At 56.4% G+C, this 57,171-nt stretch carries 52 protein-coding genes and 7 pseudogenes; 36 read left to right on the top strand and 23 right to left on the bottom strand.

Annotated features, from left to right (window positions below; all coding sequences use genetic code 11):
• Positions 1–194: 194 nt before the first annotated feature.
• Positions 195–341, bottom strand: a complete 147-nt coding sequence (locus K3759_RS19610) for a hypothetical protein (RefSeq protein ID WP_259986326.1) — start codon at positions 339–341, stop codon at positions 195–197.
• 359 nt (positions 342–700) lie between these two features.
• Here K3759_RS19610 and K3759_RS19605 point away from each other — a divergent pair, with 359 nt between their 5' ends.
• From K3759_RS19605 to K3759_RS19570, 9 genes and pseudogenes are all read left to right on the top strand, one after another.
• The gene (locus tag K3759_RS19605; protein ID WP_259986324.1) at positions 701–2,506 is read left to right on the top strand and encodes a PAS domain S-box protein; all 1,806 of its coding nucleotides are present in this window, start codon (positions 701–703) and stop codon (positions 2,504–2,506) included.
• 269 nt (positions 2,507–2,775) lie between these two features.
• Positions 2,776–3,096 (top strand): annotated as a pseudogene (locus K3759_RS20330) (GAF domain-containing protein); the annotation flags it as partial.
• A 185-nt stretch (positions 3,097–3,281) separates the two neighbouring features.
• Positions 3,282–3,509: pseudogene (locus K3759_RS20325) on the top strand (PAS domain-containing protein); the annotation flags it as partial.
• A 27-nt stretch (positions 3,510–3,536) separates the two neighbouring features.
• Positions 3,537–4,067 carry a cell wall metabolism sensor histidine kinase WalK gene (locus tag K3759_RS19595; RefSeq protein WP_259986322.1) on the top strand — a complete coding sequence of 177 codons (531 nt, stop codon included), beginning with the start codon at positions 3,537–3,539 and terminating at the stop codon, positions 4,065–4,067.
• A gap of 67 nt (positions 4,068–4,134) precedes the next feature.
• Complete coding sequence (locus K3759_RS19590) at positions 4,135–4,248, top strand: hypothetical protein (protein ID WP_259986321.1); 114 nt, start codon at positions 4,135–4,137, stop codon at positions 4,246–4,248.
• A gap of 341 nt (positions 4,249–4,589) precedes the next feature.
• Positions 4,590–4,994, top strand: coding sequence for a response regulator (locus tag K3759_RS19585; RefSeq protein ID WP_259986320.1), 405 nt, complete (start codon positions 4,590–4,592; stop codon positions 4,992–4,994).
• Positions 4,995–5,303: 309 nt separating this feature from the next.
• Positions 5,304–5,582, top strand: coding sequence for a hypothetical protein (locus K3759_RS19580; RefSeq protein ID WP_259986319.1), 279 nt, complete (start codon positions 5,304–5,306; stop codon positions 5,580–5,582).
• Between the two features lie 703 nt (positions 5,583–6,285).
• A complete protein-coding gene (locus tag K3759_RS19575) occupies positions 6,286–6,981 on the top strand; it encodes an ABC transporter substrate-binding protein (RefSeq protein WP_259986318.1) in 696 nt (231 codons plus the stop codon).
• Entirely contained in the window at positions 6,978–7,994 is a 1,017-nt protein-coding gene (locus K3759_RS19570; protein WP_259986317.1) for a cation diffusion facilitator family transporter, read from the top strand. Before K3759_RS19575 ends, K3759_RS19570 begins: the two co-directional genes overlap by 4 nt.
• 165 nt (positions 7,995–8,159) lie before the next feature.
• Here the strand turns inward: K3759_RS19570 and K3759_RS19565 are convergent, their stop codons facing one another.
• Together K3759_RS19565 and K3759_RS19560 are read right to left on the bottom strand one after the other, a co-directional pair.
• A complete protein-coding gene (locus tag K3759_RS19565) occupies positions 8,160–9,014 on the bottom strand; it encodes an SDR family oxidoreductase (protein WP_259986316.1) in 855 nt (284 codons plus the stop codon).
• Positions 9,015–9,878: 864 nt separating this feature from the next.
• Positions 9,879–10,121, bottom strand: a complete 243-nt coding sequence (locus K3759_RS19560) for a hypothetical protein (RefSeq protein ID WP_259986315.1) — start codon at positions 10,119–10,121, stop codon at positions 9,879–9,881.
• 234 nt (positions 10,122–10,355) lie between these two features.
• On the opposite strand from K3759_RS19560, the gene K3759_RS19555 reads away from it, so the two are divergent.
• Both K3759_RS19555 and K3759_RS19550 read left to right on the top strand, forming a co-directional pair.
• Positions 10,356–12,821, top strand: coding sequence for an NAD-dependent epimerase/dehydratase family protein (locus tag K3759_RS19555; protein WP_259986314.1), 2,466 nt, complete (start codon positions 10,356–10,358; stop codon positions 12,819–12,821).
• A 260-nt stretch (positions 12,822–13,081) separates the two neighbouring features.
• Positions 13,082–13,879 carry a Crp/Fnr family transcriptional regulator gene (locus tag K3759_RS19550; protein WP_259986312.1) on the top strand — a complete coding sequence of 266 codons (798 nt, stop codon included), beginning with the start codon at positions 13,082–13,084 and terminating at the stop codon, positions 13,877–13,879.
• Between the two features lie 77 nt (positions 13,880–13,956).
• Here K3759_RS19550 and K3759_RS19545 read toward each other — a convergent pair whose 3' ends face one another.
• Positions 13,957–14,277 (bottom strand): BON domain-containing protein, encoded by a 321-nt coding sequence (locus tag K3759_RS19545; RefSeq protein WP_259986310.1) that lies wholly within the window; start codon positions 14,275–14,277, stop codon positions 13,957–13,959.
• Between the two features lie 36 nt (positions 14,278–14,313).
• On the opposite strand from K3759_RS19545, the gene K3759_RS19540 reads away from it, so the two are divergent.
• Positions 14,314–14,553: a hypothetical protein gene (locus tag K3759_RS19540; protein ID WP_259986308.1), complete on the top strand. Its 240-nt coding sequence runs from the start codon at positions 14,314–14,316 to the stop codon at positions 14,551–14,553.
• A gap of 347 nt (positions 14,554–14,900) precedes the next feature.
• Entirely contained in the window at positions 14,901–18,017 is a 3,117-nt protein-coding gene (locus tag K3759_RS19535) for a CheR family methyltransferase (RefSeq protein WP_311199025.1), read from the top strand.
• A 9-nt stretch (positions 18,018–18,026) separates the two neighbouring features.
• Here K3759_RS19535 and K3759_RS19530 read toward each other — a convergent pair whose 3' ends face one another.
• The 3 genes from K3759_RS19530 to K3759_RS19520 are packed head-to-tail and all read right to left on the bottom strand — an operon-like array spanning position 18,027 to position 21,468.
• Positions 18,027–18,350, bottom strand: a complete 324-nt coding sequence (locus tag K3759_RS19530) for a hypothetical protein (protein WP_259986306.1) — start codon at positions 18,348–18,350, stop codon at positions 18,027–18,029.
• Complete coding sequence (gene ctaD, locus K3759_RS19525) at positions 18,347–20,830, bottom strand: cytochrome c oxidase subunit I (protein ID WP_259986304.1); 2,484 nt, start codon at positions 20,828–20,830, stop codon at positions 18,347–18,349. The genes K3759_RS19530 and ctaD overlap by 4 nt, the downstream gene beginning before the upstream one ends.
• Positions 20,827–21,468, bottom strand: a complete 642-nt coding sequence (locus K3759_RS19520) for a cytochrome c oxidase subunit II (protein WP_259986302.1) — start codon at positions 21,466–21,468, stop codon at positions 20,827–20,829. The genes ctaD and K3759_RS19520 overlap by 4 nt, the downstream gene beginning before the upstream one ends.
• Before the next feature lie 45 nt (positions 21,469–21,513).
• Here K3759_RS19520 and K3759_RS19515 point away from each other — a divergent pair, with 45 nt between their 5' ends.
• Positions 21,514–22,029, top strand: a complete 516-nt coding sequence (locus K3759_RS19515) for a DUF2231 domain-containing protein (RefSeq protein ID WP_259986300.1) — start codon at positions 21,514–21,516, stop codon at positions 22,027–22,029.
• On the opposite strand, the gene K3759_RS19510 is transcribed toward K3759_RS19515, so the two are convergent.
• Together K3759_RS19510 and K3759_RS19505 are read right to left on the bottom strand one after the other, a co-directional pair.
• A complete protein-coding gene (locus K3759_RS19510) occupies positions 21,999–22,511 on the bottom strand; it encodes a CopD family protein (RefSeq protein WP_259986298.1) in 513 nt (170 codons plus the stop codon). The genes K3759_RS19515 and K3759_RS19510 overlap by 31 nt on opposite strands.
• The gene (locus K3759_RS19505) at positions 22,508–23,227 is read right to left on the bottom strand and encodes a cytochrome c oxidase assembly protein (RefSeq protein WP_259986296.1); all 720 of its coding nucleotides are present in this window, start codon (positions 23,225–23,227) and stop codon (positions 22,508–22,510) included. Before K3759_RS19505 ends, K3759_RS19510 begins: the two co-directional genes overlap by 4 nt.
• Before the next feature lie 190 nt (positions 23,228–23,417).
• On the opposite strand from K3759_RS19505, the gene K3759_RS19500 reads away from it, so the two are divergent.
• The 5 genes from K3759_RS19500 to K3759_RS19480 all read left to right on the top strand — a co-directional run bounded on the left by K3759_RS19500 (position 23,418) and on the right by K3759_RS19480 (position 28,359).
• Positions 23,418–24,158 carry a gluconate 2-dehydrogenase subunit 3 family protein gene (locus K3759_RS19500; RefSeq protein WP_259986293.1) on the top strand — a complete coding sequence of 247 codons (741 nt, stop codon included), beginning with the start codon at positions 23,418–23,420 and terminating at the stop codon, positions 24,156–24,158.
• Between the two features lie 16 nt (positions 24,159–24,174).
• A complete protein-coding gene (locus K3759_RS19495) occupies positions 24,175–25,935 on the top strand; it encodes a GMC family oxidoreductase (protein WP_259986291.1) in 1,761 nt (586 codons plus the stop codon).
• Entirely contained in the window at positions 25,932–27,155 is a 1,224-nt protein-coding gene (locus tag K3759_RS19490) for a cytochrome c (protein WP_259986289.1), read from the top strand. The genes K3759_RS19495 and K3759_RS19490 overlap by 4 nt, the downstream gene beginning before the upstream one ends.
• A gap of 10 nt (positions 27,156–27,165) precedes the next feature.
• Positions 27,166–27,543: a hypothetical protein gene (locus K3759_RS19485; protein ID WP_259986287.1), complete on the top strand. Its 378-nt coding sequence runs from the start codon at positions 27,166–27,168 to the stop codon at positions 27,541–27,543.
• A 102-nt stretch (positions 27,544–27,645) separates the two neighbouring features.
• Entirely contained in the window at positions 27,646–28,359 is a 714-nt protein-coding gene (locus K3759_RS19480) for an IS6 family transposase (RefSeq protein WP_259986286.1), read from the top strand.
• A 330-nt stretch (positions 28,360–28,689) separates the two neighbouring features.
• Here the strand turns inward: K3759_RS19480 and K3759_RS19475 are convergent, their stop codons facing one another.
• The 4 genes and pseudogenes from K3759_RS19475 to K3759_RS19460 all read right to left on the bottom strand — a co-directional run bounded on the left by K3759_RS19475 (position 28,690) and on the right by K3759_RS19460 (position 32,506).
• On the bottom strand, positions 28,690–29,274 hold the full coding sequence (locus K3759_RS19475; RefSeq protein WP_259986285.1) for a gamma-glutamylcyclotransferase family protein: 585 nt from the start codon (positions 29,272–29,274) through the stop codon (positions 28,690–28,692).
• Entirely contained in the window at positions 29,271–30,536 is a 1,266-nt protein-coding gene (locus tag K3759_RS19470; protein ID WP_259986283.1) for an MFS transporter, read from the bottom strand. The genes K3759_RS19475 and K3759_RS19470 overlap by 4 nt, the downstream gene beginning before the upstream one ends.
• The gene (locus tag K3759_RS19465) at positions 30,529–31,557 is read right to left on the bottom strand and encodes a lysylphosphatidylglycerol synthase transmembrane domain-containing protein (RefSeq protein WP_259986281.1); all 1,029 of its coding nucleotides are present in this window, start codon (positions 31,555–31,557) and stop codon (positions 30,529–30,531) included. Before K3759_RS19465 ends, K3759_RS19470 begins: the two co-directional genes overlap by 8 nt.
• Before the next feature lie 237 nt (positions 31,558–31,794).
• Positions 31,795–32,506, bottom strand: a pseudogene (locus K3759_RS19460) (IS6 family transposase).
• Between the two features lie 230 nt (positions 32,507–32,736).
• On the opposite strand from K3759_RS19460, the gene K3759_RS19455 reads away from it, so the two are divergent.
• Positions 32,737–32,997 carry a metal-sensing transcriptional repressor gene (locus K3759_RS19455; protein ID WP_074637716.1) on the top strand — a complete coding sequence of 87 codons (261 nt, stop codon included), beginning with the start codon at positions 32,737–32,739 and terminating at the stop codon, positions 32,995–32,997.
• 7 nt (positions 32,998–33,004) lie between these two features.
• Entirely contained in the window at positions 33,005–34,234 is a 1,230-nt protein-coding gene (locus K3759_RS19450; RefSeq protein WP_259986279.1) for an MFS transporter, read from the top strand.
• 857 nt (positions 34,235–35,091) lie between these two features.
• Here the strand turns inward: K3759_RS19450 and K3759_RS19440 are convergent.
• Complete coding sequence (locus K3759_RS19440; protein WP_259986278.1) at positions 35,092–35,511, bottom strand: hypothetical protein; 420 nt, start codon at positions 35,509–35,511, stop codon at positions 35,092–35,094.
• Between the two features lie 410 nt (positions 35,512–35,921).
• Here K3759_RS19440 and K3759_RS19435 point away from each other — a divergent pair, with 410 nt between their 5' ends.
• The 5 genes from K3759_RS19435 (at position 35,922) to K3759_RS19415 (ending at position 41,802) form a co-directional block, all read left to right on the top strand.
• Positions 35,922–36,359, top strand: a complete 438-nt coding sequence (locus K3759_RS19435; RefSeq protein WP_259986277.1) for a TadE/TadG family type IV pilus assembly protein — start codon at positions 35,922–35,924, stop codon at positions 36,357–36,359.
• Between the two features lie 4 nt (positions 36,360–36,363).
• Positions 36,364–37,722 (top strand): pilus assembly protein TadG-related protein, encoded by a 1,359-nt coding sequence (locus tag K3759_RS19430; RefSeq protein ID WP_259986276.1) that lies wholly within the window; start codon positions 36,364–36,366, stop codon positions 37,720–37,722.
• Positions 37,723–38,071: 349 nt separating this feature from the next.
• Positions 38,072–39,697 carry an ATP-binding protein gene (locus K3759_RS19425; protein WP_259986275.1) on the top strand — a complete coding sequence of 542 codons (1,626 nt, stop codon included), beginning with the start codon at positions 38,072–38,074 and terminating at the stop codon, positions 39,695–39,697.
• Positions 39,697–40,377, top strand: coding sequence for a response regulator (locus tag K3759_RS19420; RefSeq protein ID WP_259986274.1), 681 nt, complete (start codon positions 39,697–39,699; stop codon positions 40,375–40,377). The genes K3759_RS19425 and K3759_RS19420 overlap by 1 nt, the downstream gene beginning before the upstream one ends.
• 6 nt (positions 40,378–40,383) lie before the next feature.
• Positions 40,384–41,802, top strand: a complete 1,419-nt coding sequence (locus K3759_RS19415) for a TrkH family potassium uptake protein (RefSeq protein WP_259986272.1) — start codon at positions 40,384–40,386, stop codon at positions 41,800–41,802.
• A gap of 213 nt (positions 41,803–42,015) precedes the next feature.
• Here the strand turns inward: K3759_RS19415 and K3759_RS19410 are convergent.
• Both K3759_RS19410 and K3759_RS19405 read right to left on the bottom strand, forming a co-directional pair.
• Positions 42,016–43,124 (bottom strand): IS3 family transposase gene (locus K3759_RS19410; protein WP_259985890.1). Its coding sequence is split into 2 segments (ribosomal slippage): positions 42,016–42,875 and positions 42,875–43,124, totalling 1,110 coding nucleotides; the frame shifts between segments, so codons are not numbered across the junction.
• A 198-nt stretch (positions 43,125–43,322) separates the two neighbouring features.
• Complete coding sequence (locus tag K3759_RS19405) at positions 43,323–44,870, bottom strand: PAS domain S-box protein (protein WP_259986271.1); 1,548 nt, start codon at positions 44,868–44,870, stop codon at positions 43,323–43,325.
• 239 nt (positions 44,871–45,109) lie between these two features.
• Between K3759_RS19405 and K3759_RS19400 the strand changes: the two genes are divergently transcribed.
• The 3 genes from K3759_RS19400 (at position 45,110) to K3759_RS19390 (ending at position 46,491) form a co-directional block, all read left to right on the top strand.
• Positions 45,110–45,523 (top strand): response regulator, encoded by a 414-nt coding sequence (locus tag K3759_RS19400; protein WP_259986270.1) that lies wholly within the window; start codon positions 45,110–45,112, stop codon positions 45,521–45,523.
• Positions 45,524–45,750: 227 nt separating this feature from the next.
• Positions 45,751–46,002 carry a zf-TFIIB domain-containing protein gene (locus K3759_RS19395; RefSeq protein ID WP_259986269.1) on the top strand — a complete coding sequence of 84 codons (252 nt, stop codon included), beginning with the start codon at positions 45,751–45,753 and terminating at the stop codon, positions 46,000–46,002.
• Between the two features lie 27 nt (positions 46,003–46,029).
• Complete coding sequence (locus tag K3759_RS19390; protein ID WP_259986268.1) at positions 46,030–46,491, top strand: pentapeptide repeat-containing protein; 462 nt, start codon at positions 46,030–46,032, stop codon at positions 46,489–46,491.
• A gap of 66 nt (positions 46,492–46,557) precedes the next feature.
• On the opposite strand, the gene K3759_RS19385 is transcribed toward K3759_RS19390, so the two are convergent.
• On the bottom strand, positions 46,558–47,523 hold the full coding sequence (locus tag K3759_RS19385; protein WP_259986267.1) for a calcium/sodium antiporter: 966 nt from the start codon (positions 47,521–47,523) through the stop codon (positions 46,558–46,560).
• A 223-nt stretch (positions 47,524–47,746) separates the two neighbouring features.
• On the opposite strand from K3759_RS19385, the gene K3759_RS19380 reads away from it, so the two are divergent.
• A complete protein-coding gene (locus K3759_RS19380) occupies positions 47,747–48,391 on the top strand; it encodes an exopolysaccharide biosynthesis protein (protein ID WP_259986266.1) in 645 nt (214 codons plus the stop codon).
• Between the two features lie 95 nt (positions 48,392–48,486).
• On the opposite strand, the gene K3759_RS19375 is transcribed toward K3759_RS19380, so the two are convergent.
• Complete coding sequence (locus K3759_RS19375) at positions 48,487–48,993, bottom strand: MgtC/SapB family protein (RefSeq protein ID WP_409202537.1); 507 nt, start codon at positions 48,991–48,993, stop codon at positions 48,487–48,489.
• Positions 48,994–49,329: 336 nt separating this feature from the next.
• The gene (locus K3759_RS19370; protein ID WP_259986264.1) at positions 49,330–49,680 is read right to left on the bottom strand and encodes an H-NS histone family protein; all 351 of its coding nucleotides are present in this window, start codon (positions 49,678–49,680) and stop codon (positions 49,330–49,332) included.
• A 681-nt stretch (positions 49,681–50,361) separates the two neighbouring features.
• On the opposite strand from K3759_RS19370, the gene K3759_RS20265 reads away from it, so the two are divergent.
• The 3 genes and pseudogenes from K3759_RS20265 to K3759_RS19360 all read left to right on the top strand — a co-directional run bounded on the left by K3759_RS20265 (position 50,362) and on the right by K3759_RS19360 (position 51,870).
• A complete protein-coding gene (locus tag K3759_RS20265; protein ID WP_409202532.1) occupies positions 50,362–50,532 on the top strand; it encodes a hypothetical protein in 171 nt (56 codons plus the stop codon).
• 444 nt (positions 50,533–50,976) lie between these two features.
• Positions 50,977–51,271: pseudogene (locus K3759_RS19365) on the top strand (transposase domain-containing protein); the annotation flags it as partial.
• Positions 51,268–51,870 carry a plasmid pRiA4b ORF-3 family protein gene (locus tag K3759_RS19360; RefSeq protein ID WP_259986262.1) on the top strand — a complete coding sequence of 201 codons (603 nt, stop codon included), beginning with the start codon at positions 51,268–51,270 and terminating at the stop codon, positions 51,868–51,870. The pseudogene K3759_RS19365 and the gene K3759_RS19360, both read left to right, overlap by 4 nt.
• Before the next feature lie 83 nt (positions 51,871–51,953).
• On the opposite strand, the pseudogene K3759_RS19355 reads toward K3759_RS19360, so the two are convergent.
• A pseudogene (locus K3759_RS19355) lies at positions 51,954–52,250 on the bottom strand (IS6 family transposase); the annotation flags it as partial.
• An 84-nt stretch (positions 52,251–52,334) separates the two neighbouring features.
• On the opposite strand from K3759_RS19355, the gene K3759_RS19350 reads away from it, so the two are divergent.
• The 3 genes and pseudogenes from K3759_RS19350 (at position 52,335) to K3759_RS19340 (ending at position 54,460) form a co-directional block, all read left to right on the top strand.
• The gene (locus tag K3759_RS19350; RefSeq protein ID WP_259986261.1) at positions 52,335–52,664 is read left to right on the top strand and encodes a hypothetical protein; all 330 of its coding nucleotides are present in this window, start codon (positions 52,335–52,337) and stop codon (positions 52,662–52,664) included.
• A 23-nt stretch (positions 52,665–52,687) separates the two neighbouring features.
• Positions 52,688–52,906, top strand: a pseudogene (locus tag K3759_RS19345) (transposase); the annotation flags it as partial.
• 780 nt (positions 52,907–53,686) lie between these two features.
• Positions 53,687–54,460, top strand: a complete 774-nt coding sequence (locus K3759_RS19340; RefSeq protein WP_259986259.1) for a PRC-barrel domain-containing protein — start codon at positions 53,687–53,689, stop codon at positions 54,458–54,460.
• A 217-nt stretch (positions 54,461–54,677) separates the two neighbouring features.
• Here the strand turns inward: K3759_RS19340 and K3759_RS19335 are convergent, their stop codons facing one another.
• The 3 genes and pseudogenes from K3759_RS19335 to K3759_RS19325 all read right to left on the bottom strand — a co-directional run bounded on the left by K3759_RS19335 (position 54,678) and on the right by K3759_RS19325 (position 56,995).
• A complete protein-coding gene (locus K3759_RS19335) occupies positions 54,678–56,213 on the bottom strand; it encodes a PQQ-dependent sugar dehydrogenase (RefSeq protein ID WP_409202536.1) in 1,536 nt (511 codons plus the stop codon).
• An 85-nt stretch (positions 56,214–56,298) separates the two neighbouring features.
• Positions 56,299–56,743 (bottom strand): annotated as a pseudogene (locus K3759_RS19330) (DUF2231 domain-containing protein).
• Positions 56,744–56,779: 36 nt separating this feature from the next.
• Positions 56,780–56,995, bottom strand: coding sequence for a hypothetical protein (locus K3759_RS19325; protein ID WP_259986257.1), 216 nt, complete (start codon positions 56,993–56,995; stop codon positions 56,780–56,782).
• Positions 56,996–57,171: the final 176 nt, after the last annotated feature.

Below are 57,171 nucleotides of genomic sequence, written 5' to 3'. Positions count from 1 at the left end.
CGCAGCCCCTACCGCCAAGACACCCCGGCAGTCTTTTCTCATGCCGGGGTATTTTTTAGCCCATTGCAGTTGAAACCTTCCGCGGCGCTTCAAGCACAAACTTCTGTCGTTCAAATCGAAAATGCGAAGTACGAGGGCGGCCCACTTCCCGAAGGTCAGAGCGCCAACGCCATTGTTCTTCAAGTTCCTTTTGATCAAACCGGCAGCAGTCCCGGGATCATCGACGGCTGGCGCGGGCCGATGTCGCGCAGCGCGATCCGCGCGTTTGAGGCTGAGGGGCGCTTGAAGTAGATGGCCGCATGGATCGCGCCGTTTAGGATGCCCTTGAAGGCCACAACCACGGGGCCGTGCTTCAGGAATATAAAATCACTGGTCGCTCCGCGGTATCAAATGGACGCATCTGAAGATCGGGTCGAGGTCCGCAAGGAAACCGGGCGTGTCGCTATCTTCGAAAGAGGCAGGCCAGATGATCGCGAATTATCCTGCCACGGTCGGACCAAACCAGGATTAGCAGAGCCTGCTGTGGTTGCCAGCCAACACCTTCCCTCTATGAGGTTCCTGATGGTTGATAGCGCTCCTGCCCAAAGCAAAGGTTGCGGGCAGCTAGTTAGCTGCTAACCTAGCTATCGATCTTTCATGAAATAGTTGTCCATTGAAAATTGAACCCATAGTGCAAGTATACCGCCCAGAGGCGAACTTAATGTTTCAATCGATTATTGAAAATAGCCCCTTTGGTGTATGGGTCGTTGATGAGAGGGGCAGCGTTGTATTCCGCAATAAGAGCGCCGAGAACCTGTTGCCAAGCGACGTAGTTGACGGCATCGGTTCCCACATTTCGGAATTACTGCCCGCGTTGTCTGTCATTGAGGGAAATCTATGCATCAAATCTCTTGGAATTGGTGAGCTTGAGAACATTATAGCCCTTCCTAAGGGAGAAGAGAGTAGGCGCTTTTGTGAGGTTATCCTCAGCAAATTTGAAGATGCAGAGGGACGGAAATATAACATCGTTAACCTGAACGAAGTGACAAGCCGCGTTCAGGCCTGGCAGGCTCTTAGAGATCAAGAAGAACGCTGGAACCTCGCCTTGGAAGGGAGCCAGATCGGCGTATTTGAATCAGACCTTCGGACAGGTACGGGAGTGGCGTCAGATGCTTGGTTTCAGCTGCTTGGTATATGCGAATCTGATGGGCGAAATTCGGATGATGAATGGCGCGCACGAATCCACCCTGATGACCGAACAACAGTAGAAGCGCTTGATGCGGAATGCATCGAAGGTCGCATCGAAAAATCCGAGGCGAAGTTTCGCATGAGGGTTGGTGACGACTCGTGGCGCTGGATGCGCTCTATTCTGAGGGTGACCGAGCGAGACGATGAAGGACGGGCTGTTAGACTTCTCGGCACGATGATTGATATCACGCCGCTAGAGAGCGCTTTGGAGCTTGCAAAAGCCCGGAAAGTTGGACTGGAGATGTTGCTGGCCAATGCCCCCGTGGCAATGGCGGTCCTCGCCCTCGACGGCACATTTTTGCTGCTCAACGACTCATGCTATTCGCTCTTTGGCTATCCGCGCGGTCAGCTCGAACAGAAAAAGTTTTGGAAGCTCTCGAATACAGAGACGCTTAAGAATGTTCGAGACGAAGTCGAGAGACTGCTTGCCTCTGAAATTAAGGCATCTCGTATCGAGCAAAGATATACGAAACCCGGCGGTGAGGTGATCGATATCGCAATCAGACTTTCTGTAGTGCAACGTCCGGTCAGAACGGAGACCCGTCTTATCATTCAGATGGTCGATATCACTGAAAAGAAGCGATTGGAGGCGCTTAAAGACGATTTCGTCGCCACCGTAAGTCATGAACTTCGAACGCCTCTTGCATCGATACATGGCGCTTTGAGGCTACTGACGGGCGCAATTGGAGATGGGGCTTCTGAGCAGGTGAAAAAGCTGCTCGACTTGGCTGGCAGAAATAGTGTGCGGCTCGGTGAGGTAGTCAAAGACTTGCTTGATTTCCAAAAGCTCACAGCAGGTCACTTTGCAGTTGAGATGGCGCGGGTCGAAGTGGTTGAACTTGTCGAACAGACGATCTTGGATAACGAACCGTTTTCAGAGAAGTTTCAAGTGAGCGTAGTACTGGATGGGGCCAATCCACCTGTTTACATCAACGCCGATGCGCAGCGTTTGAAGCAAGTGATCACAAACCTTCTTTCCAACGCTTCAAAGTTTTCCACGGCTGGAGGAACAGTCGATGTATGCATAGAGGTCTCCGGTTCCAGTTGCAAAGTTTCGGTGAGCAATGATGGACCAGGAATTTCGCAAGAATTTGGAACGCGAATATTTCAGCCATTCTCGCAGCAAGCGGATCATTTGACGCGAAGCCGCGAGGGAACCGGGCTTGGTCTCGCGATCTCCAAAGAGTTGGTCGAAAGTATGGGCGGAGACATTGGATACGAGTCCACCCCGAACATACGGACTACTTTCTGGGTTCGTTTACCTATTTTTAACGAATGAATGGAGCAAGATGGATTTGAACAATGTCGAAGTTGAGCGGCACAATTTTCACAGGCGGTTCTGACGGTAACCTGACGTCGATTAAGCCGCTTCACAAAAAAGCCCAATTCTTTTGATCCATACGCGAGATCAAACGATCACCGAGGCTGAGAGAACGAGATACAAAGATTTTGGCTGACCGCTTTTCAAGTACAATTTTGAATTTCGATGATGCGCTTCGTGAGCTGTATTTTCTTGCCGTCGAACCGAATCTACGCCTCGAGGATAAGGTGGCCAAACTATTGACCTTGGGAACTGAGGCACTCGGTCTTGAACTGGGGATCGTTAACCGAGTCAATGATCCTGTCTACGAATGCATTTTTGTTCATGGGCCTGAGTGGGCCCCCAACCCCGGTACTATCTTCGATGTCAGTGGCACCTATTGTCTTCACACGCTTCATAACGACCATGTGACAGCCTTCCATCACGCCGGGCAACAAGAAATGTCGTCCCATCCTTGCTATCAAAATTTCCGAATGGAAAGTTATATTGGGGCGCCTCTAAAGCGCGGATCTGAATATTTTGGCGCATTGAATTTCTCAAGTCGCGTTGAGCGAGACGCTCCCTTTAGCGAGTCCCAAGTTGAATTTGTCGGATTTATGTCGCGCGGGCTCGGCAACGAGCTGAAACTGCAAACTGAGCGACGCGAGTTGCGCGAACAACGCGGCCTTTTCAGTGCCGTAATTGATGCTGTGCCTGACGCTATCATCCTGGTTGATCCCGATCGCCAGATACCTTGGCAAATCAGGCAGTCACAACGCTTTTCGGATACGAGCCGGCTCAGCTTCTGGGTCGACAAACGGCAGTCCTTTACGAAACACTTGAGGGATATGAGCGCGCAGGGGCAGAAAGATTTAATCCGCAAGCGACCAACAAGCAGGGCAAATTCGAGGTATCTTGCCGCCGATCTGACGGTTCGACATTCGAAGGCTTTGCCTCGACCGCCAAGGTTGAAACTGCCCGAGGGGAACATCTCGGATTTTTGGCTGTCGTGCGGGATGTCAGCGAAGAGCGCGCATTCGAGCGCACTAAGGACCAACTGATCGCCACCGTCAGTTATGACCTGAAAAACCCTTTGGCTGCGCTTTCGGGAGCATTGGAAATGCTTGGAGCAAAGCTGACTGGAGATGATGGCGCAGTACGCAAGTTGCTGCACCTTGCTCTGCGCAACGCGCAAGCTATCGAACACATGATTGCCGATATACTCGACGTTGAACAACTCCGTGCCCAGGACCAGCCAGATTTCATTGAACGCCCCCTCGCTCCTTTGTTGGTACAGGCGATTGAAACCCTTTCTCCCTACGCAAAAAGTCGCGAGGTAGAGCTGGCATTTAAGCACTCCAATGCCCCTAATGGGTTGCTTCGGCTGCATGAGGGTAGAATGCTGCGGCTGATTTCCAACCTACTATCCAACGCGATCAAGGCCTCAGACAAGGGCATGAGTGTAGAAGTTGGCCTTTCCGAAACGGGCTGCGGTTTCTGGGTAAAGGATCAGGGCGCTGGAATGCCACCCGACCTTTAGAACGTGCTATTTGAGCGTTTTTCGCGGGGGGAATAACTACAGGGTTAAAGAAGGCCATGGATTGGGAATGAGCATCGCAAAGGCGATCGTTGACCAGCACCTTGGAAATATCACATTTGAGACCGCCGAGGGTGAGGGGACCACTTTTTTTGTGAAGTTCCCTGTCCTGAGCTCAAAGTAACTGCTACGCTTCAATCGGTATCCACACGCAGCACTTTAAAGCCATTAACATGGGAAGATATCTATGGTGCTTTCCCCTTTCTGAGAACTAAGCTGCAACAATATCTTCACGCCCATCGCATCAAACCTCACTATGGTTGACCACGGCCTATCAAACCCTTGGGGCAATTTAGGTTCATTGACCATCTCATTTCAATGGTTAAGTGGCGCGGGGTTGATCATATGATGGCCGATTGGAAAGAAAATAGGTATGGGGGCTCTATATTCAGTGCTTAAATGTCCCGCGGAGTAGAAGTTCGAGTGGGCATGTTAACTGTCAAACATCATTAGGGTCTCTTCCAGATGGCATTAAATGATCTATGCGATGTTCTTGTCGTAGAGGGTGATCCGTTCTTGCGATTTGCTGCCATGGAACTTGTAAAAGAGGCAGGTCTTTCGGGCCACGCGGTCGAACAAGCGACCCAAGCCTTGGCCACTCTTGCGAACAACGCTGGCATTCGGATTATGTTCACAGCAATTGGACTTCCCGGATCGATCAACGGGTTAGAACTCGTTCAGATCGTTCATCGCAGATGGCCTCACATTGTGATTATCGTCGCATCCGGTGCTTCAAATGTAACATCAAAAGATTTACCGCTTGGCGGTACATTCATTGCTAAACCATATCGAGCAGAAGCCGTCATAACCTGCTTGAAAAGCGCAGCTTCAGATGGACTTCCCCAAGCTATTCTAGGCACACGCCTATAGCGCTTTCCTGGTTCTGAACAGCAAGGGAGATCATATGCTCTCCAGCCATTCCGATGTGGGCGGGCTGTAGGCGCGGTGGCTGGAAATTTGTGCTCTTTGCGGCGCTGCGTTCACTCCAATCAGGTGAATGCGCGGTAAATTTGTCTCAGCAAATCCGTAGAACGCCGGTGGAATGCTGTCCAAGGGTTTGATGTACCGTCGTTTTCCGGCGATCCGCAATAAGTGGAGGCAGGTTGCCCTCGATTGTTTGGTTGTATTGTGTGACAAACGCTCGTTTATTGGAGCTCGAATGACATTAGAAGATGACATATGCCAGCGTACCTAATCTCGTATTCGACAGCTGCAGAACAGACCAAAGCGAATCTCGACGAGTTCATGGCAGCACTCGGCGCGGTTCCGCTTGCTGAATGTCTCTGTGGATTGGAAATGGATCTTGGGCTTAAAGAGTTTCGCAATTGGTTGACTGATCAGCTAGAAGAAAGGGACGCTTTGGTAGTCATTGAGCTTCACCCACGCCTTGGGCAAGCTAACCAGAATCTTTCCAAAAGCGCAGCAGCGTGGCTGGAAGAAATGCTAGAGTCCGGGTGACCCTAGTTTGCCAGAGTAGTCAGTTTAACGGACAAAGCGCCTTTCGAAACCATACATATTCCCATAAGCTTTAGCTGCTGCCGCGCCCCGACCATAATATAGATTAACACGACATTGGGTGAAGCATTGGTAAACTCAATACTTCACAGCAGTATATTTAAGCAACGGATTTCTAGTATGTCCAAAGACAAGCATAGTTCTCGTGTTAGTAATCGTTTGAGACGATCGTTCTGGATCGGCATCGCTGCTCTGGCACTACTCTGGGCTCTCGCGGCCTTCGAGGTTATTGATTATCTTTCTGGTACGCAACAATCTACGGAAGCGCAGCGTTAGGATGACCTTGCTATAATTGATGATGCCAAAAGATCAGAAAAAGCTAGGTAACAAGTCCAACACCCGATGAGTGGAGCACTGACAAGAGACGGGTGCGCGAGCGCGACCCAACATGGGTATCGGCGGCATGACACCCGCCATGAAACTGAAAACAGCCGCCTGAATTCTACGGCTGGACCCCATTAAAAATGAGGGGATTACCCTTTGGGTCTCAGTTACATTGAAATGACAACCACTCAGGCCCCTTCAAAGGAACATTCTAATAATCCGCCAGTTGTTTCCTTGCGATCCTGCTCAAAGGAATAATCTGATGACGCACCGCGAAGCTACGCCGTACGGTACTCCAGGCGTAGGAAGTCTGACCAGACTGATGACTGCTATGATTCTCGCGGTAGTGAGCCTGCTCACCGCCTGCGACGATATGCGATTTCCGCGTGATGTGGAAGGAACCCTTGAGACCGTTCTCTCCGACAAAGAAATGACCGTCGCGGTGTCGGAAAATCCGCCATGGGTCGTATTCGGGGACAGCGGCTCGCCGCAGGGTGTCGAAGCCGACCTGACGCGTGCCTTTGCGGAAGAGCTGGGGGTCGCGATTAGCTGGAAGCGCCTTGGCGTCTTTTCGGCGCTAGCTGGGTTGGAAACGGGCGATATCGACCTTGCCATCGGAGGCTTTGCCCGCAAAGACGTAACCACGGTGACCGGTGCCGCGCCAAGCTTTGTCTACTTCGAAGAAGCCTTTGTCATCGGCACCCGCACGAAAGAGGACCGTACCGATAGCTTCGAAGACCAACAGGTTTTCGTCCCAAGCCACCTCCCCCTTGCCGCGCTGGTGGAGGACGAGGGCGGCATTCCGGTTAATCAATGGACCGATGATCTAACCCTCGCCGCCGTCCCACATTGGCAGCTTGAAGTGAATAATCTTGCCGCTACCGAAACGACGTTGCACCGCACGGAACATGTCATCGCGGTGCAGCAAGGCGAGAACGCTTGGCTCATGCGGATCGAAGGTTTCTTTCGGCGTGAGGCCGGAACAATCGGGGCGCGTTTGCGGGCCTATGCGCCATGACCCGCTCCAACCGCACCATGCCCGAGGCGCAGAAGAAAGCGCTCCACCGGGCCCGTTGGTTAGAGGTCATCTGGATTGCCATCTTGGTCTCCATCGTGGCCGCGATCTACTTTGCGGTGGGCAGCAGCCAAGCCATGAAGACCGCTTGGATCGAAGACCTGCTCAGCTTCGTGCCTCCCGTCGCCTTTCTCGTGGCTTCTTGGATCGAAGGGTGGAAACCGAACCGACGCTTTCCTTTGGGATATATTCGGGTCACGTCAATCGCTTATCTGATCAGCGCAGTGGCCCTTGGCGGTGTCGGGATATTCCTTATCGTGGATTCCTCCATCGCTCTGTTCAAGCAAGAGCACCCGACCATCGGCAGTATCGAGATCTATGGCGCAACCATCTGGTTTGGCTGGGTCATGATCGCGGCACTGGCCTATAGCGTTGTGATGCCGGTCATCTTCGGCCACCTGAAAATGAAGCCTGCCAAGATGTTGCATGACAAGACGCTCTATGCGGACGCCATGATGAACAAGGCGGACTGGATGACCGGGCTTGCCGGTATCGTCGGTATCCTTGGAATCGGGATGGGCTGGTGGTGGGCCGACGCCGTTGCGGCTATCGTGATCGCGCTGGATGTGCTTCATGATGGCTTCAAACACACCGGCGCCGCGATCCGCGACCTTAGTGATGAAATGCCGCGTACGATTGAGGATGGAGAGTTCGATCCTTTGATCGAAGAGGTTCAACAGACCTTTAATGCACTGCCGTGGGTCCGCGAAAGCCGTCTGCGCCTGCGTGAAGAAGGGCGTTATCTAACGGGCACGATCTATGTGGTCGCGCATGAGGACGGCGGCGCGCCTGAGATGGTTGAGGATGCCGAGGCAAAGCTGTTGGACCTGAATTGGCGTATCCACGACATCTCGATCATGCCGCGGACCAAGATCGAGGAATCGGTTACGATCGAAGGCGCGGATGATGGCACATTGCCCCTGCGACCCGGAGCCCGGCGTCAGCGCCTACGCTGAGTGATTCCGTGTGAGCACGACAAAATTTGATCTAAGCGACAGACCTTCCCGATGAGTTTCAAACCGCTAAGCTGAAACGGCCCTTATTCTTCTTGGTGTGGAAAGTTATATCCCCGCCCGCGCGGCGGCAGTTCGCCATACCGCGCAGGGCAATGGGCAAATGGTTTATCCTCCAACCAGCGTGCCGCCGTTCGGGTGCAGTACTTGCCCGCTCATGTAGGATGAGTCCTCACAGGCGAGGAACAGCAAGGAGGGCGCAACCTCATTCGGCTGGCCGGGCCGCCCAAGGGGGGTGTTCTGACCAAACTCCTCAACCTTGTCGGCGGGAAAAGAGGCCGGGATCAGGGACGTCCAGATCGGCCCCGGCGCCACGCCGTTGACCAAGATACCCTCGGGCGCAAGCTTACTTGCCATGGCACGTAAGAAGGACAGGATCGCCCCTTTGGTCGAGGCATAGTCAAGCAGCAAATCTTGGCCTTTATAGGCCGTTATCGAAGTGACACAGATGATCCGCGCGCCCTTTTTCAGGTGCGGCAACGTCGCCTGCGTCATCAAGATCATGCCAATGATATTTGTGCGGAACGTACGCTCAATCTGGGCTTCCTCAATGTCTTCAAGTCTCTCCTGTGCGTGCTGTTCGCCGGCGTCATTTACCAGAACGTCAATCTTGCCAAGAATCTCCATCGTGCGGCGCACGGCATCCTCGCAAAAGTCTTTCCGGCCTACATCTCCTTCCAGCAACAGCGCCCGGCGGCCCTCGGCCTCAACTAACTGTTGCGTCGCTTCGGCATCACGGCTTTCGTTGCGATAGACGATGGCGACATCCGCCCCTTCGCGCGCATAAAGCAGCGCTGTGGCCCGGCCGATCCCGCTGTCACCCCCGGTGATAAGCGCAACTTTATCCTTTAGCCGATCCGAACCGGGGTAGCGCGGCATATACTCGGGCGCGGGGTCCATCTTGTGTTCTTGACCGGGCTGGCTTTGCGGGCTGTCGAGAGCGCCGAAATTCTGATCTGTCATAGCGCATTCCTATATTGTACGGCCCCAGAAGGCGGGGCGTTAAAAAGATTAGAGCTACGAAGGGTCAATGTTCGCTCAGCCGGTAAGGTTTCCGCGCGGTGTCGGAATGAGAGAAATCCTGCGCATTTTGGTAGTCGGTAACCTATGGGCACCTGATCTGGAGAAACAGTCCATGTGTACATAGACCTTTCCGGATTGAGATGCAGAGTTTCGGTGAGCAGTGATGAACCGGGAATTTGTCAAGCTCGTGGCATGCTGTTGCGATGTAATCCTGCCCCCCGTTGGGTTCTCCTAAGAACGGGTCAAAAATATGGGCGGGGAAATTAGATACGGGCTCACCCCGAATGTTCAGACGCGGCACTATGTCCGCTTACCCATTCAGTCAAAAAAAGAACGGCTCTAAGATAATCGCGCAAGTCTAAATGAATAGGGTTATTCAAAGTTTTTATTGAGGCAAATGAAATGCGACGGCGCACCCGGGGTATTTTAAGGGGAACGGGCCGCCGCAGCTTTCCAGACCCTAAGAAAGGTCATGGACTGGAGGTGAGACAAATTTCACCTATCGCGCTGATCTATGCGATTCTATAGGAATGACAACCGGATTCGTGCCATTTGACAGATATCTTATCTGACGCCAGGATATGCTTTCAAAAACAGGCAGGAACAGGCACCAGAGCTTCGCAGCGATAACAACCCGAACGGCTACACACACTTCCAATGGTGCATAAGCGCACCAACTTTCTCCTAGTTCATGACTCGTTCAGTGGTTCTCGGTAAGATGTTTCTTCTTCTATTAGATATGGAGCTTCAAATCCGCCCAGTTGGGCAAGCTGTATAAGTACGCGACGTCGGTTTCACCGAGATTCAAGCAATAGGATTTTGACGTAGTTCGAGAAGTAACTCGTTAGCCAAGCGGATGATTTCCAGTTTCCTATCTTGGTCACACGGCTTTCTCGCATCTTCGCAAAGGGTCTCGGTCCTCTTTTGAAGAGCCAACAGCTTTTCATCTTCGGCTTCTGAAGTTCTCGACCGTCCGAGAGCGGACCGACGCTCAACCAATGCTTCCTCCAGCTCGTGAATCTTTTCGTCAAATTCGTTCTGTTTCACCATGAACTCCTTTTTGCTTGTGTTATTAGGGTAAGCTTCATTGAAGTCATTTTCAATGAGAGCGCGATTAAGCTGCGGCGTACTTTAATGCGTGGTCGGTGCATTTTTCGTACTCTAAGCCCTGTACGGTTGAGTGTGATTTCTGATGTCCGACATGAAGACTGAAACGTTTAACGGTGAACAAAAACTCTTCCAAACGGTTGGTAGTCCAAAGGACAAGGAGGAGGAAAAACGATGCCCCAAGATAAGCCGGTTGTCGTGATCACCGGTGCTGCAGGGAATATCGGACGGAGGCTGCGAAAAGCGCTTTCCCGAAGATATCGGGTAATCGGTCTTGACCGTCCTGATGGCGCGGAACGTGACGAGACCATGATTGGCTTCGACCTTACAGACAGTGCTTCGGTGGAGCGCGCAATTGACGAGTTAAGACAAACGGTCGGTGAGCACATTGCTTCGGTCATTCATCTTGCAGCCTATTTCAACTTTAGTGGAGAAGAACGTCCTCAATATAAGTCGGTAAACGAAGACGGCACCCGGAACCTTCTGCGCGCTTTGCAAAAGTTAGACGTAACGCAGTTTGTCTATTCCGGCACAATGTTAGTCCACGCCGCAGGACGCCCCGGCACAAGGATCACCGAGGATACGCCGCTCTCACCATCTTGGGCCTATCCACAGTCGAAGGCTCGCACTGAACAGATTATCGCCGAAGAGGCGACAGATATGGCCACCGTATATTTGCACTTGGCAGGGCTCTATGATGACGAAAAAGCGGTCCCGACGCTCAGTCATCAGATTGCGCGGATCTATGAGCGCAACATAAAGAGTCATGTATTTTCGGGGAACAGCGATGCGGGGCAGGCCTTTATTCATGTTGACGACATGCTGCGCCTGTTTGAATCCACCGTGGATCGCCGCGGCGACATTCCGCCCGGTGAAGTGATCCTTGCCGGTGAGCCGGATACAATGAGCTATGGCGCCCTACAGAACCAGATTGGCGGCTTGATCCACGGGGAAGACACTTGGGAGACGCTGGTGGTACCTGCCCCGGTGGCCAAGTTGGGTGCTGCGCTCGAGACAAAGTCGGAACCTGTAGTTCCCGACGCCTTGGACCAAGGTGAGAAGCCTTTCATCCGACCATTCATGATTGACATGGCGTCGGATCATTTTGCTTTGGATATCTCCAAGGCGCGGGAGTTACTGGGTTGGTCACCGCAGGAACGTATCGCCGGCAAGTTACCGGTACTCATCTCCGCACTGAAGCGCGATCCGTTGGGCTGGTACAATGCCAATGGCATCACTCCGCCCCCTTGGCTGAAGGCTGCTGAAGATAAAGCACTTAACCCGGAAACCCTGCGAGAGGCCCACGAAAAGGATTATCGGGCTCAACATCGCGCACATTTGTGGACAGGATGGGCAAACGCAGGGTTGGGCCTGTGGTTGCTCACTGCTCCACCCTTGCTGGGTCATGCCGGCGCGTGGTTAGCTTGGTCCAACGTCGTTGCGGGCTTTCTGCTCACCGCGCTTGGCTTTCTATCATTGTCTTGGCGTCTGCATTGGGCACGGTTCGCTGCCGCCGGACTGGCCTGCTGGATACTTTTTGCGCCGCTTGTTTTCTGGAGCGAGAGCGCTGCAGCCTATCTTAACAACACTGTTGTAGGAATGCTGGCGTTTGCCTTCGCTCTTTGCTTTCCCCCCGTGCCTGGTGTCTCGCCTGTCGCTGCCCAAACCGGGCCAACCATTCCAAAGGGCTGGGACTATTCACCCTCTGACTGGTTCCAACGGCTGCCGGTCATCATGCTGGCAGTGGTAGGGTTGCTGATCTCGCGCTATCTGACCGGGTACCAGCTGGGTGGCATCGCGCATGTTTGGGAACCGTTCTTTCCCGGCACTACCCTTGCGAAGAACGGTACCGAAGAAATCATCACATCCTCAGTCTCAAAGGCGTGGCCCGTACCTGATGCCGGAATTGGCGCACTAACTTATGCGCTTGAGATCTTGGTGGGTGCGATTGGCTCGGCCCGGCGCTGGCGGACAATGCCCTGGCTAGTGGTCCTCTTTGGGGTGATGATCGTGCCCTTGGGAGCTATTTCCATCTTTTTCATCGTGATCCAGCCGATCGTCATCGGCACTTATTCGACGTTGGCCTTGATAGCCGCGGCGGCGATGGTTTGGCAGATACCCTATTCATTGGATGAGCTGGTGGCGACCTATCAGTTCCTACGCCGTCGTCATCGAGCGGGCCAGCCGTGGCTACGCGTTTTCTTTACCGGCGATACTGATGAAGGACCGAACGAGACCTGGATGGACGACTTCGAGCGTAGCCCCCGCGCGATCGTGAGTGAAATGGTCTCGGGTGGCATGACCTTCCCTTGGACCTTGCTGGCCTCGATGGCAATAGGATTGATACTGATGCTGTCTCCTTTGATGATCCCGTGGAGCAGTGGGGCGGCTGCGGCGAACCATATCGTGGGAGCGCTGGCTATCACTTTCTCGGTAACGGCGCTCGCGCCGGTCGCACGACTGGCTAGGCTCCTAAATGCGCTCTTAGGTACTGTGCTGCTATTTACACCCTTCGTAGCCGACGTAGGTTGGGGGGCCACAGGCTTTTCCCTTCTCTGTGGGCTTGCGCTTATCGGCTTTAGTATTCCACGTGGGCCGGTGTCTAACAGATACGGCACTTGGGATCGCTATATCCGCTAAACGGATACCTGATAGCAACCCAAAAGCGCTTCTCACTGTCCGCCCACTAAGCCAGATTGCGTCGACCGAACCAAAAGATTCGTTATTAGGTCGACCCGGCCGGCTGAGGTTTTGCCATGCATTACTTTCCCTGCAGCAATTACGAGTTAGCTGTTCCATTAAGCGGTGGGGATGCCTGTGGAGTTGACGTCATCAGCATCTCAGGAACAATTTAAGATAAAAGATCGTTAAATGAATAGAACGTTGACGTGGGGGAAGGAATGTCGCGTCTACTGGATTTCTGCAGAGGAGAAGTGCCGACCGCAGTTGATGCTGAAATATGCTCAGCTTTGCGCAAATGTAATATTGAGCCGATTTCCTTCCGATCACAAGTTGATATCCAGCATGAGGGTGACCGATCAAGATCAATGTATCTGATAAGATCAGGCTGGGCCTACTCCTACGCCGTGCTTGCAGATGGGCAAAGGCAAATCCTCTTTTTGCATCAAGCGGGCGATATTGCTGGTCTTGCCGATTTCGGCACCGAAAGCGTCAGCTGTTCGATGCGCAGTCTGGGAGACTGTGTGATTCTGCCGATCCCGTTCACGGCCATTGCGACATTATCGTCTTCCACCCCGGGCATCATGACATATTTGCTGCAAAAATCGGCTCAAATTCAATCGATCCTGATGCGGACGCTCACTGCTGTAGGCCGCATGGAGGCGCGACACAGGGTAGTCTGGCTTATCCTCATGCTGCATGATCGGTATTCCAGTTCAGTCACGACTACATCCGCTGTCATTGAAATCCCTTTCAACCAGTCAGAAATTGGCGATCTCATCGGGTTGACCAATGTTTCGGTCAGCAAAGTGCTCTGCCAGCTATCCGATGAGGGTTTCATCGAACGCAAGGGCAGCAAGGTCTTGTTGCGGCGCTTGGCAGATATGCAGACCCTGATAAATTATGAACCAATGGGTTTTTCGGAAGGATCGTATTTGAATTTGAAAGAGGAATACGGAGATCGGGGTGCCGTTAAACGGGTTTCCGGAAGTCAGGGAGAAGTGTCGGGGCTGGACTGACTTTCGCTTCCTCAAGTCAGAATAGGCTACGCTCGTTGAGCGTAGCCTGACCTGCTGAAATGTAACGGCCGCTGAAATTACTTGGTCTTCGGCTTATCTGATTGGTCGTCATTCCGTCCGGATTGCGACTTCTTCACACGCAGATTGTTCTGGACGTGCTCGACGCCGGAGCAGGAATCCGCGCAATCCTCCGCGCGGCGTTTCGCTTGTTTGGAATCGACCTCACCGGATAGTGTGACCTCGCGATTGGAAACGGAAACGTCGATGTCGGAGGCATCAACATCATGATCGTCTGACAGGCGATCGCAGACGTCTTCGCAAATCCGATCGTCCGAGCGTTGATAGTTCTTCGGTCCCCGTCCGCGGTGTGATTGGCCACTCTCGTAGCCCCCCTGCATACCCCGTGAGCCACCTTGATCCCAGGATGATCCCTGATGACCGGACTGCTGATAGCCGCGCTGGTTCGACCCATATTGACCTTGCCCGCGATCATACCCGCCGCCGTAGCCACCCCGCTGGTAACCACCTTGCTGATAGCCACCTTCTTGGTAGCCGCCCTGGCCGCCTTGCGCGTAACCGGAATCATACTGGCCACGTTCCGATCTGTAGTTCTGGCCGGATTGGCCGGGACGTTCACCGCTCCAGCCGCCCTGATCACGTCCACCGCGTGGTGATGGGTCGTAGTTGCCTTGGCCACCGCCTCCTTGCTCTCCTCGCGAGCGATAGTCGTCCTGATCCTGATACGGGCCCCGTCCACGCGACCCTTGTCAATCACGGTTTTGATCCCAGTCGTCGCGACCGTGCTGACCGCGCTCGTCATAGCGGGAAGGCTCATGGTGATGATCTTGATTGTTCATTTGATATCTCTCCTCCAGGTGAGTCGCCGACATGATGCCGACCGACTCATTCAGGTTCTCCGTTTCGTGATCGCGCTCATTAAAGCGTTTTAAGCAACCTGCCGATCCGGCGAGCTAGAAAGGAGAATGCGCCGATATCCGCGCATCAGCATAGGAGCAGTCCCTTGTGGATTTCAGCACAACAAAACCGTAGCGTGACCCGCATGATTACTGATCTGCCACTCGTTGTTGGTGTCGGAGCCTCTGCCGGGGGTATCGATGCGTTGTCGCACCTGTTCGAAGGGATCCCGTCGCGGTGCGGGATGGCCTTTGTCGTGGTGACCCATCTCAACCCGGATCGGGAAAGCCTGCTGCATACAGTGCTGGCCCAGAAAACCGGGATGCAAGTCAAGGTTGCGCAAAACGGTGAACGGGTCGAGGCGAACACGGTCTACGTCATGCCCGAAAGGGTGTTCCTGTTGATGAAGGACGGCCGGCTGCGGTTGATGGAAAGCACACGAAGCAGCCGCGAACACAAACCCATCGACATCTTTTTCAGCTCTCTGGCAGAGGACCAGAAGGAAAACGCCGCCGCCATTGTGCTATCGGGGGGCGATGGTGACGGAACGCTTGGCGTCAAGGTCATCAAGGAAAAGGGCGGCGTGACTTTCGCCCAGGTTGCAGATGGAAATCCACCTCTCAACCCGGAAATGCCGCAAAGCGCCATCGCCACGGGCTTCGTGGATTTTGCCCTTCCCGCGGCGCAGATGGCGGAGAAGCTGCTCGAAATTCATGACGGTCGCGCGACGCCGGACGCATTGGTCATATCCGCCGATGCCGATCACAAAGCAGAGCCGTCGGAGGTGCAGGCGGCGATCTCCAGGATCCTGCTGCAACAGACCGGCCATGATTTCTCTGGCTACAAGAGCAAGACCTTCTTCCGCCGTGTCGCGCGACGCATGCAGGTCAGACAGATCGGCGATCTGAAAGAATACTGCACCCTGCTGTCCCGGGACGAGGATGAGATCAGCGCCTTGTTCAGCGACCTGTTGATCAGCGTCACCAATTTCTTTCGCGATACTGAGGCCTTCAAGGTTCTTGCGGACAAGGTCATTCCCCAGATTTGCGGGAACCGGAACGCCAAGAACCCGGTGCGGGTCTGGGTGCCTGCCTGCACCACCGGCGAAGAGGTCTATTCTCTCGCTATCCTGATCAGCGAGCATCTGGAGGAAAACGCCATCACTGCGCCCGTGCAGATCTTCGCCACGGACATCGACGATCCGGCACTCGCCGTCGCACGGCAGGGCCGGTATCCCGAACAATTGCTGCGTCAGGTCAGCAAGGAGCGGCTGGAGAAATACTTCCATCGCGACGGGCTTAGCTATGTGGTGTGCAAGAAGGTGCGCGAGATGTGCATCTTTTCGCCCCACAATGTGATCAGCGATCCGCCGTTCTCGCGCATGGACATGGTGTCGTGCCGCAATCTTCTGATCTACTTCGGTCCCGAACTGCAGCGGCAAGTCATTCCTACCTTCCACTATGCGCTGAAGCCGGATGGCTACCTGTTCCTCGGAACGTCGGAAAGCATCAGCCAGTATGCCGACCTGTTCCGCACGGTGGAGAAGCAAAGCCGGATATTTCAGGCAATCGAACGTCCTGACCGGCGCTGGAACCCGGCCGGCATGATGAACCGGATTTCCGACAGGAGAGAGGGAAGCACCCACGAGCAGGGGCTGTCCGATATCCAGCTGCGCCACAAGGTCGAACGGCATATCCTTGAACATTACACGCCCGCCCACGCCGTTGTGCGCGAAGACGGTGAAATTGTTTTCGTCTCGGGCGGCACCGGCGGTTTGCTGGAACTGCCGCGAGGTGCCCCCTCGCGTCACCTTCTGGATATGGTGCCGCGCGACGTGCGCTTGGAATTGCGCGCTGCCCTGCGGCAGGTGGTCGACAGCAGGCGAGCGACTGTCCGGCGTGACCTTTCGATCCTCACTGCCTCAGGGGACTTGAGCCGCCTGAATCTGACCGTGGAACCTCTGCGAGGCACAGGTGAGCGGGATCCCTTGTTCATCGTCTTTTTCGAGCCGGCTGAAATCTCGGCTCCGGATTCCGGTGCTGGAACCACGGAGGACAGCCGGAGAAGCGAAGCGGCAGAGAATGAAGTGCGCGAGATGCGCGAGCGCCTGCAATCCACCGTCGAGGAATATGAGACCGCCTTGGAAGAATTGAAATCGTCGAACGAGGAACTGGTATCGGTCAACGAAGAGGCGCAATCCACCAATGAGGAACTTGAGGCCTCGAAGGAAGAAATGCAGTCCCTGAACGAGGAACTGAACACGATCAATGCCGAATTGAACGGCAAGATCGAGGAACTGGACCGCGCCAACGCCGATCTGCGCAACCTCTTCGAATCGACCCAGATCGCCACGGTCTTTCTGGATGGCGACCTAGTTATCCGCAACTTTACGCCCGCCGCGGCAGAGCTGTTCTATCTCCGGGCGGCGGACCTCGGGCGACCGCTGTCGGAACTGTCCAGCGTCAGCGATTATCCCGAACTCAGGGATCATATCCGCGAAGTGTTCCAGTCTGGGTCGATCTATGAACACCGTCTGTCGCGTTCCCAGACGAAGACCCACTATCTGGTGCGGATCACCCCCTATCTGGGTGCCGATGAGACGGTCGAGGGCGCGGTGGTCACTCTGGTCGATGTCACATCGCTCGCGCAAGCAGAAGAGCACCAGAAAATCCTGATCGCTGAGCTGAACCATCGCGTCAAGAACATGCTGGCGGTGATCATCACCATCGTGAAGACGTCCCTCAGGGGGAAAGACATCCCGCCTGAGGTGTTGGATACGCTGATCAACAGGTTGCACGGCATGGCGCGTGCCTACAGCCTGTTGTCCGAACGCTCCTGGACCACGGTCGGGGTCCGGGACATCGTTCAGACGGAAACCGAACCGTTCGAGCAGGACCGCATCCACGTCAGTGGACCGAACGTGAACCTGCAGCCAGCCCAGGCATTGGCGGTCAGCATGGTCATCCATGAACTTGTTACCAACGCGATCAAATATGGCGCGCTTTCCAACACCCGCGGCACCCTCGAAGTGAGGTGGAACTTGACAGATAACCGCCTGACTCTCGAATGGCGGGAGCGTGATGGACCGGAGACGAGCGAACCGAAGCGAAACGGCTTCGGATACGTTCTTATTGAAGGTCAGGTAGAGCAGCAGCTCAACGGCAGATTGGAAACAAAATTCGACCCCAAGGGTTTGAACTTGAGAATCGAGTTTCCCTTGTAAGGATCGGCTCTACCCACAGGTTGATGACACGGCGAGGGGAAACAAGGTCCAACCGGTTGCCGTTACACCCGACCAGGCAGTTGCCAAGTTTCCCACCCGGTAGAAATCAAGGGTCGAACCAGAAAGCCGTTTTCTCACCGCCAGAAGTAGAAGCAGTTGCACCAGAATGGCGGCGAGCCACGCTCCCAATGACGTCCATCGAAAGAGTGACAGGCCGGACAAGGCGATTTCGGTCCAACCGAAAGCACAGCCCAAACCGTGCAGTCCGTAGATCGCGCTGAAACTGGCCAGCCAGACCAGCAGCGGCAGCAGGATGCGGACAAGCTCTTTCACGCGATCATTCCCGGCAAATGGGCCGCGAGCAGGATCAGCACCGTGATCGCCGCCAGATAATCCGACCAGAGCGCCACAACGGCAAAACCCGCCCGGCGCCGCGGCGAGGTATAGCCGCACTGGACCTGCAAGATCAGAAAGCCCTGCATCAGCAGAACGAGCAGCGCATGGGTCAACCCGTAGACCGAAAGGATCATCAGCGTTGCGGCATAGGCATGGCCGTCAGGGGGCGGCAGGCGCAGCAGCAGGACCCCGAACACCACTGCCGTGGCAACCGTGGCCAGCAGTGCGGGGGCAAGGGCGATCATCGGCGGGGTGCCCGCGCGGTTGCGGCGGGCGCTCAGGTGCTGGGCCAAGGCGGCGACGAGCGCTGCACCGATGCCGAAGGCAAGCTCGACCCAAGAGGGGGCGAGCCATTGGGCTGGGGGCCAGCCGGGCGCGACGGTCCAGAGGAAGGCATAGCCAAAGAGGAGGGAGCCGAAGAAGGTTGCATTGGCCATCAGCAGGAAGGTCGAACCCCACCAGCCCGGCGATCTGTCGCTCTCGTTCGCCAGCGGCAACAAGGTGCCGCGCCCGACTTTCTGCGGCCCTTGATCGTCCCGCGCGCCCAGTTGCCAGACCCAGACCAGCGCCAAGGCCGCCACGCCGGCCAGAGCCAGCGGGGTGAGCCAAAAGAGCTTGAGCAGGATCGACAGGAAGAACCCGCCCGTCACCGACGCCATCAGGATCGGCAGCCGTGTGTTGCCGGGATAGATGACCAGCGCCTCGAGGCGGCCGCTGGCGGCATCCACCATCAGGGTCTCGCGCCGGGCCACATCGGGCGCGCCGAGGTAGCCTTCGCCCTTGGCCAGTCGGTTGGATAGATCCGGGGTGTCGTAAAGCGGGGCACGCGCGCCCACCATCGGCAGGCTGGCGAAGTTATAGGCAGCGGGCGGCGACATGCCGGCCCATTCCAGCGTCCCGGCCCGCCACGGGTTGCGCGGCCCGCGCACCGCGACGAAGCTGTGGATGATAATGTCGACCAGCACCATCGCAAGGCCGATCGCCATGACGAAACTGCTGACCGAAGAGATAAAGTTGATGACCCCCCAGCCGGTCTCGGCGTCATAGGTCTCGATCCGGCGGCGCTGGCCCAGCAGGCCGACCCAATGCATCGCCAGAAAGGTGCCGTGGAAACCCACGAAGATCAGCGCGAAGGCCAATTCGCCGAGCCGGAACAGCCGCTTGCGCCCGCTCACCAATGGCAGCCAGTAGTAGATGCCCGCCAGCATCGGAAAGACGAAACCGCCGAACAGCACATAGTGCAGATGCGCGGCGATAAAGGCGGTGTCATGGGCCTGCCAGTCAAAAGGCACCACGGCCACCATCACGCCGGTCAGCCCGCCGATGATGAAGGTGACGAAGAACCCGAGGATGTGCAGCATCGGCATGTGCAACTCGGGCCGGCCCTTCCACATGGTGCCGATCCAGGCAAAGACCTGTACCCCCGTCGGCACCGCCACCAGCGTCGAGGCGGCCGAAAAGAACGCCAGCCCCATATGCGGAATGCCGGTGGTGAACATATGGTGCACCCAGAGCCCGAAACTGAGAAAGGCCAGCGCCAAAGCGCTCGCGACGATCCAGCCGTAGCCCAGCAGCGTCGTGCGCGCCATCACCGGGATCACGGTCGAGATCACCCCGGCGGCGGGCAGGAAGATGATATAGACCTCCGGATGGCCGAACAGCCAGAACAGGTGCTGCCAAAGCAGGCTGTCGCCGCCCAGATCGGCTTGGAAGAACGGGAGGCTGAAGGCGCGCTCAACCTCAAGCAGGACCGAGCCGAGGATCAGTGGCGGAAAGCCGGTGAGGATCATCAGCGAAGTGACCAGCGCGTACCAAGCAAAGATCGGCATCTTGTCGAGCGACATGCCGGGGGCACGATATTTCAGGATCGAAACGGTGAATTCGACGGCGGCGCAGATTGCGGAAATCTCGACGAAGGTGATGCCGATCAGCCAGAAATCGGTGTTGATGCCGGGCGAATGCAGCGGCCCGGTCAGCGGCGGATACATGAACCAGCCACCATCGGGCGCGATGCCGAAGAACAGCGCCACCAGCAACATCGCGCCGCCGAAGGCATAGCACCAGTAGCCGTAAGCGGTGAGCCGCGGGAAGGCGAGGTCGCGGGTGCCGAGCATCTTGGGCAGCAGATAGATCGCCAGCCCCTCGAAGGTGGGAATGGCGAAGAGGAACATCATGATCGTGCCATGCATGGTGAAGAACTGCGCAAAGGCACCGGCATCCACAAAAGCGGAATCAGGTGTCGCCAGTTGCGCGCGGATGAGCATCGCCAGCACGCCGCCGACAAGGAAGAAGAAGAAGGCGGTAAAGAGAAACATCCGCCCGAGGTCGGAATGGTTCACGCTGCTGGTCCAGCCCTTCCAGCCCGGCTCTGAGGCCCAGATCGCATCCAGCTTGCGGTGACGGCGCAGCGCGTTCATGGCGTCTCCTTCGCGGTAAAGGCGGCCCAGCCCGCCGGGTCATGGGCCTCGACCGAGAAGGTATGGCGGCTGTAGCCCGCGCCGTTGTACTCGGCGGTCAGGCCCTGGTAGGTGCCGGGGGCATCGGCCTCGATCCGCAGCACGTTGACATGGCCGGGAATGGCGTCCAGCTTTCCAGCCAGACGCGGCACCCAAAAGCTGTGCACCACATCTCGGCTGGTGATCGCCACATCCACGGGCCGCCCGGCAGGGATGTGCAGCAGGTTCTCGGTGACATGGCCGGGGCGGTCGTCATAGGAAAAGCGCCAAGCCCATTGTCGGGCCTCGGCCTCGACCCGCACCACATCCGCCGCGGCGCGGGGCATCAGCCGCTCGCCGGTGACCAGACCATAGGCCAGCAAGGCCGCGAGGACTGCGATGGAGAAACACAGGCCCAGACCGATGATCCAGACCTTTTCATCCCGCGTGGCATTCTCCGCCTGCCGGGGTGGCCTGAAAGCGCCGATCACCAGTGCCGCCACCAGCGCGAGAATCAGCCCCGCGCCGATGAACATCACCCACCAGAACGTCGCGATGGCGCGCGCCGCCGGGCCCGCCGGATCGACCACCGACAGATCGCCGCTGCAACCAATCAGCACACCGCACGTTGTCCCTGCAATCACCCCCCGAAGGAGCCCGCCCCGATGAGCGAGCAAAGCAATGAGACGGGCGAGGACCGGTTGATCGACCCGATCGCCTCTCAGCCCGGCTATGAAGAGACCGAGACCCGCATCGCGCTTGAGGGCCACCCGATCCACGCCATGAGCGTGGCCTTTCCCATCGCGCTGTCCTTCTGCCTGCTGGGGGCCGATCTGCTCTATTGGTGGACCGGCGATGCTTTTTGGGCGCGGGCGGCCCTCTGGGCGGCGGGGACGGCGTTCTTCTTTGGCGTGCTGGCGGGGTTTTCCGGCGCTGCCGAGCTTTTGCTTGTGAGCGGCATCCGCTCCCGCGCTGCCGCTTGGACCCATGCGATCATCGCCGTGACCTTGCTGGCGGTCTTGGGCGCGAATTGGGGCCACCGGCTCTATGGCTATGAGGCGGCGGTGCTGCCTTACGGCATCCTCCTGTCGGGGCTGGGCGCGGTGATGGTGGGGTTTACGGGTTGGCATGGGGGCAAATTGGTCTTTGATTATCGTTTGGGCACGTCGAAGGGCAATTGACCGCCCCGCGGTTCAAGCAGCCAGCCGGGCAGGGGGAAGTCCCAGAGGTCGGGCTTGCCTAAAACCAGCATGAGGATCACGATGACGGGGATGCCGACGGCAGTGATCGGCAGGTAGGATGGGGGCAGGCGGTGTTTCTCTGGCTTCTCGGCCACCTGCACCACCAGATGCCCAATCCAAGCATGGGCGGCGGCAAGCACCGCGACAAACAGCAGTTTGGCATAGAGCCAAGGGACGAAAACCTCGCGAAAGAAGATCAGCCATGTGCCCGCCACCACCGCCACGACAGCAGCGGGGGTGACGAGGATGGCATAGGTCGTATGAGTGGCGCGGCGGATGCGACTGTACTCTTCCGCCGTGCCAGCGGGATCATGGCGGGACAGCATCAGGGGCAGGGCAAGCAGCCCGGCGCACCACAGGATGAGCGCGGCGATATGCACGCCTTTGAAGAGCGTGATGAGAAGCGGGAACCAGCCGCTCACGCGGAGCCCGCCCGCAGGGTCGCCCATCCGCGCCGTGCCACGGCCCCGGCGACGACCGCATAGGGCAGTCCCGCAGGCACCCACATCAGGATACCACCAAGCTGTTGGTCGGCCAGCGGCGAGAAGCCCCAGTCCATGGGGGCAACGGCATGGGCGGCATAAAGCGCTTCGGGCGCGAAGGTCAGGATTGCCCCCAAAAGACCCATCTGCGCAAAACCGGCGATGAGCAGGGTCAGCGCCTCAACAGGCGTGCGGCCGGGGGCAAACACTGCGCGCCAGAACCACAGGGCAGCGCTGAGCAGGCTAATCTGCATCAGCCAGTACACCCCGACATGCGAGAGCGCGAGGTCATAGGCCACCGGCAGATGCCAACCCCAAAGCACCCCGGTCGAGACCGCGAAGGCCGCCATCGCACCACCCGCCCGCCGCGAGGGCCATGCGCGGGCCAACAGCGGCGCGGCGACGGCGAAGAGCAGCACGTGATGCACCACCCGCGCCGAAAACAGAGCCGAGGAAAGCGCACAGAGGGGCGAGACGAAGGCCAGCACCAGAACCCCCACGGCGGCCATCCCGTGGCGGCTGCGCGCGCGCAGGACAACGAAGAAGAGCAAAGACAGAGCGGCCAGAAGAAGCGGATCGAAGTTCCAGCGAAACCAAAAGTCCTCCGGCCCCGGTGCCGGTCCACAATAGGTTCGGATCCAAGCATCGCTGAGCAAGGTCTATTTTCCCTTCGGTCGTTCCCTAACAGGAACGCTGCGCGCGGGCAGATCGTTCCAAACGAGTTAAGGCGCGGTCGGGTTTCCCCTCAGCCCGATCAATTTTCCTTGACCCCCGGTAAAAGCGATCCAGCTTCTACCACAGGGCGCATTACGCCCCGAGGCTATACGCATCACTTGGAGGGGTCACTTGTCTTTTCCGACGCGCCGCAAAATTCTGAAATCCTTGCTGTTCGGCGGCACCGCCATCGCCGCCCCTTCGGCTGTCTTTGGCGCGATCTATGGCCGGGGCGAGGGGATGCCTTGGGAGCCCCTGAAGGGCCAGCCACCGTATTACGGCACCCATGAGGATTGGTTCTTTACCCCCGATGAACGCGAGGCCGTCGCCGCGATCTGCGCGCGGTTGATCCCGTCGGATGGGGACGGGCCGGGGGCGGTTGAGGCTGATGTGATCACCTTCCTCGACCGGCAAATGGCGGGGTTCTATGGCCGTGGGCAGCATTGGTACATGAAGGGCCCCTTCCGCGAAGGCACGGCGACCCAAGGCTATCAAAGCGAGCACCCCCCGGCAGGGCTTTACCGCCACGCGCTTGCTGAACTCGACGGCTATTGCCGCGCGCAGCAGGACGCCGGGTTTGCCGCGCTGAGCGCGGCGCAACAGGACGAGATCCTCAAGGGGATGGACGACGAGGAAATCACCTTCGACGGGGTCTCGGCCAAGGCGTTCTTTGACCTGATCCTGAAAAACACCATCGAAGGCTATTTTGCCGATCCAATCTACGGCGGCAACCGCGACATGGTGGCGTGGCACTACGTCGGCTTCCCCGGCACCCGCTATGATTACCGCGATTTCGTGGGCCACAACGGCGCGCGCATTGATCTGCCGCCGGTCAGCCTGATGGGCCGTCCCGGCTGGAACAGCTCTGAATAAGACACGAGGTGACACGATGACGAAACAGCTTCCAAAGGTCGACGTGATTCTGGTCGGTTTCGGCTGGACCGGGGCGATCTACGCCGAGAAGCTGACCGCCGCTGGGATGGAGGTGCTGGCACTGGAACGCGGGCCGTGGCGCGACACGCCCAAGGATTTCGCCACCACCTTCGCGCAGGACGAACTACGCTATTACTGGCGCCACGGCATGTTTCAGGAAGCCTCGCAATCCACTGTCACCTTCCGCAACAACGGCGCGCAAACGGCGTTGCCGATGCGGCACTGGGGGTCCTTCCTGCCGGGCAATGGCGTGGGCGGTTCGGGCGTGCATTGGAACGGCCAGACCTACCGGTTCCTGCCGTCGGATTTTGTCGCGAAAAGCCATAATGAAGAACGCTATGGCCCGCTGCCCGAAGGGATGACGGTGCAGGACTACGGTGTCACCTATGAGGAGTTGGAACCGCATTTCGACTATTTCGAGAAGATCTGCGGCATCTGCGGCACGGCGGGCAACCTGCGGGGCGACATCCGTAAGGGCGGCAACCCTTTCGAGGGGCCGCGCAGCGATGACTACCCCAATCCGCCGATGCAGATGACCTTTTCGCAGGACCGGTTCGAGGCTTCGGCGCGGGATATGGGGTTGAACCCTTTCCCGGTGCCTTCGGCCAATATGTCGCGCGCCTATGTCAATCCGCTAGGGATGCAGCTGGCGCCCTGCACCTATTGTGGCTTTTGCGAGAAACACGGCTGCGGCAACTATTCCAAATCTTCGCCGCAGACCACGATTATCCCGGTCTTGATGAAGCGGGAGAATTTCACCCTACGCACGGATTCCGAAGTGCTTTCGGTCGAGAAATCCCCTGATGGCACCCGCGCCACCGGGGTCACCTACATCGATACCAGTGGCGAGGAATTTTTCCAGCCGGCCGAGGTTGTGGTGCTCTGTGCTTACCCGCTGGAGAACACCCGCCTGATGCTCTTGTCCGACATCGGCACGCCATATGATCCGCAGACCGGTGAAGGCGTGGTAGGCAAGAACTACTGCTATCAGGTGATGTCCGGCGCGACGGTCTTTTACGATGAGGAATATACCAACGGCTTTGTCGGCGCGGGCGCGCTCGGCATGGCGGTGGATGAATACAATGGCGACAATTTCGACCATTCCGGGCTGGGCTTTATCGGGGGTGGCTATATTGCCTGCTACACCACCAACGCGCGGCCCATCGAAAGCCATCCGGTGCCTGAGGGCGTGCCGGGCTGGGGCAGCGAATGGAAACAGTCGGTCCGGGCCAATTTCCTCAAGACCACCACCGTGGGCGTGCACGGCGCCTCGATGGCGCATCGCAGCAACTACCTTGATCTTGATCCCACCTATACCGACCGACATGGCAGGCCGCTCTTGCGCATGACCTATGATTTCACGCTGAACGACCGCCGGCTGACTGCCCATATCACCCCGGTGGCCGAAGAGATTGCCCGAGGCATGGGCGGGCGCGAGGTCAACGTGGCCGAGCGCAAGGGATCATACGACTCGATGCCCTATCAAACCACGCATAACACCGGCGGCACGATCATGGGGACTGACCCGCAAACGAGCGTATGCAACCGCTATTGCCAGAGTTGGGACCTGCACAACCTCTTCGTCGCCGGGGCAGGGCTGTTTCCCCAAAACGCGGGCTACAACCCGACCGGGACCGTGGCGGCGCTGGCCTATTGGTCGGTCGCGGCGATCATCGATCAATATATGGCCGACCCCGGCCCGCTGGTGCAGGCATGAAGCGGCTGGCCCTGATCACCGCCCTCTGCGGCGCGAGCCTTGTCCCGGCTGATGCGCAGGAGCTTGCCTCCTCCGAAGTGGAGCGGGGCCGCTACCTGACGCAGGCGGGCGACTGCAAGGCTTGCCACACGGATATCGAGAACGACGGCATCCCCTTTGCCGGGGGCCGGGCGCTGTCAACGCCCTTCGGCACGATCTATTCGTCAAACCTCACGCCCGACAATGAAACCGGGTTGGGCCGCTGGTCGCGCGAGGATTTCTACAACGCGCTGAACGAGGGGATCGACGACGAGAGCCGCCACCTCTACCCGGCCATGCCCTATCCTTATTTTACCCTGATGACCCGCGACCAGACCGATGCGATCTTTGCCTATCTGCAATCGCTCGAACCGGTGCATGTGGAGGAAGAGGAGAACGACCTGCCCTTCCCGCTCAACATCCGCATGTCGGTGAGCGGCTGGAAGCTGTTGTTCTTCGAGGATGAGGACTTCGTGATCGATCCGGATCGCTCCGAGGTATGGAACCGCGGGCGTTTCCTCGTCGACGGGCCGCTGCATTGTGGCGGCTGCCATACGGGTAAGAACCTCCTCGGCGCCAGCAAGGACGATGAATATCTGCGCGGCGGTACGCTGGAGAATTGGTTCGCCCCGAACATCCGCGGCGGTGAGAACGGCGGCATTGCGCATTGGAGCGAGGACGACATCTTCGAGTTCCTGAAGTACGGCCGCGCCAAACATACCGCCCCGATGCAGCGCATGGGCGAGGTTGTTTCGATTTCGACCCAGTTTCTGGAAGAGAAAGACCTGCGCGCCGTCGCCACTTATCTCAAGAGCCTCGACGAGGAGTTGCGCGAGCCGGAAGAGGCCCCCGAGACGGCGCGGATGGAGGCCGGGGAAGGGCTTTACTTCGACAATTGCGCCGCCTGTCACGTGGCCGATGCCTCGGGCGTGCCCTATTTCTTTGCGCCGCTCAGCACGTCGAACAAACTGCACGCCAAGGATCCTTCGACCGCGATCCGTGTCATCCTCGGCGGTGCCCGCGCCCAGCCGACCGAGACGATCCCCAGCATGCTGACCATGCCGCCCTTCGCCTGGAAGCTCACCGATGGGCAGATCGCCAACCTGCTGACCTACCTGCGCAACAGCGGCGACCGTCGGAGCGGCGCGGTCTCGGCCGAGGCGGTGGCCGAAATGCGCGAATATCTGGCCGAGGAACATTGAGGGTTATCACATGAGCAAAGCCATGCCTTATGACGCCGCGACCCTGGGCCTGACGCTCGTGCTGTGCCTTGCAACACCTGCGGCGGCAAACCCGCTCTACCTCGGCGCAGAAGAATACGAGACCGACTACCGTTCAGTCATGGAAGCGATGATAGAGCACTGCGTTAGCCTGGAAGCCGAGGCCGAGTCAGCAAGAACCGCGAGCACTCAGAGAGAGAGGGAGGGCGAAGAGCGGAGGCAAGAAGCCGATCCGGGGCAGGCAGAGGCTTTCGCCGGGTCTCCTGGTATTTCAGTTGATCGCCTTGCTTCAGGAAATGGAAAGGGAGAGGTGCCGGACTTCTCTGATGTAGCTGCGGAAGACTGCGCTGCGGCGGGTATCATCTATTAGGAACAACGTTCATCTGCGGAACATATCGGTTCACATACGGAAAATGCGAGACTGTTGCGTTAATCGCAGTTCTTAGGAAGGTTGCTGTTTTTGAGGTGGAGTATGCCGCGCAAATCGCCTTTCAAGCATCACCGCTTTCCACGTGAGATCATCCTATGTGCCGTACGCTGGTATCTGCGATATCCACTGTCTTACCAAGATGTTGTCGAACTATTGGAAGAGCGCAGCGTAATAGTCGACCGATCGACTGTGTATCGATGGGTCCAGAAGTTCGGCCCCGAACTGACCAAGCGAACCGAGAAACATCTGCGCCGGGCCAGCGTCGATTGGCATGTCGATGAGACCTACATCCGCGTCGGCGGCAAATGGCGCTATCTGTGGAGGGCTGTCGACGCAAACGGTCAGATGATAGACTTCCGCCTGACTGCGCGGCGAGATGCCAAGGCGGCAAAGGCCTTTCTTAACAAAGCGATTGAGCGTGTAAGGTTCCATCGCCCGGTCACCATCATCACAGATAAAGCTCCGACCTATCGACGTGTCATCCGCGAGATCAATTGTCGCTATGACCCACATTTTGACAGCATCCGGCATATCGACAAGAAGTGGCGCAACAACCTCATCGAAAGCGATCACGCGGCCATGAAACGGATCCTTGGATACCGTCAGAGCTTTCGATCCTTGCGATCGGCCAAGGCGACCCTAAGCGGGCTCGAGACGATACGAACGATCAAACGCGGTCACATCCATCACAAACAACCAGGGGTCACAGGAGAGATCGCATTCATCGATGGGCTGTTCGACCCCAACACCACATAGGCCCGCCTAAAACATTGTGATCCATATGGCCATCGTCAATTAACGCAACAGTCCCATCTCACGCAGACTGCAACAGCCGGCGGTTTTTGGACTGAACCCCGATGCTTCGAAAAGGATGGTTTCCGCCGGTGTCAAAAACGGTTAAGTTCTGGCTGCCGAGCACCGACAGCGGACTTCCACCACAAAGCTGATGGCTGTCCGGATCGCGGACAGATCGGACCTCCAATGCTGGCCCCTCGCCGAGACGCACAGAAACGGTGGACGCTGACTGCTGAAGGCCCCGCGGGTGGCCCAATTGTAAGTTTACAAATATCCTCGTGCCGATTTCGACTAATGCATGACCGCGGCGTGACGGACGGCGTTCAGCTTCTCGATCCAGGGTTCAGGCAAACCGTGCTGGACAGCCCCCTCGCGGATCAAAGTGATGTAGCGCAGCAACGGATTGCCGTCCTCGGGCAACCCGTCGGCGATCAGGCTGAAGGCGCGGAGCCTGTTGCCCTCACGATCCTCGACATCGAGCCAGACCGGATAGTATCGCCAGCCCGGCACGCCTTCGGTCGAGTGCAGCCAGACCATGTCGCGGTGGGTCATGCGGTAGAGCACGCCCCAGACCTCCGTCTCCGGGTCCGGCGCGATATTGGCCGGGGCGGACAATCCCCTGGGCCGCCCGTGCAGGTTGAAGCGCAGCCGATAGCCCGGCAGGCGGCCGACGCGCCATTCCAGGGGCGTCAGCTTCCGCCGGCCCAGAAAAACGCTGTCGTTCATGTTGGCGCCGAAGGCGAAATACCAGACCTCGTCGTCTGGATGACCATCAAGCTGCAAGCCCCAGCCGCGATACCAGAGCCGCGCCAGCGGCCAGATCCGCAGAATAATCGGCAGCCACAGGCGCTTGAGGAAACGGCGGAAGGCGATCATCGGGTTCCTTTCGGCGCAAGTTTAGTTATGCGTAGAAGCAGCACGAGTTGCAGCAGCGCGGCGAGGATGGCGGCGACGAACACCGCCTGGATCGAGACCAGCGAGACGAGCCCTGCGCCAAAGAGCGGCAGCAGCGCCGCGGGCGAGGCCATGGCGTTGAAATAGGCGGAATAGGCGGGGCGGCGATCGTCGGGAGAGATCTCCATCAAATAGCCGAGATAGCCGATGGTCACGCCGTTCATCATCGCGCCGATCACCACAAAAAGCGCCATGTAGCCGAAAACGCCCGCCTCCAGCCCAAGCAGAGCAAGGACGATCAACGGCGGAAGAATTCGGATCGCCGCAACGGTTTGCAGCATCGTGAGCTTGCCCGCCCGATCGCCGAGCTTGCCCCAGACCGGGTTCGAGGCGAGCGCGCCGGCGGTCTGGGCGCCGAGCAGCAGCCCCACATCCGCCGGTGTGACGCCGCTTTTGTCCGCCGCGACGACGTAGAAGGGCAGCGCCATCAGCGTCGCGCCCCCCAGCCATTGAGAATAGAGGAACAGGCGGAAGCGGCCGTCGCCGCTTAGCACATGCCAACCATCCTTGAGGAATGAGAGCACGTCTCTGGGTGCCTCTCGTTCGCCCTGGCGCGGCGGAAGTGGCGGCTCTCCGGCCGAGACGAAGAGCGAAGACGACAGGACCAGGAGAAGCGCGGCGAGCCCGAAGATCAAAGCGTAGGCCTGACGGCTCGGGAGGATGTCGAGGCTGAGGCTGACGAAGGCCGCGACGCCAAGCGCGAAGATCCCGCCGCCGAAGAACCGCCAGGCCAGCATTCGGCTCCGCGCCTCGGATCGTATCGAGCGCCCGACGATATCATTGTAGGGCACGGCAACGACGCCGCTCACGAAGGCGTAGACCGTCCAGAGCGCCAGGAACGCCACCCCCAGAAGGACCGGGGACAGGCCGTCCCCGAACCAAAGCAAAAGCGCGATCAGCCCGGCCATGAGCGCACGACCGTAGGCGCCGAAGACGTAGAACGGCATCCGCCGCTCGGCCCGCTCGGCAAGAAAGCCCACGACGAGCTGCGGCAGAAGCCAGCCCAGGCGCAGCACGGCGCTGGCGAAGCCCACGGCAAAGGCGCTGCCGGTCAGCTGGAAGACGAGACTCGCCACGATGGTCGCGGAATCGATCGCCGAGGCGCCGGCCTGAAATGCGGCGCCGGCGCCGGCGATGCGCCAGAAGCGGCCACGCTCGCCGGGATGGGGGGCGGCTTCAGACACGGATATCGGCGGCCTCCGCCTCGATGCGCGCGCGGCGGATGTCGATGCCCGATTGCCAAAGCACGATGAGCCCGACTCCCACGACGAGGATAATCGACATCATCCAGTTGAACAGGATCATCAGCAATGCCTGTTCCTCTGGCACGCCGAGGAGATCGAAGGCCAGCGCCGAGCCGATGACGAAGCCGCCGGGCACCCGCACGAAACGCGAGAGCACCAGCGAGAAGCCGGCGAAGACCATCAGGAAGAGATAGTCGAACGGCGCCAGAACCACGCCCACAGCCAGCCCCGCCCAGAGGTAATGTGTGGCCGAGACCAGCTTGGCCGCCACCGCGCCGATCAGAACGTTCAGCCGATGCCAACGGCTTTGCGGCCACACCACGCCGTCGCAAAGCGATCCGCGCAGGGCGGCGCCGTTCGCGCGGAACCATTTCGCCACCCAGTCGAAGAGCCGGCAGATCAGCGGTCCCTCGCGGGCGAAGAGCGCGCGGAACCGGAACATCGCCCAGAGGAGAGTGCCGAAAAGTGCGAAGTTCAACGCGCCGGCGATGGCGAGGCCGAGCTCGAGGTTGCCCCCGATCTGCGGCATCTTTCCCGCCATCGCCACCAGCCCGGCGAAAAGCGCGAAGACGACACCGTCGATGAACCGCGCGAGGACCGTGGTGGTCAGCACCGTGCCCATCTTCAGGTCCTCCATCCGCGCGATCAGCCAGGAGCGCACCAGCGGGCTGATCCCGAGCGGCACCAGCACATTGGCGCCGTAACCCGCGAGCAGCGCGCTGGTCAGCCGCAGTGTCCGCACCGGCTTGACGTCATGCAAGATCTGGCGCCACTTCCAGCCGTTGATAAGTTGCTCGAGCAGGATCGTCAGCCCCAGCATCGCGATCCAGCCGGAATGGGCCGCGCCGAGCCCTTCCACAAAGCGACCGAAGTCGAGGTCGCGATAGAGCCAGAAGATCAACGCCAATGCGACGACGCCGCCGACGAACGGCGGCAGCCATCGCGAGACAAGACGGCGCATCCCGCCTTTAGACCGGGTGCCGGGCCGCGTGATGCGGGATTTGCAACCGGACAGCAGGTCATGATGCTCTGTTCGTTCCGGCAAGTGAGCAACCCCTGAAAATTGATGTAGAAAGTCGATAAAGGCCTCTTGCGGTATGCTGTCAAGGTGCTCGGCGGGGATCTCGCGAAGAAGTGGGCATGTGGGGATTGCCAACTTAACGACAGCAACATGAGACGGCCGCCAAGGGTGTTTGTGTCAGACGGTCATTTCGAGCGCATAGTTGTGCCACGGGTCGAAGGCATCGGATCTTGCATGGCGGTATGAGGCGGTGGAGAGGCGAAAGCGACGAGGGTCTGAAAATTGTATTGATTTGATCGTGGGCCGCGAGGAACCTTTGCGCCTGCTGGATCGATTTGAACCGGCCCATGACCTTCTCTCGCTTCCGGATCGGTCGGAGTGACCCTTCTATGTGGTTGTTGAGCCCTTTATGTGCCCGGTGATCGGCTTCAGGCGCGAGAGCACGGGTCGGTTTGATGTAGCTGCGCAATTTGTCAGTCACGACGACACGCGGCTTGCCATAGTGGGCGATCAGCCGGGCAAGGAAACGCTTAGCGGATTTGGCATTTCGGCGTGGTTGCACAGGGATATCCAGCACATCCCCATTCGCGTCCACCGCTCGCCACAACCACTGCTTCACGCCGTTGATCGGAACGACAACTTCGTCCAGATGCCACTTGTCGGCAGCAGCGGGGCGGTCACGTTTGATGCAATCGGCGAAATGCCGACCAAACCGGTTCACCCATTTGCGCACGGTTTCCCGGCTGATGGTTACACGGCGTTCGGCAAGAAGATCCTCGACGTCCGCAGTGCTGAGCGTGAAGCGATGATAGGCCCACACCGCGTAGGCCACGACTTCACGAGGAAAACGATAGCCTTTCAGGCGCGGCATCTCAGCTGGTATCATCATGCCAAAACGCTAGACGCCCCCAGGGGCTTCAGCAAGTTGGCAATGCCCCGCAGGAACATGGGAAGAGGTCGGCACTACGGACCAGACAAGCACGGCCACACAGAGAAGCATCGCAGAAGCGGCTTGCCCAGTTGTCCGTCGAAAGTCATCTGTCCTGTCTGCCCTCTCGTCAATTACGCGGCGCTCTTCGCCGTCTTGCTCTATCCCCCCCAGGGGGATAGAGTCTTAGTATGTCAGATACCCATATTCATGCAAGTCATCCCGCCCTCATTGCCCGGCTGAAACGTGCCGATGGGCATCTGCGTGCGGTGATCGCGATGTTGGAGGCAGGCAAGCCTTGCGTTGATGTGGCCCAGCAGTTGCAAGCCGTCGAGAAGGCCGTGACCAACGCCAAACGCGTGTTGATCCATGACCACATCGACCATTGCCTTGAGGTCGATGGCTCCGAGAGTGACCGCGCCGAACTCAAAGCTATCACCCGTTACCTCTGAGGGCATCATGCTGGCTGTTCTATCGGATCGAACCTACAGACACCTCTTCCTCGCCCAAGTTGTCGCGCTTCTCGGCACTGGCTTGGCAACGATGGCGCTTGGCCTGTTGGCCTATGATCTGGCCGAAGATCGGGCCGCCATGGTGCTGGGCACCGTCTTTACGATCAAGATGGTGGCCTATGTCGGCATCGCGCCGATTGCTGGTGCCTTTGCCGAGCGTCTGCCGCGCCGCGCTCTTTTGGTCACGTTGGACTTGGTGCGGGCTGCGGTGGCCTTGGCCCTCCCCTTCGTGACCGTGGTTTGGCAGATCTATATCCTGATCTTCTTCCTGCAATCAGCCTCGGCCGCCTTCACGCCGACGTTTCAAGCAACCATCCCTGACGTGCTGCCGGATGAGGCGCGCTATACCAGAGCGCTGTCTCTGTCCCGTTTGGCCTATGATCTGGAGAACATCATCTCACCCGCGCTGGCCGCTGTGCTGCTGACGGTGATGAGCTACAACGCCCTTTTCCTTGGGACGGTCGCGGGTTTTGGGGCCTCGGCGCTGCTGGTGCTGACGGTCGTTCTGCCCGTTCCCAAGGCGACAGTCGCGCGCGGGATTTATGACCGCACCACGCGGGGGCTTCGGTTCTACCTCGCAACGCCCCGGTTGCGCGGACTGCTGGGGCTGAACCTCGCGGTGTCGTCTGCGGGCGCGATGGTTTTGGTGAACTCGGTCGTGCTGGTGCGGGGGCAACTGGGGCTTGATGATGCGGCACTGGCTTGGTCGATGTTTGCCTTTGGGGCTGGCAGCATGAGCGCGGCGCTGGTTCTGCCCAAAGTGCTGGACAGATTTCCCGACAGACCCGTCATGCTGACAGGGGCTTGGCTGATGGTCGCGGCTCTGTTTGGGATCGCAGCAGGCATCATAGGTTTCGGCTTATCTTGGCCCCTCCTGCTGGCAATCTGGCTGTTCATCGGCCTGGGCAATTCCGCGGTTCTGACCCCATCGGGCCGTCTCTTGCGCCGATCGGCCCAGCCGGAAGACCGGCCTGCTGTATTTGCAGCGCAATTCGCGTTGTCTCATGCCTGTTGGCTGATTACTTATCCGTTGGCAGGCTGGCTCATGACCGCATTCGGGACTGTTCCAGCGCTGATACTGCTGGGGGGCTTGGCCGCGTTCGGAATCGTAGCGGCTCTGCGCTTTTGGCCCGCTGACGTGTCGGAAAACGCAGGCGTGTCTCGCACTCAGTCCTGAATATGACGGGCCGCACTGTATGGCGTTGCCGCATTGTGCTCACACATCAGGAGTGTTTGCGGCGTCAGGATGTAGGCGCGCCTGCATTTGCTCGCCCAGCTAATCGCGGATGAGCTCTGATCAGTCGACAGGCTCTTTCGTCGTGACCTTCGGGTCGAGTGCGCCGCCCGATGCTGGGCCCCGAACCGAAGGCGTGAGCGCATCACGAAACGCTTCAAGTCGCCTCGGCAATTGCATGCAGCGTTTCGTTTCTATCCATGACCCGATTGCCCACCTGTTTCATCTGCTACGCCAAGAAATGACATCCGAAGACTTTCGCGAACTCCGCGCCGCCGCCACGATTGCGTGGCGCGACCTCGCTCAACTAGAAACCGCATGAACACCGAAGTCCGTCCAATTTCTGTGCATGGCCGGTCAACTTTACGGTATCGGATGAGCTATTCCCGTGGAACTGGCGGCGTTGCCCGCCGAAAAGGGGAGCAAAGCGGCATGAGAGACGGCGGTGTTCGCCGTTTCCAACCCATTGAATGAAAGTGGTTTTTGATCTTCCGCCCCTACTACCCGGGAGCAAAGGTTGCACCGTTCGCCATGTCGTGCAACACTTTTGCTGCTCAAGTTCAGAAACTTAGCGCTCTCTAGCTTCGCACCTGAGGGCGTTTTTTTTGCGACACTGCATTTGAAAAGGGCCGGGACGACGTCAAAGAATGAGGCACGCTTCAAGTGCAATAAAGGCCCAAGCAAAGCCCGGGCCTAAATGGAGGGACAGTCGTCAGTCCTAATTCGAGGCAACGACGGCTATAGGTCCACCGAAGGAACCCGCATCGCGTCGAAGGGTCAACAGAAAACTGAGGAAGCGGTCAGCGGTCTTCGGTTTCTTCCAGTATCTCCTCGTCCTCCGGCTCTTCGATGATTTCGTCCTCTTCGGGGTCTTCTACAGTCTCGTCATCGGTGGCGGCATCAGATTTTCCACGGCTCCCTTCGCCCCAGCCATCTTCATCACCGTCAGGTGCCTCACCTGCCCGGCCAACGTCCTGATCATTGCCGGGATTGCCAGATGTTCCCTCAGCACCGGGAGAACCTTCGCCGCCGCCGTTTCCGCCTCCATTTCCGCCGCCATTTCCGCCACCATTGCCCTGAGCATGGGCCACATCGCTACTCGCCAATACGAAGCTCGTCGCAAGAGGAACCGCTGTTAGAGCGGTTAGGGTGGTCGTCAGAACCAAAGTTTTAAATGACTTAACCATGATATTTTCTCCGATTTGTGTCCAGTGATCCATTTAGTTACGTTTGTCGCGCAGAAGGTCCACAGTCCCCCGAAGAGAAGGCGAAAAGTTGCTAAAACGGCGCGGTCTCACAGGCGCTAAATCTCTGAGAATAAGGGAAATTTCTGTTCCTAAATGTGTCAAGAAATCGACCAACGCAACTTAATCCAGCGCACTGATGATCAAGGTTCACATCGCCTCGCAATTGCAGTTTGAATTGCTACGGCTTGAGAATGCCCTCGGCGAGTCTGCATACTCTCGTTATGAGTGAGGGACCGGTGGGTGGCAGGGCATTTCTTATAGGGCGTGGCATTCGGGTCGATCACCGAAAGTAACGAAAAATTGCCGCCGCGAGAACGCATTTAAGACAGATTCTTAGGGCACCAAATTACTCCACGGGATGAGTTTCCCTTAAGGGCCACACCATGCAGCGATCTTGGAATACAATCAGAGCCGATCAAGCGAGTGGTTCTCGTCGTGTAACCAGATTCTGTAAGGATGATCAGGGATCAGCAACGATTGAATCCGTGATCTGGTTGCCAATTTTCGTTTTTGTACTTGCGATAATCATGAACGTTTCGATGGTATTTTTCTACGAGTCGCAGCTGACGCGGATTGTACATGATGGCAACCGCGCCTTCTCTCTAGGTCGTCTTCCCGATAGTATAGCCGTTCAGGATTACATCATCGGACAGGTTGCACATCTCGATGCCGATATAAACGTTGCAACTACGATCTCAGGGGGCTTCGTAAAGACGGACCTCACAGCTTCCGCTGGGAAATTGATGCCTTTGAATTTAGCCAGGAGCACGTTTGACAGCGTGCAAATTCTTGTCAGCGCCCAACATATCGTGGAGTTTTGAGGCTATGCCCATAAAAGCTCATCTCAAGTGGGTTCATAATGAAGATGGGGCCATTACACTTCTTTCCCTCTTCCTGCTCTTGATATGTCTCATTCTTGGTGGGCTTGCCGTCGATATTAACAAAGTAATCTCTGAACGGACACAACTACAAGTGGCTGCCGATAGTGCGGCTCACGCTGCACTTTACACCCGCGAAAAACACAGTCCGGACGAGTCCATTGCGAGGGCAACTGAAACCGTAGCATCTATGCTGCCTCCAAACCAGTTCGGTTATAATGCTATATTGGCTACAGATGTGAGCTTTGGCGAATGGGATTTTGCGGAACAAAGCTTCGTTCAAGACCCCAATTCTAGGTCTGCGGTGCAAGTTCACGCTATGATGGAGGAGGCCCGGGATAATGCCTCGCGCAACTTTCTACTTCGACTAGTCGGCCGTGATACATTCGATGTCAGAGTCGAGTCAGTTTATTCTACATATTATCCAGGCTGTTTTACCGAAGGTTTCGTTGCCGAGGGTGTAGTGGATGTCCAATCAAACAACAATTTCTCAAATGGCTTTTGCATACATTCAAATGAATATGTCAGCATGAATCAGAACAACTATTTTGAACCGGGAACTGTTGTATCGATGCCGAACATCGACGACCTTGATATCCCAAGATCTGGTTTCGAAAAGAACGACGGCCTGCAAACGGCTCTTCGGAACGGAAAGTACCGACTGCGGTTACTCAATCAATTGCCTGATATCATCGATAGCTTCTGGACGGCAGAAGCTGAGCATCTGCCGCCGTATGTCAGTCCTAGCTATTACTACGACATCGACTTAAGAGAATTCCCCGGTCTCCCGCCAGGGGAACCAGAACCAAAGGGAAACACCAACTCATTGAACTCTTATCACTTCAAACAAAATGCTGTGAATCGAATGATTTGTGGTGGTTCCGGCTCTATCACCATGGATGCTGGTCTCTACAGTGAATTTGTTTTCGTTTCCGATTGCGAGATCAAGTTTTCTAATGGCGTTGTCTTGGAAGATGTGGTGATCGCAACAACCCATGAGGGAGCAACATCCTTAAACTCCCCTCAAGGCTTACAGATTGGCCGTGATGATGATTGCGCAGAGGGTGGCGGTGCTTCGCTGATGACCCTCGGAGGCTTCAAGGTCGCCTCTTCTTTGAGTGTCTATAATGGACAAGTTTTGGCGATGGGAGACATTACCTTTTCAGCCAACGCAGATGGAGTTCAGGGGGCATCTTTTATTTCCTACGGCCGGATTGACGGAACAAGCAACATGGATATGGGATTTTGTCGGAATTCTGGCATGGAGAATGCTTATAGGGCTCCATACTTCAGAATGGTGAACTGAGAAATTTTTCTGTCAGCGCAGGCGGTCATAGGTTTCAGCCTCCGGTCATCTAGGATGCTATCAACCAGAACCACGTAAATCGCTCTTAACGCCCCTCTTCACCTAGCCGTAATCTGATTTTACGCAATCAAGACATTGGTTTACCCGGTTGGAATCTCCGTGATTAACGGATTCAATTCTTTCTTATCGATCATGCTCACTAGAGCCTCTCCAGCATGCTTGTGTCCAGCGTATCGGGAACTCAAGGCGGCCCTTGAGAATGCCGATCCTGTCTTTCAAACCTGCAACTCCAGCGATCTCTCCTCATCAACGCGCAGCCCTGACTTTTATGTTTTTTTTATACAAGTGAGTGAAAACAAGCATAGCGTCTTTACGTACTGGCGATGCAAAAGTATCGCTGATGCACCAAGGTGCTGTGATTTCTGAGGTAAGCCCAATCAACCGCCGTCCTTGCAAAATGCCGGACTTCAAGCTTCACCGTGCACGGGCGCATGCAGGAAGCCGCAGCTATCTGGGCGCCTGTCTAGTGATGGTTGTGGTCACGTTTGCAGCCAGGGTGCTGGAAGCCACTTTACCAGTTGGCGAGTTAACTCTTGCCTTCATGGCTGGCGTCGTTGTCGTTGCATCGTTCGGCGGTCCCGGGCCTTCAATCCTGGCATCCTTTGCTGGGCTCGTCGCATATAATTACTTTTTTACTGAGCCACGCTTCACATTCCGCGTCCTTCAGGAGGCGGATTTGGTGACCTTGGGTCTGTTTCTTCTGGCTTCCATTGTCACCGGCACCCTGGCTGCAAGGCTTCGGACACGTGCGATAGCGTTGCGCGGCAGTGTGGAACGCATCACCGCCCTCCATGAGTTCGCTCAGAAAATTGCGTGTGCGCCTTCGTCGCAGGCTGTGGCGCGCGCCGCAGTGGATCATGTCACAGCCACCATGGGCGGAGAGGCAGCGCTGTTTCGCACTGTTGGCGGTTCTGTCAAAAAGATTGCTTCCAGCCCAGCGTTAGAAGTCGCGGACGTGCGTATCAACGAAGCCGTTGGCCGAGCGATTGCCTCCGGGGAGCCTGTCATAGTCGCCAGCAGTTCAGCAATTTCTCCCGAGTGGTTGATCTTGCCTGTCACTGCGGGCGAACAGACATTGGCTGCGCTTATTATCCATTCCAGCACTATTGAACGCGATGATCGGCGTCTACTGGAAGCCTTTGCGAGCCAATTGGCATTGGCTTTTGAACGTACGGATCTCACTGAAACGCTCGAAGCTGCCCGCCTCGCGACGGAAACTGAAAAATTGCGCTCGGCACTTTTATCATCAGTCAGCCATGATCTGCGTACGCCTTTGGTCAGCATTATCGGTGCTGCATCTACTTTGGCGGAAGGGGGTGACCGCTACACTGAACCAATGCGCCAAGACTTGGCCGAGACGATCCGGGAGGAAGGCGAGCGTCTGGACCGCTATGTGCAGAACCTTCTGGACATGACACGTCTTAGCCATGGAGCGCTTCGGCCTCAATGTGTGGCTTCTGATTTGCTCGAGATTATCGGAAACGCCCGGCGGCGGCTCCGCAGTAATCTCGCCCCCTATAAGGTTGTAGTAGGTCTGCCCGACAGCATGCCGTTAATTGATGTTGATCCCATCCTGATCGAACAGCTTTTGGTCAATGTTCTGGACAATGCCGCCAAATACGCACCGGAGAATTCTGAAATTTTGTTATCCGGGCACGCGGAAGGCACTTGGTTGAAACTTGCAATCAGCGATCAGGGGCCTGGCATACCGGCGCAGGCACGCAGCGACGTTTTTGAGATGTTTTACCGCGTGACGGCGGGCGATACGCAGCGGGCAGGGACGGGCCTTGGCCTCGCGATCGCGCGCGGCATCGTCGATGCGCATGGCGGTGGCATCTATGTTCAGGCAAACAACCCAGACGAAAGCGGGACGACAATCGTCTTTCGCCTGCCGATCGCCTGTCAGGAGGTCTGATGGCCCGTATCCTTGTTATTGACGACGAAGATCAGATCAGACGCTTTTTGCGGATCGCGCTGGAATCCGAGGGACATACTGTTCTTGAGGCCGCAACCGGCCGGGAGGCTATCGTGCAGGCCGCGACAGGTGCGCCGGATCTGCTGGTTCTTGATCTTGGGCTGCCGGATCGGGACGGAAAAGATGTGCTACGAGACATTCGTACTTGGTCAAATCTGCCGGTTCTTGTTCTATCAGTGCGCGCCGATGAGACTGAAAAAGTGGCAGCGCTTGACCTTGGGGCGCAGGACTATGTGGCGAAACCCTTTGGTACGCGCGAATTGCTTGCGCGGTTGCGCGCCTTGCTTCGGGACCGTGGCACCGAACAGCAGGACATTTCCCGGATTGAGATTGGCGGACTTATTCTAGATGTCGCTGCACATTCAGCACATTTGGACACCCAGCCCTTAAGTTTGACGCCCAAAGAGTTTCAATTGCTCTGGCTTCTTGCCTCCCATCCCGGTCGGCTGGTGACACAGCGCATTGCGCTCGAAAAGGTCTGGGGCGCGGCTCACGCCGAAGACAGCCAGTATCTACGGGTATTTATCCGGCAGCTGCGCACCAAACTTGGCGACGATGCTACGGACCCCGTCTGGATATTTACCGAGCCCGGCATCGGCTACCGGTTCCGCGAGAGCTAGGGCGGCATGGCAATCGTGGTATTCATCAACGGCCTACTTTTGCTCGGCCTTGGCGTTCTAATGGCCTTCGATGCGCTCATCTTCCCCGCAACGCGTGTTATATTCTTGGAGGCAGCGTTGATCACCCTTTCCATTGGGGGTGGTGTTTGTGTCAGCGCTATGGGGCGCGGCTCCGGATTGGACCGTCGGCATTCCTTCCTTCTCACCGGCAGCGCATGGTTCGTCGCGGCTTTGGCAGGGGGCCTTCCTCTGTGGCTTTGGGGGCTGTCTTTTTCCGACGCGTTCTTTGAATCCATGTCGGGGATTACCACCACCGGCTCAACCGTAATGACGGGACTCGACAACACGGATCACGGTATCTTGCTTTGGCGGGCACTGCTTCAATGGATCGGCGGGGTCGGTTTCATTGTCGCAGGCATAGCTCTGCTGCCAATCATGCGCGTTGGTGGCATGCAGCTTTATCAAACAGAAAGCTCAGAGAAAGGGGAGAAGGCGCTCGCCAGTGCCGCTCGGTTTGCTTCAGCAACGGTCTGGATCTATCTTGCCCTGACCTTCATTTGCGCTATCGCCTATCTTTCCGGCGGCATGACCGGATTTGAAGCGCTCGTACACGCCTTCACGACCGTATCATCTGGCGGCTACTCTACCTCAGATTCCTCATTCGGCCTTTTCGACAGCGCTTACCTGCAATGGATGGGAACGTTTTTTATGCTGACAGCGGCCCTGCCGTTCGCGTGGTATATCCGCGTGCTGACAAGGGGTGCCTTCCGCAGTGAACAAATCCACGCCCTGCTTATCTCTCTGTCATCGGCGATCTTCATTCTGACATTATGGCGCGTCATTACAGCACACACACCGGTTCTTGAGACCTTGCGGCTGGTAGCCTTCAATGTCGTCTCGGTTGTAACCACCACAGGGTTTGCGACTACCGACTATACACTGTGGGGCCCCTTTGCCGCGACTGCATTCTTATGCCTCACTGCTTTAGGCGGATGTACGGGCTCTACATCGGGAGGCGGTAAAATGATGCGATGGGTGGTCGTGTTTCGCAGCGTATACGCCCAGATGCGGCATATTCATCAGCCTCATGGAGTTTTTCCAACCCGCTACGAAGGACGGGTGGTCGAATATGATGTTATCAACGGGGTGATGACCTTCTTCACCCTCTATGCTGCTACAGTAATGGGCCTCGCAGTAGCTCTTAACTCGTTCGGTTTGGACATGACGACCTCGATTAGTGGTGCCCTCACCGCAGTGGCTAATGTTGGGCCCGGTCTAGGCAACATCATAGGCCCTGCAGGCAACTTCTCCTCGCTACCAGATGGGGCAAAATGGCTCTTGTCTTTAGGAATGTACGCTGGTCGATTAGAAATGCTAACAGTCTTTGCGCTCCTCTCTCCATCATTCTGGAGAGAGCTGGTATAAGAGGTGCCTATTATATCGGCTCGGCCTTCCTAACTATTACTCTTCCACCGGCCAAAAACGCTTGGCCAATCGGTCTCGTGATGCCAGACTAACCGGCGAAGAGTTGACTACACACTTTTTGATTGCCAGCCGACATGGTGGAAGGTGGTAGACAATGGCGACAACAACACAAGTTTACCTGATCTGACCTGCTCCCCTTAGAGTCCGCGTTCTTTAGTTCGCTCTGTTCAGGGTTTGGTCCTCTACTGACCTTTGGTGATACTCCCACGGGGTGAGCCCGTCGAGGCTCGTGTGTGGGCGATGGTGATTGTAGTCCTCGCGCCAAGCAGAGATCAGATCCCAGGCGTGGCGCAAGTTGGCGAACAAATGCTCGTTGAGGCACTCGTCGCGCAGACGGCCATTGAAACTTTCGACGAAGCCGTTCTGCATGGGCTTTCCTGGAGCGATGTAGTGCCACTCGACCTTCCGTTCCTCCTGCCATTTCAGGATGGCGTTCGATGTCAGCTCCGTTCCATTGTCGCTGACCACCATGCATGGATAGCCACGCACCTGGGCGATGTTATCGAGCTCGCGGCTAACGCGCTGCCCCGACAGGGAGGTGTCCACGACTGTTGCCAGGCATTCTCTGCTGAAGTCGTCGATAACGCAGAGCACGCGGAAGCGGCGGCCGTCCGAGAGGCTGTCCGAGACGAAGTCCAGAGACCAACGCTGGTTCGGCCCTTGCGGTATCGCCATCGGCGCCCGTGTACCGATGGCACGCTTTCGACCGCCACGCTTGCGCACTGTCAGCCCCTCTTCGCGGTAAATCCGGTAGAGTTTCTTCCAGTTCACATGCCAGCCCTCGCGCCCGAGCAAGAGGTGCAGCCTTCGATAGCCGAACCGCCTTCGCTCCCCGGACAGTTCTTTCAGCCTTTCCCGCAGCTCGGCGTCCCCTGACCTGGTTGATCGTCGGCGATAGACGCGCGGATCAATCCCGACCAAGGCACAGGCTCGCCGCTGGTTGTAGTTCTTCTCTGTCATGGCCCAGTCCACAGCTCTCCGCCTTGCACCGGGCTTCAGAAGTTTTTTCCCAGCATTTCCTTTAGCGTGGCGACGTCGAGCATATGTTCCGCCAGCATCTTCTTCAGCTTGGCGTTCTCGGCCTCAAGCGCTTTCAACCGCCTGGCCTCAGACACTTCCATGCCGCCATACTTCGAGCGCCATTTATAGAAGGTCCCATCGCTGATGCCGTGCTTCCGGCACAGCTCCTTCGCGCCGAGCCCTGCCTGGTGCTCCTTCAGGATGCCAATAATCTGTTCTTCGCTGAAACGGCTTCTCTTCATCTTTTATCTCCTCAATTGGAGAACAGGCTAACCTCAAATCGAGGACATTTCAGGGGAGCAGGTCAGATCATAACTCTCGCAGAGGTTTTGAATGGCATCGTCTATGTGTGGCTTTACTAGGGTCAGGGCATAGACGTCTGAGACCTTTATGAACTGGGTCGAGCTCTCGTGACTTGGGCATGAACTCCCGACGCAAGTTCATTGCGAGGGGCATGCGGGAAGTGTGATGAGAAACTCAGCCCCCGGCCCACCACAGGCCACGATTGATAGCTCACCCCCCATTCTTCGGATCGCCTGGCGGGAAATAGTGAGTCCGAGGCCAACACCCTGCTGCTCCCTTGTGTCAGATGTGTCTTGCTGCCAGAAAGGCTGAAATACCTTCTCCTGAAGATTATCGGGAATTCCGGGGCCTGAATCTTTTACACGGATGCTTAATTGGCTTGTATCCCTCGCGATTATAACCCGAACCTCAGTATCATCAGGAGAAAATTTAGCAGCATTTGAGAGCAGGTGCCTAAGCGCTTTATCCAACAGAACCGGATCGCATTTCCAGGAAATCTCGCTTTCCTGTAGGATCATGCGGGCTGAACTTTTATGCTGATCCATGACGGGTTGGCTCTTCAGCAGCGCCTCTCCTAAAATTTCGATAATATTTGTTTCAGTCAAGTTGAGGGATAAAGCTCCGCCTGACACCTGTTCGAAGTCGAGTAGATCTTCCAACGCTGTGCGCAACCGGTCCCCTCCGCGTTTGGCAATTTTTACAAGCTGCTGTACTTTTTCTATTGGACCATTGGGACAAACGACGTCGAGCATATCCAGCGCCCCTACGACTGCCGTCACGGGCGTGCGTAATTCATGAGCAATGATGGACATGAACTCGTTCCTGAGGAAATCCAACTTCCGATTCTCAGTTATGTCTAAGACCTGAGTTATGTAGTGCAAAGGTTGGCCATCATCGCTCCGCACAAGAACCACGCAGAGATGCCCCCAAACGATCTCTCCATCGGGGCGCACATACCTTTTATCGAGTTCGAAAGCGTCAATTTCACCACTTAAAATTTTTTGGACTTTCAAAAGGCAATTTTCCAGATCGTCCTCATGCGTTATGGACTGGAAATCTGTGCTTCTCAGTTCTTCTTCTGAATAGCCAAGGAAAGCAGTCATTGCTGCATTTGTCGCCAGCCACTGACCCTCCAATGAAACCAAGGCTGTTCCAATGGGGGCATTGTTCATCAGAGACCTAAATTGTTCTTCGCTATCTTGCAGCGCTATCTCGGCGCGTTTTCGGTCTGTAATATCGCGTTGTGTCCCGACCAAGTTGAGAGCATTCCCCTGAACATCCCACTCAGTTGCTTCGGCATCTGTACGCATCCAGAGCCAGTCCAACCCATCACGTGAACGTAGCCGATATTCTACTGCCACCCGGGGGGCTTGGCCATTTACGTAGTCAGCCAATGCGCGTTCGATAAGCACTTCGTCGTCACGGTGGATCCTCTTTCGCCATTCTGTTTGAAAGTCGACGCCGTCGGATAGGTCGACATCCATAAGATCACGCCAAGTTGCTGAGACATTCGAGGTGTCTGCAACCAGATCGAGCTCAAACACGGCTATCCGAGCAGCGGCCAACGCCGTTTCCATAGTTTCGATCGCTATGGCATGCGTTCCCATATTTACCGGATCATCTCGAGCTTTAAGTCGGTCGGTCGGACAATTTTCAGGAGAGGCGCGGAGCGTATGTTTTTTCATAGGGACACCTTCCTCGGGCAAGTGCATTTTTTAGCGATGCGGCGCCATTGCTACTTAACCACCCTCCTAGCGTGGAGGAAAGAATCCTATGGCTACTCAATGTTGTTAAATACTTGTCGGGAAAGTGGCTTTAGTGAGGAAAGGGGTAGGTCAGCTGAAAATGACATTAAACGCTTATCTAGCAATGAATGTTAGCTCAGCATACTATGTAAACCTCAGCGCATAAGGATATCTCTGATATGATCGTTCGTGACGCATGCGGCGTTCTCGTCGTAGAAGCTGAACCATTTTTGCGCCTCGCGGCCATGGGCCTTGTGGAGGATGCGGGCCTCTCGGGATATGCTGCTGCACATGCGGCCAAAGCATTCACAATTCTCACTTCGCATAATGACATAGGCATCATGTTCACAAATATTGAGATGCCTGGCTCAATAAACGGTTTAGAGTTGGTAAAGATTGTGCGCCGCAGATGGCCCCACATTGCGATCATTGTTGCATCCGGAGCCTCAAATGTGGCGGCAAACAGTCTTCCTACCGGCTCGACATTTATTGCTAAACCCTATCTGCCGGAGACAGTCATAGCTTGTTTGAAAAGCGCCGCATCACCTGATCACCGGCGTGCTCAGCAGCTAGATCCCCCAAACCACGCCTGATCTAGCTCGCACCCGGAGAGCAGGCATGCACCCCCACTCTACAGGTCCACCTGGCGTTCACTGCTGCGCGGCTAGTCCTTATCTTGCAGAGTTTTCTGAAAATCGTAACTTGGCTGGCTCCGCCCCAGCCTATCAAACGCACAGAGGGTTTGACGATAATAGTCTTGAAGAGGTTGCAGTTTGCATTGCGGGTGCCCAATTAACTCAGGAATGAAGGAGGCTAACCAATGCAATGTCCGATCGATGGAACCCAGCTGGTGATGACAGATCGCTCCGGTGTTGAAATTGACTATTGCCCCCAATGTCGTGGGGTTTGGTTGGACCGAGGCGAGCTAGACAAGATCATTGAACGGTCGAGTCCCGACCCTGCACCCCGAGAGGTCGCCTCCCTGCGCAGTTCGAGACAAGATCACGACCATGGCAGGCCCTATAAAAAGAAGCGGCGCGAAGGCTTCTTAAGCGAGCTTTTTGATTTTTAAAGGCCATGTAGGCTAAGGCGGTACTTCTTGAAAAATTTTGTGTTTTCGACGAGCCGCCTTGGCGTGCTTCTGACCGTCGTTTCTCTCTTTGGCACGTCCGCTATCGGGCAGGAACCGGATGAGGAGAAGCAATTGCGTATGCTCGGAAAATGTCCTGGATGTACCTTCGAGCATCTGGACCTTACAGGTCGGAAGCTGACCGGCATAGACCTGACCGAAGCTCAATTAAAGGACGTGGATTTCTCGGAAGCAGGTCTCAACCTTTCGCTGTTTGACCAGGCAACCCTTGAAAATGTTTCCTTTGACTCTGCCGATCTTACGGGCGCGAGTTTTACCGGCGCCAAGCTCGTCAACGTGTCGTTCGAGAACACGGTTCTGAAGGCCGCTGTTTTTGAAGATGCTATTCTGATCGACACCGATCTTGACGCAGGGTTCTATTGCAACACGCAGGTGCCAGATGAGACCATGGTGAGCACCGAGTGCGATTGATTGGCCGCCTAATAGGTTTGGTTTAAGTAACCCCCTAACCTTACCCACACGATAGTTCAGCAGGATTTAGCTGATCGCACCGCTTTGGAACAGGTATCCAATGTAAACTGCATAACCCGCTATGAACAGGAAACCGGCTACTCGTCCGATGCGCTTGACTGCAAATAAAATCACCGCCAGACCGCAGGACAGGAGCAGCATGAACACCATGTCAAACCCCTGAAACCGTTCACTCACTTCGATCGGAACAATCGCGGATGTGATCCCGAGGATCGCCAAAACGTTAAAAATATTGCTCCCGATCACATTGCCTATGACAACGTCAGACTGCTTTTTGAGGGCCGCAGATATAGATGTGGCTAGTTCAGGTAGGGAGGTGCCGATGGCTACGAGGGACAGGCCAATCACAGCATCGGAAACCCCGAGCGTTTTCGCGATGGACCCGGCCCCGGACACCAGCAGATTAGCACCCACCACGAGCGCTACGATGCCGCCTAGAACAAAGCCTGTAGCCAAACTCATTCTTGAGGCACCGTAGCCTTCAAACTCTTCGGCTTCGCGCTCGAACATCTGGGAGTCGCGGCTACGCTTCTCCATCCAGAACGTCGCACCCAAGTAGACAGCGAGCACCGCCAGCAGGAGAACCCCTTCTAGCCGATCCAGGAACGCGCCTTTAAGCAAACCAAACAGCGCGAAAGCGACCAAGGCCGCTACCATCGCTTCCCGTACAGCAGACCTATCCCAACCGGCGATCGGCATGATCAAGGCCCCAGCCCCGATGATGAGTAGGATATTGGCGATATTGCTTCCGACCACATTGCCCAGAGCAATCTCGGGGGCCCCGCTGAACGCGGCTTTTAAGGAGACCAGTAACTCGGGGGCTGAGGTACCAAACCCGACGATGGTCAGCCCGATCACCATTTTGGAGAGCCCAGCTCGTTCTGCAATCGCAACGCTGCCGCGTACAAGCCCTTCACCCCCGGCGAAAAGCAAAACGAGGCCAGCTGCGATGTAGATCAGATCAATGCCCATGCGGTCTCAGTTCGTAAGAATATTGCATAGGCTCTTGGTTCCCTCAGGTTCATACCCAAATAGAGTTCCATGCAGCTCCCTACAAGAGTGGAACAGGCGGATTCCAAAGGGACCTGCCAACCAACGCGCCGGGCAGATTTGGCCCTCAAGGTAAAGGCAGGCCAATGGCGACCATCCAAGAGACACTTTTCTTAACGCCTCCCCATCGAGGCTTAGGAGAGTTGTGACAATCAACTCCAGTTATCCACTGTCGAAAAGACAAAGAACCGTCAAAAGTCGTTCTCTATCGTTCAATTTGCTTTGCGTGCTTCGGAGTGAGCGCCAGCGCAACGCGATACCCCTTGGTCATCTCTTAGAGCGGTTGGGGGAGCGGTCATTCGGTTGGGCCATTCTGCTGTCATCCCTAATTAACCTTCTGCCGCTGCCTCCCGGCGCCACGCTTGTGACGGCCATCCCCTTGGTGTTCTTTAGTGCTCAACTGGTGCTCGGACGTTCTTATATTTGGCTGCCGCCTTGGATTGCCAAACGGTCTCTGTCCCGTTCTTCCCTGAGAAATACTGTGCTGCGTCTACGGCCGGTTTCCCGACGAGTTGAGCGCCTGACTCGACCGCGCCTGCAAGGCGTATTCCAACCCAAAACTGAGCGTCTAATCGGATTGCTTCTTTTAGGAATCGCCTTGGCACTGTTTGTGCCTTTACCGCTCAGCGGGTGGTTTCCTGCTATTTCGCTTTTCGTCGCAGGTATTGGCTTTGTTGAACGCGACGGACTGGTTGTACTTGCAGGTATCGGCATGGGGCTGGCCTCGATAGTCCTGACGGTTCTCGTCGCGATGTCAGTTGCAGCCGGAGCGGATGCCATAATGCATTGAGGGTGCCCTACGTAATTTAAACCAAATACCTATTACGTTGGATAACCCCTTGAAACGATAGGCCACCGGGCGGGGTAAAGGGGAATCTAATAGGGTTATTGTCCTTCTTGGGCCCCGTTGGGTCTAACCGAAGACGGTAGGATGCGCGGGATAACGGCTAGGATGATCAGCACGATCACCGTCGCTAGGACCGCAGTCGCCTCGAGACCGAGCCCCGCGACGATACCAATCCCAGCGGTAGCCCAAATGTTTGCAGCGGTCGTCAGACCTTGGACCTTTTGTTCTGCTACGCGAATAATGATCGCTCCTGCCCCTAAAAAGCCAATGCCCTGGATGATACCTTGCAGAACCCGCGACATGTCTGGAGTAGGCATGCCACTCTGTAATGGGCCAATCACGAAGAGTGCCGCACCAACAGCCACCAGCATATGGGTGCGCACCCCGGCGCTTCGCGCTTTGAGTTCTCGTTCATAGCCAAGCAGCCCGCCCAAAAACGCGGCCAACACCAAGCGAAGTGTTATACGGGTCATGGTCGACAAGTCGGGAATATCGGAAAATTCGCTGATGATGGTTGCCCAGACTTCTTGCCACACTGGTTTAATCCTTATTCAGCGCAACCTCGTCCGAGGTGCAACAACACCAGGGCGCCTCAAAACCGTTAACGAGATTGCATTTTAGAAGTACTTGTTGTGGCCCATCTGTAGCCGTCCTGTAGGCCTAATGTGGTCATTCTGTAGGCGCCTTGTAGACGTAACGCTCAAGAGGACTTCTCTCCCGAGGCCTCATACCGATCAATAAAAACGGGGAGGACGAAATGCAGGTAGCTGCGCATCAGAGAAAAACCATTTTGAAATGCGTAGCTAACCATCAGTCTCGCTCCCCGGATGGTCTAGGTACTTTTCGGTCCCGAAACAGTTGAGATTCTAGGTTTCCACCGGTCAGATACGCATAGCATCGGGCGCAGTGCCGCTCTCGATCTGACTACGGAACCAATTCGGCTGTCGGCCTTTACCAGTCCAGGTCTGTTTCTTGTCGTCTGGATTGGCATACATTGGCATTGAAGGCTTCGAAGCTTTCTTAACGTTAGCTCGCTTTTTCGCAGGAGTTGAGGGTTGCGTTTCAGAAATTTCCCCTAAGGAAAATCCAAATTCTGCGGCCGCCTTAGTAGCAGCTTTTCTTGCCTCTCGCTGGTCTCTGTTTCGAGCCGCCTGCAATGCCTTTTTTACATCAGACAGAAGCTTCTCGAGCTCTTTTCGTGACATTGCTTTCAGGTCATTTTTCGTAAACATATCAACCTCTATTTCAGATATGCGCCCATATATGTATCACTACACACCAACGTCGACCCCTAAGAACATGGAGACTCAGTTATTTTTCATTTTCCGGCAAAAATATAGGTAAGGTAGTCTAGCGTATTATACGCTAAAATGCTGCTCTAAAAAATTCAGCAACTGATCTGAAGCCGTTACACTATGGTGCCGTTTGGATCCTTTATGAGATGATACGCCTTTAGAGCTCGCGTTTGTCGCCAAAGGCTTCAGTGCATTGCCCCAGTAGATGACAGTCAGTGCGTAAAGACGAACCAGAGGCCAAGCGCCCATAGCACCACCATAGCCATGCCGAACGCCATCCGCTCCCGCACTTGTCCGCTGTCTGCCCTACGTTCACGTATCTTACGTTTGGGGGCTGTATTGTTATGCTCATCGGAGGCCATTTGGTGAAGATAGACGCATTAGAATGAACGGCAAGGTACTCAATGTAAAATGAGACAGCTCTGCCATCCTAGTTGTCGAACAGATAGGCGACCATTTCATAGGCTGCGATAATCCATAGTACGGCCACCACTAATGCTCCGGCCCAATGGGAAAACCTCCACCCCTCAGTAATGCGGCCAAACAGGCTTCTGCCGGTGTCATCCTTAGGCAACATGGAATCCCTGGACCCTGTCGCTCTGGGTTGGCAAGTAGATCTTGGCTGCCCTGGCAGAAATCGCAGGCGGCGTCGCATTCTGGGCATGGTTGCACCTCGACCGCTCATGTCTCTGGCTTACCCTTGGCGTGATCTCCCTCGCGCGGTTTGCCTATCGCCGAGGCACTAGCCCAGAAGGGGAAATTATCTTTGGAGGTCTACACCGAGAATGAGCAGGCCGTTCAAAGAGGTTTCTCGGCGCGCTATCTTAGTCTGGTGGCAGCAAGATAGCTTTCAAGCACCCTCCTCGGCCACCGATGGGCCACATAGCTACCACTGACGGGCCACAAAAGGACAACCGATGGGCCAGTAAAAATTCACCGAAACCGATATATTCGTGAATATAATTTCTGACATGACGCTGCCTTATTTAGTGTAGCTGTGGTCACTCAGACCATAACTTATTGATAATAAAAAAATATTGAATTGTATCGATTTTTAGGCCCTAAAATGAGGTCGGAAAAGACCCTCGTAGTGACCGGGCCATAAACAATACCTTTAGAACAAATGCTTACAGCGAGTGTTCGCATGCAAGATTTAGAATGTCCTAGTAGATCCATAATCTGACCTCAGCTGCTGGCTAGGCCCTTTTCAGGTCAACCTCAAATCACGGACAGTTCACCGCGTTCCTTGATGACGGGCGCCTCTGCTTAACGAATAATGCCGCCGAACGGGCGCTCAGAGGGATCGCATTGGGTAGAAAGTCATGGCTTTTTCACGTGCGTCGGCGGAGGCGACAAAGCAGCCTTCATGTATACCCTCATTGTCACAGCAAAGATGAACGACATTGATCCGCAGGCATGGATGGCAGACGTATTGGCGCGGCTGCCCGATATGCCTGTGTCACGCTTACCAGAACTGATGCCCTGGAATTGGAAGGGCGCCATGGAATTGAAGAGGATTGCTGCATGACGCTGGTCGCACGCCTCAAGGTCACATTGTCCGATGTCGAGCCTCAGGTGCTTCGACGCTTTGATGTGCCCCTCAAGATCAAGCTGAGCCGCATGCATGATGTGATCCAGGCTGCCATGGGATGGACCGACAGTCACCTGTATGAGTTCAGGGCCGATGGCAGCGGCTGGGGCGTGCCAGACCCAGATGGGTTTTATGCTGGCCCGATGCCGGCCAGCAAAACCAGCCTGCTTGACGTGATCGAAGATGTGGGAACCAAGACCATCCATTACATCTATGACTTTGGCGACAACTGGCACCACGTGATCAAGATCGAGAAAATCGATGGGTCTATCGCGGGTGCCGCATATCCACGCCTGGTCAGGGCCATCGGTGCTTGCCCTCCGGAGGATGTGGGCGGCTTCCCCGGCTACGCTGACTTCCTCGATGCCATAGCCGACCCCAAGCACGAAGAACACAGCCAGATGCTGGAATGGTATGGGGGGCAGTTCGACCCGGATGAGGCAGAGATCGGCCGCATCCTCGATAACTTCGAGCGTCTTGCCAAAAAATGGGCCCCAAAGCCGCGTAAACCAAAAGCCGCACCCAAACGCCTCTGATCAATACGGCGCGCCCACGGCCTTCGCCGAATGCTTACGGCGTTTCTGCGAGCGGTGAGCCGAAAATCGATCAACTGCCCGCGTTGATCGACAGCCCGCCACAGGTAGCACCAACGGCCATTCACCCGCACGTAGGTCTCGTCCACATGCCACTGCAGCCCGCGCCAGGAACGATGTGCACCGTAGGCTCGTTTCCGGATCTCCTGTCCAAATTTCTGAACCCACCGGTAGATCGTCGCCGCATCAGCCGTGATCCCGCGCTCGGCCAAAAGATCCCGCATATCACGGTACGACAGTGGGTATCGGCAGTACCAGCGAACCGCCAGGAGGATAACATCTCTAGGAAAGCGGTGTTGTTTAAACGGATTTCGGCGCGACATGTGGCCTCCTCCTACATCAGTGCGGAACAGTGTTGCGCTTCGTAGAAGCTAATGCAAGAGAGCCAAACGCCTCGGGTGTGGACGATGTCCGGCGACGCGAGTCTACTTCCTGCAGTGCAAATATGTGCGGCTGATGGCTTTGCCGAGGATTACGGCGATACTGTTCATGCACTTCGCTTCGCAAGTTATTGTCTTGCGCGAAAAATGTTCCAGCATAGCCAGATAGGGTGTCTATTAGATTACCTCTGGCGAGGCTTCGTGGCAGAACCCGGTTTTTGGCGGGCTGAAGCAGCCAAGGTGGCCGTTTTGAAGATGCCGTTGGCGATTTTGATCAGCCTTGCGATTGCTAAGAATGTAAGTGTGGAATTTTGGCTTGATTGGTCTTCGAATAAAGGCGGCTTAAACGAGCACTAGGGGCGGCACGAAACTATGACAGGACCAGTCCAGAGGGCCAAAACAACGAAATCAAACGCTAGGCCAATGCCGTGGATATCTTTCCAAACGAGGCCGCGTTCACGCGGTTGGTTGGCGCTCCGATGTTTGAGTTACAGCAGAATAATGAGTGGGCAATCATACAGCGCTACATGACACTAGAAACCGTCGCCACTATTTGCGACACTATCCTCATGGGCCCGGCGACAACCGCCGCCCCATAACTGCGGTTGAGCCAAAGCGGAAGAGCAAAATTAGACCATTCCGTCGGGCACTATCAGAACTGCGAGGTATCTTGGGTATATGACAAGGCTTCAGATGGGATTGTGGGCGGTGGTGGCCATTGTCGCTCTTGGCGCAACGGTAGTCGTCGTTTGCGGGTAGAGTGCGTCGGAAAAAAAGTGCCGCATCTTCGGTGGGGGCCGAGTTGGAGTTGACAGATCATGGTGTGCTCCTCTACCCAGCGAGGAACTTTCTGGGCCAGTACCTTACCCAAATCGTGATGGCGATGGAGAGGGCGAAGCGGAGCATGCTGGCGTAGCGTCCACGCCGCAGGTATTGATCGAGTGCTGATACGGTCGCGACGGCCGCTCAGAGGACAGACCGCGCGGCGGCAGCAGTCTGGATCTCTGCAATTCGGGTTGGTTGATCAGGCGAAGCAGGCAGTCGCTTCTGAACGATTGTCAGTCGGTCGTCGACGCGTTCCGCGAGAGTCTTGCTCATCGCTGACGGGATTGCCCCCTGACGCCAAACCCAGAGGCTGCCGCGTGGTCTTCAAAACAAAGAATTTAACAATTCGCGGGACGGAACCATGCTCCTGAACCCGAGTTAAACTACTAGCGTATAACCGAAATTGAACCAGTTTCGCACTTAAATTGCCTTTCGCAATCTGCGTCTCTAAGAGCCCTGATGACGCGGGGAAGAACAGCGAAGTACGCTAAAGCGTTAAAGGCATATTTGACCCAAACTGGGCAATGTGTTTGTTCCTACAAGCAGGAGTAACCATGCAACGCAGTTATGATATTGTTGGATATAAACTCCGCGCGAAGGACGGCACGGTCGGTTCAATTACGGATCTTCTCTTTGACGATCGGCACTTTGCTCTTCGGTGGATGGTTGTCGATACTGGCAAATGGCTTCCGGGCCGTAAGGTTCTGTTGCCTCCATCTGCGCTTGGGAACCCGGACCCTTCCGTGCGCGAGTATCCTGTCGACCTCAATCTTGATGAGATAGAGGCGGCTCCCGGACTTGAAACCGACGAGCCGGTATCCCATCCACTTGAGGCCGATATTTATGGCCACTACGGGTGGAGCCCGTACTGGGACAGCGGGTATGGCTACGCGCTGGTCGGAGGAATGCAGCCTGTTGGCGCAGTCGTCCCGGAGAAGACTATTCGCACTGATAAGCCGGTGGCGACGGAGAAAAGTCAGCACGGGGATCCCCACCTTCGCAGTATCAGTGAGGTGACCGGTTACTATGTCGAAGCCACTGACGGCAGCATTGGTCACATTGAGAATTTTGTGATCGACGAAACTGAATGGATCATTCGCTACCTGATGATCGACACCAAAAACTGGTGGCCTGGAAAGATGGTTTTGATTTCCCCGCATTGGCTACGCGAAATCGATTGGAGCGACAGGAAAATCTTCGTTGATGTCACCCGGGACAGGGTCAAGGCCGCGCCTGAGTTCGATCCCTCGATGACTTTAGATCGGGAATATGAAGAACGGATGTACACCCACTATGGCTATCAACCATACTGGGCAGGGTGGGTATGAATGGGGGGCAATGCCAGGTTGTCGACACTGGTTTACCAGACACCGGACAGGACCTGACGGCAGGGTCCGATTTCCGCGGACTCCACTGGATCTCTATCTTGGTGATTAGAGCTTAAAGGGTCCTAAGGTTTTTGTGTCCGGCGCCATGTAAACTTGGGGTGAGGTCACCAGAAGTGAGCCCAGTACCTTTAGGCGGCGTCGGCTAAGACCAACCTCCCTATTGTTGCCCGGAGTTTTGATCCGCATCGAGATTGACCGTGGGACCAGTTGTCAGTGGCGTAGGCGACACAGCGTCAGCAGCGCCGCCCTCACTGATGCTGTCTTCGACGCTCTCATTCTCGTTCTCCGGCTCCTGCTGCTGATCCTCTACGGTTTCTGAATCTGTCTTCGTGGTTGCCGGTGCAGGGTCTTCGCCATCCTGCGCGCCAGCGTCTGCGAGCAGCCGCTGGCCGTCCGATCCGACAGGCTCGGGCGTCACGGTGCCGTCCGACGGGGCAACCCGCCAGACTGTATTGCCAGCATCATCGGCCACCAGTAATGCACCGGTCCCATCAATGCCAACGCCGGCTGGCCGCCCCTGTGCTCGATCCCCTGACAGGAAGTCGGTGACGAAGGCAACCGCTTTCCCAGACGGCTTGCCGTCCTTAAAGGGAATGTAGCTAACCTTGTATCCATTGAAGTGATCGCGGTTCCAACTGCCGTGCTCGCCGACGAACGCACCGTTGGCGTATGGCTCAGGCATCGCGGAACCCCGTGTAAAGATCATGCCCAACGGTGCCACGTGGCTCGACAGGGCGTAATCGGGCGATAGCGCCTTTTCGACCATGTCCGGGCGCTTGGAATAGACCCGTTCATCTACATGATCGCCGAAATAGCTCCAGGGCCAGCCGTAAAACCCGTTCTCGACGATTGAGGTCATGTAATCGGGCACGAGGTTTGGTCCCAACTCGTCGCGTTCGTTGATGACTGCCCAAAGAGTGCCGGTTTCAGGTTCGAAGGTCAGTCCATTGGGGTTGCGCAGTCCGGAGGCGAATATCTTGCTCGCGCCAGTTGCCCGGTTCACCTCCCAAATCGCAGCACGGCCCTTCTCGGCCTCCATGCCGCGCTCTGCGACATTGGAATTCGAACCGACGGAAGCATAAAGCATCGTGCCATCCGGGCTTAGCGCTAAATCCTTTATCCAGTGGTGATTAATTGGCCCTCCGGGCAATGGCGTGAGAACCTCTGCCTCTGCGGTGATCTCTGTCGCGCCCAACTCGTAGGGATAGGACAGGATGGCATCGGCCGCCGCCACATAAAGTGTGTTATCAATCCAGGCCACCCCGAAAGGAGAGTTCAGATCGGTCAACAGATCGCTACGTTTATCCACTGCGCCATCACGGTCCGTGTCGCGCAACAGGGTAATCAGATTGCTGTCCTTTGTCGGACCATCACCACCCTTACCAAGGCTCATCACCCAACCCCGGATGTAGTCCTTGGGCCGGAGCAGGGGCTTGCCTGATGGGCCTCGCCCCTGCACGACCAGCACATCACCATTAGGAAGGGTATGGACCGTGCGCGGGTTCACAGGGTCCTTTGCATAGACAGCTGCAGTGAAACCGTCAGGAACAGTTGGCGTTTCACCCTCCTGCCAGCCGATCACTTCGGCAAGCTTCATATCAGGCAGCAATGACATGCGTGGCTCTGGCAAAATGGGGTCCGGACCAATTTGACCGGATACGTCAAATCCACTCTCCTGAGCTGCGGCAGTCATGGCTAAAGTTGTCTCTATGACGGACAGGATCGGGAACTTCATCAGGTTCGGAAGTGAGGTCCGAAGGTGGTTAGTCGCGCAACGATCACTCATGAGGTGATACCCCCACGCCATATTGATGCACTAAACCGCTGCCCAACCAGCCTGTGACCAGCATCACGAACACTGTCGCGGTTGAAAGGATCAATCCCCAAGGGACGACCGCCGTCCAGCCATCTCCAGCATGCACGAGGCTGTTAACCAAGGCGAGTGCGAGTGCCCACAGCATGAACCCATACAGAAGAGATCGCGCGTATCCGCGCACTGCCGATGAGATCGATGAAGCCCGCGATTGCGGCCAGCCCACCCATCACCAAACCGGCCAGCAGCAACCAAGATGAAAAATGCTGCCACATCAGAATGCCGGTTTGCCATTAAGCGAGATCCGTCAGCAGGGTCAGCGTGAAGCACACGATGGGAAAGCTGACAAGCATCCCGTGTATCGGACAACCCGCGATCTCGGCTGTGGATTTGGGACACTGAGAAGTCATTCGGTGTATCCCCTCATTTGTCAGTTACTGCCTCAATTATTCTGCCGGGGCGGCCTCCACATCTCTGGAAACGCCATTATCTGTGGCAGGTGTCTCGACGGCGGTGCCGTCGTCTTCTGGTGCTGTAGCGACTTCCTCACCCATCCAGTAGACAATGATGCCAATGCCGAAGATCACCGTCACGGCCATTCCGATCAATGGGCCGATGTGGCGACGCTCTTGCTTTTTGAGATTTGCGTCTGGCGGACTCATGTTATGCCCTTCTGCGTTATTTTAGGTTTGGCCACCGTCGATGTTTTCGACGACGCACATAGGCAGGCAGTCCGGAAAATTTCCTCGAACAGGTCACCTAGAATGACAACCGCTGACGTGGCGGATTGTTCCAACTCGATAATGGTGGCGCGCTTATTCGCAATGTCTTCAGTTTT

Source organism: Sulfitobacter sp. W027 (assembly GCF_025143985.1).
Classification (GTDB): domain Bacteria; phylum Pseudomonadota; class Alphaproteobacteria; order Rhodobacterales; family Rhodobacteraceae; genus Sulfitobacter.
Note: the sequence above shows the minus strand (reverse complement) of the source record. Positions and strands in the feature narration are given on the sequence as shown.

Excerpts from the sequence above, each read along its gene's own strand:
- K3759_RS19485 (WP_259986287.1), top strand. The coding sequence starts at position 27,166 with ATGAGCAAAGCCATGCCTTATGACGCCGCGACCCTGGGCCTGACGCTC.
- K3759_RS19515 (WP_259986300.1), top strand. The coding sequence starts at position 21,514 with ATGAGCGAGCAAAGCAATGAGACGGGCGAGGACCGGTTGATCGACCCG.
- K3759_RS19370 (WP_259986264.1), bottom strand. The coding sequence starts at position 49,680 with ATGTTTACGAAAAATGACCTGAAAGCAATGTCACGAAAAGAGCTCGAG.
- K3759_RS19570 (WP_259986317.1), top strand. The coding sequence starts at position 6,978 with ATGACCCGCTCCAACCGCACCATGCCCGAGGCGCAGAAGAAAGCGCTC.
- K3759_RS19405 (WP_259986271.1), bottom strand. The coding sequence starts at position 44,870 with ATGAAAAAACATACGCTCCGCGCCTCTCCTGAAAATTGTCCGACCGAC.
- ctaD (WP_259986304.1), bottom strand. The coding sequence starts at position 20,830 with ATGAACGCGCTGCGCCGTCACCGCAAGCTGGATGCGATCTGGGCCTCA.
- K3759_RS19475 (WP_259986285.1), bottom strand. The coding sequence starts at position 29,274 with ATGATCGCCTTCCGCCGTTTCCTCAAGCGCCTGTGGCTGCCGATTATT.
- K3759_RS19550 (WP_259986312.1), top strand. The coding sequence starts at position 13,082 with ATGTCGCGTCTACTGGATTTCTGCAGAGGAGAAGTGCCGACCGCAGTT.
- K3759_RS19450 (WP_259986279.1), top strand. The coding sequence starts at position 33,005 with ATGCTGGCTGTTCTATCGGATCGAACCTACAGACACCTCTTCCTCGCC.
- K3759_RS19400 (WP_259986270.1), top strand. The coding sequence starts at position 45,110 with ATGATCGTTCGTGACGCATGCGGCGTTCTCGTCGTAGAAGCTGAACCA.
- K3759_RS19360 (WP_259986262.1), top strand. The coding sequence starts at position 51,268 with ATGACGCTGGTCGCACGCCTCAAGGTCACATTGTCCGATGTCGAGCCT.
- K3759_RS19490 (WP_259986289.1), top strand. The coding sequence starts at position 25,932 with ATGAAGCGGCTGGCCCTGATCACCGCCCTCTGCGGCGCGAGCCTTGTC.
- K3759_RS19325 (WP_259986257.1), bottom strand. The coding sequence starts at position 56,995 with ATGAGTCCGCCAGACGCAAATCTCAAAAAGCAAGAGCGTCGCCACATC.
- K3759_RS19565 (WP_259986316.1), bottom strand. The coding sequence starts at position 9,014 with ATGACAGATCAGAATTTCGGCGCTCTCGACAGCCCGCAAAGCCAGCCC.
- K3759_RS19575 (WP_259986318.1), top strand. The coding sequence starts at position 6,286 with ATGACTGCTATGATTCTCGCGGTAGTGAGCCTGCTCACCGCCTGCGAC.
- K3759_RS19555 (WP_259986314.1), top strand. The coding sequence starts at position 10,356 with ATGCCCCAAGATAAGCCGGTTGTCGTGATCACCGGTGCTGCAGGGAAT.
- K3759_RS19395 (WP_259986269.1), top strand. The coding sequence starts at position 45,751 with ATGCAATGTCCGATCGATGGAACCCAGCTGGTGATGACAGATCGCTCC.
- K3759_RS19465 (WP_259986281.1), bottom strand. The coding sequence starts at position 31,557 with ATGCGCCGTCTTGTCTCGCGATGGCTGCCGCCGTTCGTCGGCGGCGTC.
- K3759_RS19545 (WP_259986310.1), bottom strand. The coding sequence starts at position 14,277 with ATGCAGGGGGGCTACGAGAGTGGCCAATCACACCGCGGACGGGGACCG.
- K3759_RS19585 (WP_259986320.1), top strand. The coding sequence starts at position 4,590 with ATGGCATTAAATGATCTATGCGATGTTCTTGTCGTAGAGGGTGATCCG.
- K3759_RS19455 (WP_074637716.1), top strand. The coding sequence starts at position 32,737 with ATGTCAGATACCCATATTCATGCAAGTCATCCCGCCCTCATTGCCCGG.
- K3759_RS19480 (WP_259986286.1), top strand. The coding sequence starts at position 27,646 with ATGCCGCGCAAATCGCCTTTCAAGCATCACCGCTTTCCACGTGAGATC.
- K3759_RS19420 (WP_259986274.1), top strand. The coding sequence starts at position 39,697 with ATGGCCCGTATCCTTGTTATTGACGACGAAGATCAGATCAGACGCTTT.
- K3759_RS19605 (WP_259986324.1), top strand. The coding sequence starts at position 701 with ATGTTTCAATCGATTATTGAAAATAGCCCCTTTGGTGTATGGGTCGTT.
- K3759_RS19540 (WP_259986308.1), top strand. The coding sequence starts at position 14,314 with ATGACCGGACTGCTGATAGCCGCGCTGGTTCGACCCATATTGACCTTG.
- K3759_RS19385 (WP_259986267.1), bottom strand. The coding sequence starts at position 47,523 with ATGGGCATTGATCTGATCTACATCGCAGCTGGCCTCGTTTTGCTTTTC.
- K3759_RS19590 (WP_259986321.1), top strand. The coding sequence starts at position 4,135 with ATGAGCATCGCAAAGGCGATCGTTGACCAGCACCTTGGAAATATCACA.
- K3759_RS19435 (WP_259986277.1), top strand. The coding sequence starts at position 35,922 with ATGCAGCGATCTTGGAATACAATCAGAGCCGATCAAGCGAGTGGTTCT.
- K3759_RS19335 (WP_409202536.1), bottom strand. The coding sequence starts at position 56,213 with ATGACTGCCGCAGCTCAGGAGAGTGGATTTGACGTATCCGGTCAAATT.
- K3759_RS19350 (WP_259986261.1), top strand. The coding sequence starts at position 52,335 with ATGTCCGGCGACGCGAGTCTACTTCCTGCAGTGCAAATATGTGCGGCT.
- K3759_RS19340 (WP_259986259.1), top strand. The coding sequence starts at position 53,687 with ATGCAACGCAGTTATGATATTGTTGGATATAAACTCCGCGCGAAGGAC.
- K3759_RS19580 (WP_259986319.1), top strand. The coding sequence starts at position 5,304 with ATGCCAGCGTACCTAATCTCGTATTCGACAGCTGCAGAACAGACCAAA.
- K3759_RS19430 (WP_259986276.1), top strand. The coding sequence starts at position 36,364 with ATGCCCATAAAAGCTCATCTCAAGTGGGTTCATAATGAAGATGGGGCC.
- K3759_RS19495 (WP_259986291.1), top strand. The coding sequence starts at position 24,175 with ATGACGAAACAGCTTCCAAAGGTCGACGTGATTCTGGTCGGTTTCGGC.
- K3759_RS19440 (WP_259986278.1), bottom strand. The coding sequence starts at position 35,511 with ATGGATCACTGGACACAAATCGGAGAAAATATCATGGTTAAGTCATTT.
- K3759_RS19415 (WP_259986272.1), top strand. The coding sequence starts at position 40,384 with ATGGCAATCGTGGTATTCATCAACGGCCTACTTTTGCTCGGCCTTGGC.